We start from the raw sequence: 56,526 nt of genomic DNA on the forward strand, positions 1-56,526 counted from the left end.
AGGCTCGCTCCCACAGGGAAATTGAGGCTGGGTTATGGCTCAAGCTTCTTCGGCGTCTCCTGCCCCATGCAGCGCACCGCGCGCTTCTTCTCGTTGATCAGCACGCCGGTCAGGCCTTTCTGTTCGGTGTCGAACAGCACCAGCACGCCATCGATGCACTGGGCAACTTGCGGAGCCGGTTCCAGGGCGACTTTGTAGTCTTCGCCCGGCACGGTCTTGAGCATGGTGAACTCGTTGAGCAGCAACGCATCCTCGGGCTTGGCGAAGTGCAGGTAGCCGTAGTACCAGAGCACCGCGACGGTGCCGAGGATGCTGCAGATACCGGTGATGATCAGGGGGATGGCGTTACGTTCTTCGCTCATTGCGGGCTCTCTGAAGATTCAACGGATGATTTCGGATAATTCGGGATCTCGCCCAGGCGGCGCAGGCCGTCGAAGTGCCAGGGGTCGTCGAGATAGCGCAGCATCACCGTTCGCCAGACCGGGTCGGCGAATGTCTGCACATGCCCACCGCGAGTCAGTTGCAGGACCCGGGGCGGCGGCGCAGCTTGATACAGACGGATGCCGTTGGAAAGAGGCACGATGGGGTCATCGAGGCTGTGGTAGATCAATTTCGGTACGCCCTTCAATTGCGCCACCGAACCGATTGCACTGTCACCGTCGGGCACCAGCCAGGACAACGGCACCTGCAATGCCCAGGTCAGCCATGAAGTACTCAGGGCGAAACGCCCCACGTCGCGATAACTGGCGGGCACGCCATCGAGCACCAAGGCCTTGAGTTGCGGCTGACGCTCGGGATGATCGGCCAGGTAATGCACCGCCAGCGCGCCGCCCAGGCTCTGGCCGAGCAGCACCAGTGGCTTGCCTTGAACCTGTGGCGCCTGGTCGAGCCATTTGAACGCTGCGTCGATGTCCTGATAGATCGCCGGCAGGCTCGGCTCGCCTTCGGACCGGCCGTAACCGCGGTAATCCACCATCAATACCTGGTAACCCTGCTCGGGCAACCACCAGCTCCCCCCCAGATGCCAGGCCAGGTTGCCGCCGTTGCCGTGCAAGTGCAGTACCGTGCCCTTGACCTCCACCCCTTGTTTGACCGGCAGCCACCAGCCGTGGAGCCTGACACCGTCGGCGGTGGTCAGGGTGACGTCGCGGTAGTCGAGCTTGGCCCGTTCCGGGGTAAAGGGCAGGCCGCGTTCGGGGTAGAACAGCAGGGAACTGCAACCGCTCAGGGTCAGCAGCAGGCATAAGATGCCGAGGGTTCGCATCCGGTGAAACCTCGCAAAAAATAAATGAAACACCGTCCCCTGTGGGAGCGAGCCTGCTCGCGATTGCGGTAGAACGGTCAACATCAATGTTGACTGGAACATCGCAATCGCGAGCAGGCTCGCTCCCACATTTTCAACCACATTGTATTCAGAGGATATTGGAATAATCCGCTTCGATCCGGTCCAGGCTCAGGTGGTTGAGGAAGTTGGAGAAACACATCCAGGCCGACAGCGCGTTCATGTCGCGGAACTGTTCCGGCAGGTATTTGGGCGGCACGACCAAGCCTTCGTCCACGAGTTGGCGCATCGTGCGCATGTCTTCAAGGGTGGTTTTACCGCAGAACAACAGCGGCACCTGCTCCAGCTTGCCTTTGCGTACGGCCAGCTGAATGTAGTTGTAAACCATGATGAAGCCCTTGAGGTAGGACAAGTCTTTGGTGAATGGCAGACCGGTTGGCACCGAACCACGGAAAACCCGGCTGGCGTTGCCGTAGCTTTCGCCCATCTCAAAGCCCTGCTCACGGAAGAACTCGTATATCTGCAGAAAGTCCGCCCCCTCCTCCACCATGTGAATGGCCCGGGTGCGATTGGTCAGCTTGCGCAGGCGACTTGGGTAAGAGGCGAAGGTGATGATCTCCATCAGGATCGCCAGGCCTTCCTGGGTCACCGTGGACGAGGGTGGCCCCTTGGACAGGAAGGTGCAGATCGGCTGATTCAGGCCATTGAGGGTGGTGCCGACGTGCACCAGACCTTCATGGACTTCCAGGGCCCGAACGTCACGGTCGTTGAACATCGCATCAGTGCGAATCTTGATGTAATCGGCGCCAGCCGCCGCATCGGCCACGATCCCGTCGGACTCGAACACCCGGATGGTTTCCTCGGCCTCGCCAAAGACCCGGTTGAGCCGATGCTGCAGCAGGCTGACAGCGTCCTGGGCGGTCAGAATCTTCGGCTCGTCCTTCAGGTCGCCACGGCCATCAATGTTGTTCAGGTAATCGGACAGCATCAAGCCCAGGTCAGCCAGGGTCGGGTCGCCGGCATGGAACGCATCGGAAGCGGCCCCGTACAACTCCTGGGAGATCAGCCCGAAATCCTCGGTGCCGCGTGCTTCGAGCATGCGCACCACCATGCGGTATTCCTTGCACATGCGACGCATGATCTGGCCGACCGGGTTGAACTGCCCGAGCTGACGGGTGATGTCACGTTCGATGTTCTGGAATTCCAGCTTCACTTTGCTGGAATCGAACGACAGGGGCCGGTTGAGGTAATAGTCGCGGTCCACGGCGGGCATTTCCTTGCCCTTGGCCTTGAGGAAACCCTTGCGGATGCTTTCGTCCCACTTTACTGCGTCGAGAATGCGAATCGGCGTTTGCGCCAGCACAATGCGATCGGACAAGGTGCGTATCGTCTGCTGGTAATCGTCCACCCGGAACTCCTGTGAAAAAACGTCCGCTTGTTGCAATTATTGGGATTTGACCAGTCGCTGGTAGCGCACGGCCTCCGAGAACACATCGGAGTTGGCCGGGTCGTCGAGGTAACGGAAAACCGTCCCCATGTCGCTGTCCACCAGCACGCCGTCACCTTCTTCGCTCTGGTTCGGCTGGCCACTGAGGATCTTCTGGCTGATGGCCTGGTTGATCTGATCCATATCCAGGTTGTAGATCACCAGTTCCTGCTTGTCGGTCAGTTCAAAACCGGCGATCACGAAATGCCCTCCAAAGCGGGCCGGCACCTTGGCCGACAGATACCAGCGGCTGCCGTGACGGGAGACGGTCACCGGGATGGCTTCGCGCTCCAGCGGCCTGGCCCTGAAGTAGGTGACGGCTTGATAACGGCGCGGGCCCACTTCGACCAACTCCAGATTGAGCGGCTCGCCCCAGGCGTTGGTACTGGTCCAGTGGCCGACCAGCCCTTGGGGCGCGGCTTCGCTGTCGGGCAACGGCGCCTTGAAGGACACCAGGCAGCCACTGAGCAGCAGCAACGACACGGCCATTACAACGGCACGCCAGGCTTTCATTTGAACTCCCTATGGCATACGACGCCTAGTCTTTGTGAGGAGCCTTTGTGGCGAGGGAGCTTGCTCCCGCTTGAGTGCGCAGCGCTCACAAAAGGGGCCGCTACGCAGCCCAGCGGGAGCAAGCTCCCTCGCCACATGTGGTGCTCCTGAAAAACTAAACCGACGCCAATACCAGATGCATGTAGCGGGTCAGGATGCCGAGCATTTCTTCTGCCGCTACCGGCTCGGCGCCATTGAGCAAGCCTTGATATTCCATCCGTCCGATAATCGCCGTCAACACTTTGGCATCCTGCTGGGGTTCACGCGAGCCCAAAACCTGGAAAAACTGACAAGTGCCGTGCAACAGGATCTGCTGGTGAGAGCGCACCAACTCCGCCAGGCGCGGGTTGAGCAGCGCTTCCTGACGAAAAGCCTGTTCCGCCATCAGGTATTCGCGCCGGCTGTGCAATTGATGCTGCACGTAGTCAGCGGTCATCCGGGCGATGTCATCCGCCAGCTGCGAGCGGGATTCGGCGCTGCCGTCTCCGTAGGCAACCATCTCCCGCAGCAGGCCTTCATTGTTGGTCCACAACTTGGCCATGAACGCCGCGCTGCGCTCCACGTACTGGGCGAAGGTATCGGTCAACAGGTCATCGATGTCCTTGAAATAATAAGTCGTGGCCGACAGCGGCACACCCGCTTCGGCGGCCACGGCGCGGTGGCGTACCGCCCGCACACCATCACGCACCACAATGCGCATGGCCGCATCGAGAATCTCCTGGCGACGCTGTTCACTGCCCTGCCGGCTGGCCTTGCGACCCTGGTACTGAACACTTTCAGCGACAGCAGTGGCGACGCCCGCCGCACCTTCTGGAGCCATTACACGATTCACGACAGGTCTTTCCTCGCTATTTCAAAATTAACCAATTGATACGTTTGTACCAGACAGGCAATAAAAAGCCGCCTGTTCGAGGCGGCTTTTTAATTGAAACACTTACGCTTGGGGCCGCATGTGCGGGAAAAGAATGACATCCCGGATCGACGGTGAGTTGGTCAGCAACATCACCAGGCGATCGATGCCGATGCCTTCGCCGGCCGTCGGCGGCATGCCGTACTCAAGGGCGCGAACGAAGTCGGCATCGTAGTGCATGGCCTCGTCGTCGCCGGCGTCCTTGTCGGCCACCTGGGCCATGAAACGCTCTGCCTGATCTTCTGCGTCGTTGAGCTCGGAGTAGGCGTTGGCGATTTCGCGACCACCGATGAACAGCTCGAAACGGTCGGTCACGCTTGGGTTCTCGTCATTGCGACGGGCCAGCGGCGACACTTCGAACGGGTACTGGGTGATGAAATGCGGCTGCTCCAGCTTGTGCTCGACCAACTCTTCGAAAATCATCACTTGCAGCTTGCCCAGCCCCTCGAAGCCGAGCACCTTGGCGCCGGCCTTCTTGGCGATGGCGCGGGCCTTTTCGATGTCCTGCAGGTCGGCCGCGGTGATGTCCGGGTTGTACTTGAGGATCGAGTCGAACACCGACAGGCGCACGAACGGTTCGCCGAAATGGAACACCTTGTCGCCGTACGGCACGTCGGTGGTCCCGAGCACCAGCTGCGCCAGTTCGCGGAACAGCTCCTCGGTCAGGTCCATGTTGTCTTCGTAGTCGGCGTAGGCCTGGTAGAACTCGAGCATGGTGAACTCGGGGTTGTGCCGGGTCGAAACGCCTTCGTTACGGAAGTTGCGGTTGATCTCGAAGACTTTCTCGAAGCCACCCACCACCAGGCGCTTGAGGTACAGCTCCGGCGCGATACGCAGGAACATTTCCATGTCCAGAGCGTTGTGGTGGGTTTCGAACGGCTTGGCCGCCGCACCGCCGGGGATGGTCTGCAGCATCGGCGTTTCGACTTCAAGGAAGTCACGCTTCATCAGGAAGCTGCGGATGTGGGCGATGACCTGCGAGCGCACGCGGAAGGTCTGGCGCACGTCTTCGTTGACGATCAGGTCGACGTAACGCTGACGATAGCGTTGCTCGGTGTCGGTCAGGCCGTGGTGCTTGTCCGGCAGTGGGCGCAGGGACTTGGTCAGCAGGCGCACACTGGTCATTTCGACGTACAGGTCGCCCTTGCCGGAGCGGGCCAGGGTGCCTTCGGCGGCAATGATGTCGCCCAGGTCCCAGGTCTTGACGGCGGCCAGGGTTTCTTCCGGCAGCGTCTTGCGGTTGACGTAGACCTGGATGCGCCCGGTCATGTCCTGGATCACCATGAACGAACCACGGTTGAGCATGATACGACCGGCCACCTTGACTGGAATCGCCGCCTCGGCCAGCTCTTCCTTGGTCTTGTCCGCATACTGCTTCTGCAAGACGTCGCAGTAGGCGTCGCGGCGGAAGTCGTTGGGGAAGGCCTGGCCCTTGGCGCGCTCGGCAGCAAGCTTTTCCTTGCGCAGGGCGATCAGGGAGTTTTCTTCCTGTTGCAGGGCTTGCGGGTCGAGTTCTAGGTCGCTCATGTCTTTAAAGATTCCATCACAGGTTCGTTGCCCCCGGCCCCGGGCCGGAGTTTGCGGCCAGGCCTCGCTCCTGGGTGGAAGCGCGCCTGCCCGCCGCATGGGTGTCGCGTTACAGCCCTTGTTTGAGGCTGGCGATCAGGTATTCGTCGATGTCGCCATCGAGCACCTTGTCACAGTCGCTGCGTTCGATGCTGGTGCGCAGGTCCTTGATGCGCGAGGCGTCAAGTACATACGAACGGATCTGGTGACCCCAGCCGATGTCCGACTTGGTGTCTTCCAGGGCCTGGGACGCCGCGTTGCGCTTCTGCACTTCCTGCTCGTACAAACGGGCCCGCAACATTTTCATCGCGGTGTCTTTGTTCGCGTGCTGGGAGCGTTCGTTCTGGCAACTGACCACAGTGTTGGTGGGTACGTGGGTAATCCGTACGGCCGAGTCGGTGGTGTTAACGTGCTGGCCACCGGCCCCGGAGGAACGGTAGGTGTCGATGCGCAGGTCCGACGGGTTGATGTCGATTTCGATGTTGTCATCGATTTCCGGCGAAACGAACACCGCCGAGAACGACGTGTGACGACGGTTACCGGAGTCGAACGGACTTTTGCGCACCAGGCGATGCACGCCGATCTCGGTGCGCAGCCAGCCAAAGGCGTATTCGCCCTTGATGTGCACGGTGGCACCCTTGATTCCGGCGACCTCACCGGCCGACAGCTCCATGATGGTCGCGTCGAAGCCGCGTTTGTCGGCCCAGCGCAGGTACATGCGCAGCAGGATGTTGGCCCAGTCCTGGGCTTCGGTGCCGCCGGAACCGGCCTGGATGTCCAGGTAGGCGTTGTTGGCATCCATCTCGCCACTGAACATGCGCCGGAATTCCAGCTTGGCCAACGCCTCCTCGAGGCGTGTCAGCTCGGCGACGACATCGCCGACGGCACCTTCATCGTTTTCTTCGACAGCCATGTCCAACAGGTCGCGGCAGTCGGCCAGGCCGCTGGACATTTCATCCAGGGTCTCGACGATCTGCGCCAGCGCAGCGCGCTCGCGGCCCAGTTCCTGGGCGTACGACGGGTTGTTCCAGACATTCGGATCTTCAAGCTCGCGATTGACTTCGGTCAGACGCTCATGCTTTTGATCGTAGTCAAAGATACCCCCGAATAGTTTCGGAGCGCTCGGACAGGTCCTTGATGGTGTTCAGGATCGGGTTGATTTCCATGGCGGGCAGCACTCGTTGGCGAACTTTTGAAAGCCGGCGAGTATAACGTAATCAAGCGCCAGCGGCAGCCCGCCTGGCGGCTTTAGGGACACCAATTCTTGTGGCGAGGGAGCTTGCTCCCGCTGGGCTGCGCAGCAGCCCTAAAAAACACAGCTCAGTCAACCTGACTCACCGAGCTATCTGGTTTCGGGGCCGCTACGCGCCCCAGCGGGAGCAAGCTCCCTCGCCACAAGAACTCTCCAGCCGGCCGGACGCACTACTCGATACCCACCCGATTACGCCCATTGTGCTTGGCCGTGTACAGCCCTTTGTCCGCCGCCGAAATCAGCTGGCGGCAATCGCCACCTTGCTGTGGCGTGAAGGTCGAGACGCCAACGCTGACAGTCAGGTTCGCCCCCTCATGAGGCGTGATGTGGGGGATGTTCAGGGCAACGACGCTCTGGCGCAGCTTTTCGGCCATCAACCGCGCGCCGCCAGCCGAGGTGCTGGGCAAGACCAGGGCGAACTCCTCGCCGCCGTAACGGGCCGGCAGGTCGGACGGACGACTGCACGCATCACGGATCGCCGTGGCGACCTTGCGCAGGGCTTCGTCCCCCTCCAGGTGGCCGAAATTGTCGTTGAAGGACTTGAAGTAATCCACGTCGATCATCAACAGCGAGAGCTGGGACTGGTCCCGCAGCGCCCTTCTCCACTCCAGCTCCAGGTATTCATCGAAGTGCCGGCGGTTGGACAGCCCGGTCAGACCGTCGGAATTCATCAGCCGTTGCAGCACCAGATTGGTGTCGAGCAGTTGCTGCTGGCTGACCCGCAGGGCGCGATAGGCCGCATCGCGTTGCAGCAGCATCATGTAGGACCGCGAGTGGTAGCGAATGCGCGCCACCAGTTCGATGTTGTCCGGCAACTTGACCAGGTAATCGTTGGCCCCGGCGGCGAACGCCGCGCTTTTGACCAGCGGGTCCTCCTTGGTGGACAGGACAATGATCGGAATATCCCGGGTCGCCGGATGGTTACGGTATTCGCGCACCAGGCTCAAGCCATCAAGACCGGGCATCACCAGGTCCTGGAGGATCACCGTTGGCTTGATGCGGACCGCATGGGCGATGGCCTGGTGTGGGTCGGCGCAGAAGTGAACGTCGATGTTCTCTTCATTGGCCAGCCCGCGCCGCACCGCCTCGCCGATCATCGCCTGGTCATCGACGAGCAAGACCATGGCCGCGTTCTCGTCACGCTTGAAATCGTCGAGCTGTAAATCACTCATGGGAACTCACCTGAATACGGCTGGTGGACAAGGCTGCCGGGGTTCTTCATTGGGTAAAAATCTCCACTAACCGTGGCGCTATGTGGTCCAGCGCTAGAATCTGCGCAGCCGCGTCGATGGCCGCGGCCGCTTTGGGCATGCCGTACACCGCGCTGCTCTGCTGGTCCTGGGCGATGGTCAGATAGCCCTGCTGGCGCATGAGTTTAAGCCCTTGGGCACCGTCGCGGCCCATGCCAGTGAGCAAAACGCCTACCGCGTCACCGCTCCAGAAGTGGGCAACGCTCTCGAAAAACACGTCGATGGACGGCCGGTAGATCTCGTTGACCGGCTCGGCGGTGTAGGCCAGGGTGCCGTTTTTCAATAGGCGCAGATGGTGGTTGGTGCCGGCCAGCAGCACCGTACCGCTTTGCGGCGGCTCGCCGTGCCGGGCCAGGCGCACCTGGTGGCCTGACGCACTGCTCAGCCATTGGGCCATGCCCGCAGCAAACACCTCGTCCACATGCTGGACCAGCACAATGGCCGGGGCGAAATGACGGGGCAGGCCCTTGAGCAGGATCTCCAGCGCGGCCGGCCCACCCGCCGACGACCCGATGGCAATCAGGCTATTGCGTGACACCAACATCCGCTGCGCAGCCGGCGCAGCGCGCTCACCGTGATTGCGCTCACCGATCAGCCAGCCGATGTTGGTGATCTTGCGCAGCAGCGGTGCCGCCGCATCCGCGGGGTTGCCCACCCCCAAGGTAGGGGTATCAACCACATCCAGCGCGCCATACCCCATGGCTTCGAACACCCGGTGAACGTTCTGCTGGCTGTCACCGGTGACAATCACAATGGCGCACGGGGTTTCGGCCATGATCCGCCGGGTCGCCTCCACGCCATCCATGATGGGCATGAGCAGGTCCATCAGAATCAGGTCCGGGGTGTATTCGGCGCAACGCTGAACCGCCTCGGCACCGTTGGCGGCCACCCAGACCAACTGGTGCGCCGGCTCGAAAGCCAGGGCTCGGCGCAGGGCTTCGACCGCCAGGGGCATGTCATTGACGATGGCGATCTTCAAGCGCGTGCTCCTCCGATCAATTCGACGACGGCATCAAGCAAGGCGTCGTCATGGAAACTGGCCTTGGCTAGATAATAGTCAGCGCCGGCATCCAGGCCACGGCGACGATCTTCTTCACGATCCTTGTAAGACACCACCATCACCGGCAGCGACTGCAGACGGTTATCGCGCCGCAACAGCGACACCAACTCGATGCCGTCCATGCGCGGCATGTCGATGTCGGTGATCAGCAGGTCGAAATCCTCCGCTCGCAGCGCGTTCCAGCCGTCCATGCCGTCCACGGCCACCGCCACGTCATACCCACGATTGAGCAACAGCTTGCGTTGCAGCTCGCGCACGGTCAGGGAGTCGTCCACCACCAGGATCCGCTTGCGCGGTGTCTGCGTCTGGTTCTGGCGGGCGATGCGTTCCAGGCGCCCGGTGTCGAGCAACTTGTCCACCGAGCGCAGCAGGTCTTCGACATCGACGATCAGCACCACCGAACCATCGTCCAGCAAGGCCCCGGCGGAGATGTCCTGGATCTTGCCCAGGCGTTCGTCCAGGGGCAGGACCACCAGCGTGCGCTCGCCGATGAACCGTTCGACCGCCACGCCGTAGATGGCCTCGCGCTCACGGATCACCACGACCTTGAGCGCCTGGCTGCTGTTCTGTGATGCCGGACGATTGAGCAACTGACTGGCGGCGACCAGCCCGACATGCCGCCCTTCGTGCCAGAAGTGCTGGCGCCCTTCGACCTGCACAATGTCCTCAGGAGCGAGATCGCACATGCGCTCGATGTGAGCCAGGGGAAAGGCGTAGGCTTCACCGCCGACTTCCACCACCAGGCTGCGCACCACTGAGAGCGTCAGCGGCACCTCAAGATGGAAGCGGCTGCCCTCGCCCGCTGTCTGCTCCAGCACCACCGCGCCGCGCAACTGCCGGACCATATGCTGAACGGCGTCCAGGCCGACGCCGCGCCCGGACACCTCAGTGACGGTGTCGCGCAGGCTGAAGCCGGGCAGGAACAGGAACGTCAGCAGTTCCTCTTCGCTCAAATTGGCTGCGGTCTGCTCAGGGGAAAGCCCTCGTTCGACGACGCTGCGCCGCACCCGTTCCAGGTCCACACCGGCGCCGTCGTCCGCCAGTTCCAGCACCAGCAGGCCAGCCTGATGGGAGGCGCGCAAGCGGATCAGGCCTTCGGCGGGCTTGCCGGCCAGCACCCGTTGCTCCGGAGATTCGATGCCATGGTCCACGGCGTTGCGCAGCAGATGGGTCAGCGGCGCTTCGAGTCTTTCCAGCACGTCGCGGTCGACCTGGGTTTTATCGCCCTCAATCTCCAGGCGCACCTGCTTGCCCAGGCTGCGCCCCAGGTCACGGACCATCCGGGCCTGGCCGGATAGCACATCGGCAAACGGTCGCATGCGACAGGCCAGCGCCGTGTCGTACAACACCTGTGCTCGCTGACCGGCCTGCCAGGCGAACTCGTCCATCTCCGCGGTTTTCTGCGCCAGCAATTGCTGGGTTTCGGCCAGCAAGCGGCGGGCGTCGTTGAGCGCTTCCTCGGCCTGCAAGCTCAACGCGTGTTCCTTGAGGTGCACATTCAGCTCTTCCAAGGCCCGCAAGCCGTTGCTCTGCTGGCGCTTGAGCCGTTGCATCGTCGCCAGCCAGGGCTTGAGGCGCTGGGTTTCCACCAAGGATTTACTGGACAGGTCCAACAGGCTATTGAGGCGCTCGGCGGTGACCCGCAAGACCCGCTCGCCCCCTTCGGTAACGCGCTTACCCTTGGGCAGCGGTTCCGTTGCCGCGAGCGGTTCTGCCTCGGCCGGCTCAACGCGAAAAGCCTCCGCTTGCATCTCGATTCGCGGCGACACGACAGGCGTCTGCGCAGCGGCAGGATCGAGCAGTTGCCCCATCAACGCCACATACGCATCGACGTCCTGGGCTCCGATGCTGTTGCCTGGCGTGGCAATTCGCGTCAACAGGTCGGTGCCTTGCAGCAAGGCGTCGATGTGCTCGGCGCGCAGGACCAGGCGGCGCTCCTGGGCGCTGACCAGGCAATCCTCCATGACATGGGCCACGCTGACCCCGGCGTTCACTCCAACGATCCGCGCCGCGCCCTTGAGGGAATGGGCCGCGCGCATGCACGATTCAAGATAATCGGCCTGGGTCGGGTCGCGTTCCAGGGCCAGCAGGCCGGCGCTGAGCACCTGAGTCTGGGCTTCGGCTTCCAGGCTGAACAACTCCAGCAACGAGGCGTCACGCATTTGATCAGGGGTCATGACAGGCTCCGGGTCATGGCGGACAACAACTGTTCTTCGTCCAGCCAGCGCAGGCTGCGGCCCTTGAACTTCAATACGCCACGGGTGTACTTGGCCGCCGATTGCGAGGCCGCGCCCAGGACGCGCTCATCAATGGCGTGAATGCCGTCCACCTCGTCCACCGGCACCACCACCGGACCGCCCTGGGCCGCGACGATCAACATGCGCGGCATGACCCGCGCGCCGGCCACCACTGCCCCGCCGGGTTCCAGGTCCAACAGTTCCACCAGCGACAGGCAGGCCACCAAGGCCCCGCGCACATTCGCCACGCCCAACAAGGCCCGCGAACGCTGGTGGGGCAGCGAGTGAATCGGCTGCAACGGCGCCACTTCCACCAGACTGCGGGTGGTCAGGCCCAGCCACTCTTCGCCCAGTCGGAACATCAACAGCGATCGTGTGACGATATCGGTGTCCAGCGGCGCGTGGGCCAAGTCCCGGTCGTCGTGCTGCAAGGTGTAGCGATCGAGCAAACGGGTGGCAGCCGCCGAATACACCGCGCAGTTGCGGCAGTGAATATGCTCGGCCAGCAACGGACAGGATTTATCGCCATGCACCCCGATGCGATTCCAGCAATCGTCGATGGCCTGGGCATCGTCATGGGTCAGGTTGTCATTAGCCGAACCACTCATTGTTTACGCTCACTGTCAGCCATGCGCCCGCTGCGAGCGGCGCGGTCCTGCAATCGACGGGCACCGGCCGCGTCTCCCTGGGAAGCCAGCAACGCCGCCAGATGCACCAGGGCCTCGGCGTGTTGCGGTTCAAGATAGAGCGCCTTGCGATAAAAACCCTGGGCCTCAAGCGCGCTACCGGCCATGTCACTGAGCAGCCCCAGCCAGTAGAACACTTGGGCCGCCGGCGCATGATTGCGCAGGTACTGCTGGCAGGCCGCACGGGCTTCGGCGCTTTTGCCAGCATTGGCCAGCGCCGCGATATTGGCCAGTAAGGTAGTGGCGTCGCTGTTTTTCGGCTCAGTGATCGGAGTCACGTTGGCTGCGAACGGCCGGGGCCGGACCACCGGTGGAATGACTCGAGGCGCGACCTGGCCAAGCGGCAGCGGGGCCGGCAGTGGCGTCGACATCAACGCGGGCACTGGCTGTGGCTGCGGGGCACCTTGGCGACTGAAAGCGAACGACTGGGCAATCCCGATTGAACGCATGCCCAACCGCCCCAGCAAACTGCCCTCGGCGGGGCCGATAAACAGCACGCCGTCCTGGTGGGTCAGGCGCTTGAGCACCTCGAACACCTGCTGCTGGGTCGGCTGGTCGAAATAGATCAGCAGATTGCGGCAGAACACAAAATCGTAAGGGGCCTCGTTCACCAGCAAGGCCGGATCCAGCAGGTTGCCCACTTGCAGACGCACCTGTTCACTCACCCGCTCGCTGAGGCGATAACCCTCTGCCTCGGCGCTGAAATATCGCTCGCGAAAGCCGAGGTCGGCACCACGGAACGAGTTCCTGCCGTAAAGCGCTTGCCTGGCACGTTCTATCGACAGCGGACTGACGTCCAGCGCGTCCACCTTGAACTGATGCGGCCCCAGGCCCGCGTCGAGCAACGCCATGGCAATGGAGTAAGGCTCTTCGCCAGTGGAGCAGGGCAAGCTGAGGATGCGCAGCGCACGCAGGTGCTTGATCTCGACCAGACGCTTGATGGCCAGCCTGGCGAGGGTGGCGAAGGACTCGGGATAACGGAAGAACCAGGTCTCCGGGACAATCACCGCTTCGATCAGCGCCTGTTGCTCCTGGGCAGAATGTTGCAGGCATTGCCAGTACTCATCTGCCGTACGCCCAGGCACGGCAATGATGCGCTGGCGCACGGCCCGCTCGATGATGGCGGTGCCGACGGAGGTGACATCCAGGCCGATGCGCACCTTGAGAAAATCGAAAAACCGCTGGTCGCTGTTCATGCCCGTCCCTCGAGGTCATCGAAGTTCAAGGGCGGCGTGGGAAACAGCACGGCACGGACCGACTCGTCGAGCAGGTCATTGACCCGCACCCATTGCAACAGGCCTTGCGCGTCTTCGCGCACCGGGCCCAGGTACGGCGCCTGTGGGTTATCCAAGCCATAAGGTCGGAAATCCGCCGGATCGCAACGCAAGGTGTCGGTGGCCTGTTCCAGAATCAGCCCCAGAACCTGCCCCGCCTGCTGCGCGTCGGGTCGGTAATGCACCAGCACCAGTCTCGTACTGGTACGCGTCTGGGCGCTCTGACCGAAGGTCAGCGTGCACAGATCGATCACGGGCACCACCGCGCCGCGCCAGGCAAACACCCCCGCCACCCAGGACGGTGCCTGGGCAATCGGTTTGAGGGGCAAGCGCGGCAGCACTTCCACCACATCGATGGCTTGCAGGGCGTAGCGTTCGTTGCCGATGCAAAACACCAGGAACAACGACTGACGGGCCGCCGACACGGCGCCACGTCTGGCCTCGAACTCGCTCATCAGACTTTGAAACGCGAGACGCCACTGCGCAGCCCCACGGCCACCTGGCTCAGTTCATCGATGGCAGAACTGGCCTGGCGCAGGGACTCCACCGTCTGACTGCTGGCATCGCCCAATTGCACCAGGGCATGGTTGATCTGCTCGGCGCCGGTGGCCTGGGCCTGCATACCTTCGTTGACCATCAACACCCGCGGCGCCAGCGCCTGTACCTGGTGGATGATCTGCGACAGTTGCTCGCCGACCTGCTGCACCTCGGCCATGCCACGGCGCACTTCTTCGGAAAACTTGTCCATGCCCATCACTCCAGCGGATACGGCGGACTGGATCTCGCGCACCATCTGCTCGATGTCGTAGGTCGCCACGGCTGTCTGATCCGCCAGGCGCCGAACCTCAGTGGCGACCACGGCAAAACCGCGGCCATACTCTCCTGCCTTCTCGGCCTCGATGGCGGCATTGAGGGACAACAGGTTGGTCTGGTCGGCCACCTTGACGATGGTCACCACCACCTGGTTGATGTTGCCGGCCTTCTCGTTGAGGATCGCCAGCTTCGCGTTCACCAGATCCGCCGCGCCCATCACCGAGTGCATGGTTTCTTCCATGCGTGCCAGGCCTTGCTGGCCGGAACCAGCCGCCACCGAGGCCTGGTCGGCGGCGCTGGAAACTTCGGTCATGGTGCGCACCAGATCCCGGGACGTGGCGGCAATTTCCCGAGAGGTCGCGCCGATCTCCGTAGTGGTAGCGGCGGTTTCGGTGGCCGTGGCCTGTTGCTCGCGGGAGGTGGCGGCGATCTCGGTGACCGAGGTGGTGACCTGCACCGAAGAGCGCTGGGCCTGGGACACCAGCGATGTCAGCTCGGCCATCATGTCGTTGAAGCCGGTTTCCACCGCACCGAACTCGTCTTTACGCGCAAGGTTCAGGCGCCCGCTGAGGTCGCCGCTGCGCATGATGCCGAGGATTTCCACAATGCGGTTCATCGGCGCCATGATCGCGCGCATCAACAACAGGCCACAAAGCATGGCAATGAGCACCGCCACGAGAAACGACAGCCCCATGGCAACTTCAGCGGCGGTTACCGACTGACTGATGGTCAGGGCGGCTTTTTCCGCCAGCTCCCGGTTGCGTTCGATGATCTGGTTCAAATGCCCGCGACCGTCGAGCCATGCCGGCGTCAGCTCCTTCTCCAGCGCCAGCTGTGCCCCTTCGAAATCCTTGCGTTCATACAGGTCCAGAACCTTCGCCAGGGCCTTGTTGAAGTCCTGATGATTGACCTCGAATTCATCGAAGGAGACTTGATCGGCAGGGTCCTGGATCAGCTTTTGATAGTGCTGGATTTCCTCGCGCAGATGCTGCTCGTAGCCCTGGTAGAGGGCCTTGTCCTCGGCAGTGATTTCCCGCTGGCCGGAGAGGCCGACGATCTGCTGGGTCTTGACGTAGCTGTCGACCCAGCCACCGCGAATCATGGAACTGTAATACACCCCCGGCACCGCGTAGACGCGTACTTTTTCTTCGCTGGCCTCGATCCTCAATAACCGCGAATACGTGACGACCACCATCAGCAGCATGATGGCGATGATCACCGCAAAACTCGCCAGGATGCGTTGGCGCAACGTCCAGTTCTTCACAGTACAACCTCGGGCATTTTGAAATGCTGGGGAGTATAGCCGAGGGCGACGTTGCGGCTGTATGGCGGTGAGGAAGGAGTTTGGTGATTCGCTCAGCTGTTCAAACAGCTCAAGCCAGGCATCAATGTGGCAGTCGATGCAAAAGTTCTATGGGAGCGAACCTGCTCGCGATTGCGGTGCATCAGTCAATAATGGTGTCGACTGACATACCGCTATCGCGAGCAGGCTCGCTCCCACAGGGGGTGATATTTACCTTGGGGTCAGGCCTGGCTCAAAGAGCGGCCTGACGTACCTGCTTCTCCAGCTCAGTCTTCAACCCCGGCTCCAGTTTGAGCTGGCGCGCCAGTTCATCGAGGTAGGATTTCTCCATGAAGTTTTCCTCATCCACCAGCATCACACTGGCGATGTACATCTCGGCGGCCATTTCCGGCGTGCTGGCGGCCCGGGCGACGTCGGCGGGGTCCAGGGGTTTGTTGAGCTCGGCGTGCAGCCAGTGTTGCAGCTCCTGATCGTTGTCGAGCTTGGTGAACTCGCCTTCGATCAACTGCTTTTCACGCTCGTCGACATGGCCATCGGCCTTGGCCGCCGCCACCAGGGCCGTGAGGATCGCCTGGCTGTGCTGCTCGACCTGGGCCGGGGGAAGACGATCCAGCGTCTGCGGTTCAGTTTGCGGCGCACTGCCCTGCTGGGCTTGCCAATTGCCATAGGCCTTGTAGGCGATCACGCCCAATGCCGCCAGACCACCATAGGTCAGGGCCTTGCCGCCAAACTGGCGAGCCTTCTTGTTGCCCAGCAACAGGCCCATGGCTCCGGCGGCCAGCGCCCCGCCACCCGCGCCAGAGAGCATCCCGCCCAAATTGCCAGCACCACCGCCGAGCAAACCGCCCAGGCCGCCGGATGACTTGCCTTGGGAGCCGCCAGCCTTGTTCTGCAACATTTCCTGACCGGACTTGAGAAGCTGATCGAGCAATCCACGGGTGTTCATTTGCTGCCTCCACGCATTCGGGTAACCGGATCATTAAGGCAATCAGCCTAGTTCGAAAGTGCCCGAGTCTGTCGGTGAGAGTGCTTCGAGATGTTGCTTGCCAATTTTCCTGTGGCTGCGGCGAACCCGATAAAACGATATAGACTCGAATCAACTGAAAAACCGCAGCAAAAACAGCTTTGACGAGGGCTTGGACATGCAAACCAAACTGCTGATCAATGGTCACCTGGTGAACGGCGACGGGCCCGGCCAGGCCGTGTTCAACCCCGCGCTGGGCCGGGTGCTGGTGGAAATCAACGAAGCCAGCGAAGCTCAGGTCGATGCCGCCGTGCGCGCGGCCGACAGTGCCTTCCAAAGCTGGTCCCAGGTATCGCCCAAGGACCGCTCCCTGCTCCTGCTCAAGCTGGCCGACACCATCGAAGCCCACGGCGAAGAACTGGCCAGGCTCGAATCGGACAATTGCGGCAAACCTTTGAACGCCGTGCTGAACGACGAGATCCCGGCAATTGCCGACGTGTTCCGTTTCTTTGCCGGCGCCAGCCGTTGCATGAGCGGCTCGGCGGGTGGCGAATACCTGCCGGGGCACACGTCGATGATCCGCCGCGATCCGGTGGGCGTGATCGCCTCCATCGCGCCGTGGAATTACCCGTTGATGATGGTCGCCTGGAAAATCGCCCCAGCCCTGGCCGCCGGTAACACCGTAGTGCTCAAACCCTCGGAGCAGACCCCACTGACGGCGTTGCGCCTGGCGGAACTGGCGTCGGATATCTTCCCAGCAGGCGTGCTCAACGTGCTGTTCGGTCGTGGTCAGACGGTCGGGCAACCGTTGGTCACTCACGCAAAGGTGCGCATGGTTTCGCTGACCGGCTCCATCGCCACAGGCGCGAACATCATTTCCAGCACCGCCGACAGCGTCAAACGCACCCACATGGAACTGGGCGGCAAGGCCCCCGTGATCATTTTCGACGATGCCGACATTGACGCGGCCGTGGAAGGCATCCGCACCTTCGGCTTCTACAATGCCGGCCAGGACTGCACCGCTGCCTGCCGTATCTATGCCCAACAAGGCATCTACGACAAGTTCGTCGAGAAACTCGGCGCGGCGGTGGCCAGCATCAAGTACGGCCTGCAAACCGCCCCGGACACCGAGATGGGTCCGCTGATCACTGCCCAGCACCGCGACCGCGTGGCCGGCTTTGTCGAACGGGCCATCGCCCAGTCGCATATTCGCCTGATTACCGGTGGCAAGGCCGTGGACGGCAACGGATTCTTCTTTGAACCAACGGTGTTGGCCGACGCCCAGCAGGACGACGAAATCGTGCGCCGAGAGGTTTTTGGGCCGGTGGTGTCCGTCACACCGTTCATCGACGAAGCGCAGGTGCTGGCCTGGGCCAACGACTCGGACTACGGCTTGGCGTCTTCAGTCTGGACCGCTGACATCGGCCGCGCCCATCGCTTGGCGGCACGCCTGCAATATGGCTGCACCTGGGTGAACACCCACTTCATGCTCGTCAGCGAAATGCCCCATGGCGGTCAGAAACGTTCCGGTTATGGCAAGGACATGTCGATGTATGGACTGGAGGACTACACAGTAGTGCGGCATGTGATGTTCAAGCATTGAACCAAAGAACGATTACCACGGCCGGACGGCAGAGTCTGGTCGTGGCGGTTCAAGTGTCATGACGGCACTACCAACGCCACTGAGGGAAAATAACTTCGGTAGCGTTTGGCATCACGAGTGAGCAAAGGCAGGCCATTCACAGCCGCATGGGCACCGATAAAAAAATCGGCCAGCACGTTATTTTTTCCGCCCCCTACCTTCCGGTAACGCACAAAAGCCTTCCCAGCGAGGAACAATGCCGGTCGAGGTACTTCCTGCATCAGCAGCCCGAGCTCAGTAACAACCTCATCCAACGCTTCAAAGGTGGAGAAAGTCTGAGACAGTTCGGCATAGATAATCGGGTTGATGACAAGGTCATGGGCTTGAGATTGGGCACGCAGTTGCTGGATAGACCAATCAGCCCAAACGGGATCGTTTTCCAGGACATCAATCAAAACGTTGGTGTCGACCAGTATCATTAATCTTCACCACGCAAGAGCGCCATCAGCTCATCCGTGCGCCATTTGATATCCGCCTTACCACGGGCGGCTTCGAAGCGATCATGGACTGTTTTCTTCGCAGCTTGGGGTTTACCGGCATGGAGCACCACCTCACCCTGCGCGTTGACACTAAACTCGATTGCACAACCCGGAATCAAATGCAGCGCATCGCGAATTGGCTTAGGGATGGTGACCTGCCCCTTACTCGTCATCGTTGTCGACACAATGTTCTCCTTTGAAGTATTACCTTTGCCAGAAAAGTAATACTTCATACTTAAGGGCGCAACCGCCGCTGATCCGCACTCATTCAAAACCTCGAAACACTGCGCATCGCATCCATCAGGCAACGCATGGCGATCCGGTCGTTTTCCGACAGTTCGCGATAGCGTTCCACCAGTCTTAGTTCGTCCATGCTGAGCGGCCGGGGCCGGCGCGCGCTCGTCAAGCATGGAAGGATCCCCAGCAATTGGGTGATGCCCTGTATTTTTGTCATTGAGCCTTGTCCTTCTGTACGTCGAATTGACCGATAGCACCTGCTGAATCCGCGGGTTCAACCTCTATCACGCTAAAGGATAGGGAGGATTCACACCGTGAACAGGGAGTTTTAGAGTAATTAGTCAAAAAATGCAGAGTTACCCGTTAAAAAAGGAAATATCTGTAAGGAAATTTAACTAAACCACGCTTTCCTCTCTCTCCCGTGCCACGTATCCCCTATGATTTTGCGCCTCGGTGAACCGATCCAGCTCTCAGGCATCTGTTCTAACGTCCGTCGCGTTTGGCCAAAGGCATGTCCGAACTTCTTTACCAGTCTCTGTTGCCAGGAAAGGCTCGGGATTGTTTCCAGAAAGGTTGTATTTATGCACCGCAGGAATCTGCTCAAGGCGTCCATGGCTTTCGCTGCCTACACCGGGCTTTCGGCCTCAGGGCTTATGGCTGCACGCGCCTGGGCTGCTGACCGGACCGCCGACGGCGAGGCCCGTCCTTTCGATTTCAATGGGTTGAAAGAACAGGCCCGGGAACTGGCCAAGAGCCGTTACGTCGACACCAAGCAAGTTTTGCCGCCGACACTGGCGATGATGTCCCCGTTGCAATTCAACGCCATCCGCTACGACGCCAACCACTCGCTGTGGAATGAGCTGGACGGTCAGCTGGATGTGCAGTTTTTCCACGTCGGCATGGGCTTCAAGCAACCGGTGCGCATGTACAGTGTCGATGCCAAGACCCGCATGGCCCGTGAAGTGCACTTCCGCCCGGAGTTGTTCAACTATGAGAAAACCACGGTCAACACTTCGCAGTTGACCGGTGACCTGGGCTTCTCAGGGTTCAGGGTGTTCAAGGCGCCGGAGCTGGACCGGCACGATATCGTTTCGTTTCTGGGGGCCAGTTATTTCCGCGCCGTGGACAACACCGGCCAGTACGGATTGTCGGCCCGGGGCCTGGCCATCGACACTTACGCCAAGAAGCGTGAGGAATTCCCGGACTTCACCAAGTTCTGGTTCGAAATCCCGGACAAGAACAGTACCCGTTTCGTGGTCTACGCCCTGCTCGACTCGCCCAGCGCCACCGGCGCCTATCGTTTTGACATCGATTGTCAGCCCACCCGCGTCGTGATGGAAATCGATGCGCACATCAATGCCCGTACCGCCATCGAGCAATTGGGCATCGCGCCGATGACCAGCATGTTCAGCTGCGGCACCGTTGAGCGGCGCATGTGCGACACCATCCACCCGCAAATTCACGACTCCGACCGGCTGGCGATGTGGCGCGGCAATGGCGAGTGGGTTTGTCGCCCGCTGAACAACCCCGCCACCCTGCAGTTCAACGCCTTCGCCGACAACAACCCCAAAGGCTTCGGCCTGGTGCAGACCGATCACGACTTCGCCAGCTACCAGGACACCGTGGACTGGTACAGCAAGCGCCCGAGCCTGTGGGTCGAACCGACAACGGCCTGGGGCGAAGGCTCGGTCGATCTGCTGGAAATTCCTACGACCGGTGAAACCCTGGACAACATCGTCGCATTCTGGACGCCGAAGAAGCCGGTCGCTGCCGGTGAATCGCTGAACTACGGCTACAAGCTCTATTGGAGCGCCTTGCCACCGGTGAGCACCGAGCTGGCCCAGGTCAACGCGACCCGTTCAGGCATGGGCGGCTTCATCGAAGGCTGGGCACCGGGCGAGCACTACCCCACCGTCTGGGCCCGACGTTTTGCCGTGGACTTCAACGGCGGCGGCCTCGATCAGCTCCCCCCTGGCACCGGTATCGAACCGGTAGTGACCTGCTCCCACGGCGAGGTGAAGGACTTCAACGTGCTGGTGCTAGATGCGATCAAGGGTTACCGCATCACCTTCGACTGGTACCCGACCGACGATCGCGTGGACCCGGTGGAGATGCGCCTGTTCCTGCGCACCAATGACCGGACCTTGAGCGAGACCTGGCTGTACCAGTACTTCCCGCCGGCGCCGGATAAGCGTAAATACCCTTGATCCTTGCGCCTCAGGGATGACGCCATCGCGAGCAGGCTCGCTCCCACAGGGTGGGGTGTGGATCACAAATTCTGTGAACAACTCCAATCCACTGTGGGAGCGAGCCTGCTCGCGATGAGGCAAGTACAGACGCCGTACCATCCAGCCCAATAAACAAAAGCCCCGGCCAAAACGACCGGGGCTTTTTGTTTCAAGCTAACCCTTAATCGCGCAAATCCGACTCATGAATCGGCTGGTCCCGATGCGTGGCTCTCTGATACTGCGCCGGCCACGTGGCCTTACGGCCCCCCAGGTCATCATCGGCATGCAACGCCCAGTACGGATCACGCAACAGTTCGCGGGCCAGGAAAATGATGTCGGCCTGGCAGGTCCGCAAGATGTGCTCGGCCTGGGCCGGTTCGGTAATCATGCCGACAGTGCCGGTGGCGATTTCCGACTCCTTGCGCACCCGTTCGGCAAAGCGCGTCTGATACCCCGGACCGGTGGGAATTTCCGCATTCACAGCGGTGCCGCCCGATGACACATCGATCAGGTCCACCCCCAGCGCCCTGAATCGCCGCGCCAGCTCCACGGTTTCATCCGGGTTCCAGCCATCCTCGACCCAGTCGGTGGCCGATACGCGCACGAACACCGGCAATTCCTCAGGCCATACCGCCCGGACCGCTTCGGTCACTTGCAGCACCAGCCGGATGCGATTCTCGAACGAGCCGCCGTATTGATCGCGCCGCTGATTGCTCAAGGGAGACAAGAATTGATGCAGCAGATAACCGTGGGCTGCATGGACTTCCACGACTTTGAATCCGGCCGTCAGGCTACGTTTGGCCGCCTCCACGAACGCCTGAATGACACCGGCGATCTGTCCCTCGTCCAGTTGGATCGGCTGGGTGTGCTGCGGATCGAAGGCAATCGGCGACGGGCCGACCGGGACCCAGCCGCCCTCCTCCGGTTTTACGCTGCCATGCTTACCGAGCCAGGGTCGCCAGGTGCTGGCCTTGCGTCCGGCGTGAGCCAGTTGAATGCCGGGCACGGCCCCTTGGGCGGTGATGAAGCGGGTGATGCGTTGCAGGGGGCCGATCTGTTCATCGTTCCACAACCCCAGGTCCTGATCAGTAATGCGACCGTCGGCAGTGACGGCAGTGGCTTCGGTGAACACCAGGCCGGCACCGCCCACGGCGCGGCTGCCGAGGTGTACCAGGTGCCAGTCATTGGCCAGGCCATCGGCGCTCGAGTACTGGCACATCGGCGACACCGCGATACGATTGGGCAGGGTCAATTGGCGAAGGGTATAGGGTTCCAGCAGCAGACTCATGGGGCACCTCTCGAATCAGTGGGCAGGCTCCAGGGTTCTGTTTGAAAAGTCGACGAGTGACAAAAGGTGCAACACCCGCCCCCGCGGGCAAAGAAATCCGACAAGACGTCACAAGGGCTATCAAGCAGTGCTTAGAGCCTAGTCGACAACCTGGGAGGCGGGAGGGTTCAGAACTTAAAAATCGACGGTGTGACGCAATGGTGTACCCCTGTGGCGAGGGAGCTTGCTCCCGCTGGGCTGCGAAGCAGCCCCGGCATTGCAGCCATCACATCGCAAGGGGACGCTGGCGCGTCCAGCGGGAGCAAGCTCCCTCGCCACAGAGTACGAACGCAAGATGGCGGCGTGTCTACCGCGGTTCGATATGGGCAATCATCAACTGCACCGTTTCCTGGCCGCGAAACTCGTTGAGGTCGAGTTTGTAGGCCAGTTCCACCCAGCGCACGGTGGGGTTTGGCCAGATATCGCGGTCGATGCCGAAGGCGATACCGTCGAGTTTCACCGAGCCGCATTCGCTCTTGAGGACGACCTTGAGGTGCCGTTCGCCCACCACGCGCTGTTCGACCAACTGGAACACACCGTGAAACATCGGCTCCGGGAAATGCTGCCCCCAAGGCCCGGCGTGACGCAGCGCCCGAGCCAGCTCCAGGTGAAACTCTTCCACCGCCAGGGTGCCGTCCGACAACAGGCGCCCGGTCAGGTCTTCTTCGCGCAATTGGCGGCGCACTTCAGCGTCGAACGCCTCGGCGAACAGTGGAAAATTCTCTTGCGCCAACGTCAGGCCCGCGGCCATGGCGTGGCCGCCATACTTGCTGATCAGCGTTGGATGTTGCGCCGCCACCACACTCAGGGCATCACGAATATGAAAACCCGGCACCGAACGCCCCGAGCCCTTGAGCAGGCCGTCTCCGGCATCGGCAAAAGCAATGGTTGGGCGGAAATACCGCTCCTTCATCCGCGAGGCGAGGATCCCGATAACGCCCTGGTGCCACTGAGGATCGAACAGACATAAACCGAACGGCATGGACTCCACCGGCAAGTCCTTGAGCTGGGCCAGCGCTTCACGCTGCATGCCCTGTTCGATGGATTTGCGATCCTGGTTCATGCCGTCCAGTTGCGCCGCCATCTCCCGCGCCAAGGCCGGATCGTCAGTGAGCAGGCATTCGATGCCCAGGCTCATGTCGTCCAGACGCCCGGCTGCGTTCAGGCGCGGGCCGAGGATAAACCCGAGGTCCGTGGAAGTGATACGAGAATGATCGCGCCTGGCCACTTCCAGGATCGCCTTGATGCCGGGTCGGGCGCGCCCTGCACGAATGCGTTCCAGGCCCTGATGCACCAGGATCCGGTTGTTGGCGTCCAGAGGCACCACATCCGCCACGCTGCCCAGTGCCACCAGATCCAGCAGTTCGCCGATGTTTGGCTGGGGGCTGCTGGCGTACCGGCCCAGGCTGCGCAGACGCGCCCGCAAGGCCATCAGCACATAAAAGATCACACCGACACCGGCCAATGCCTTGCTCGGGAACTCACAGCCCGGCTGGTTCGGGTTGACGATGGCATCCGCCGCCGGCAGTTCGAGGCCCGGCAAATGGTGGTCGGTAACCAGCACCTTGAGCCCCGCCGCTTTCGCCGCTGCCACACCTTCGACGCTGGAAATGCCGTTGTCCACGGTGATCAGCAACTGCGGCTCACGGGTCAGGGCGACCTCGACAATTTCCGGGGTCAGTCCGTAGCCATACTCGAAGCGATTGGGTACCAGATAATCGACATGGGCCGCACCGAGCAAACGCAGGCCCAACATGCCCACCGTGCTGGCTGTCGCCCCGTCGGCATCGAAGTCGCCGACGATCAGGATGCGCTGGCGCTGCTCCAGCGCCACCACCAACAGATCCACGGCCGCGTCGATACCCTTGAGTTGCTGATAAGGAATCAAGCGCGCCAGGCTCTTGTCCAGTTCAGCCTCGGACTGCACGCCACGGGCCGCATACAGGCGCGTCAACAGGGGCGGCAGGTCACCGAGGAATGGCAGGGTGTCGGGTAGCTGGCGGGGTTCTATGCGCATGGGGTGACAAAGTTTTCTCTGGAAATCGTGAAGGTAGTGGCAAGGAAAGCTTGGGTGGGAGCGGGCTTGCTCGCGAAAGCGGCGGCACATTCAACATCAATGCAAACTGATCTGCCGCCTTCGCGAGCAAGCCCGCTCCCACAATGGCTCACTCAATACCGGGTCAATGGCTCAGCCGCGCTCACCCAGCAACCATTGCAATTGGACTTCATGCTGGCCGCGATCATCGGTCACGAAAATCGTCCCCTCGCTGATCATCACATCCCACTTGATCACGCGGGGCATGTCCTTAGCGAGCGTCTCCAGCACTTCCTGGGGCACGGCGGCGATGTTGACGTTCTTGAGGTTCTTTACCGCCGGGATCACCTTGCCTTCCCAGACTCGCAGGCTGCCGTAGGCCAGCAGGCTGGTGCGTTCGGTGCGGCGCGAGCACCAGGTCAGGCGGTCGGCGTCGGGCTGGCCCACTTCGATCCAGTGCAGCACACGGTCATCCAGGCTTTTTTCCCACAGCGCAGGTTCATCGACATCCGACAGACCTCGGCCAAATGCCAGCAGCTCGTTGTACCAGAAAGCGTAGGCCAACAGGCGCACGGTCATGCGTTCTTCGGTTTCCGAAGGATGACGGGCGATGGTCTGCTTCACGTTCTCGTACACACTGCGGTCGAGGTCGGTGAGGTTCAGTTCAAACTTATAGGTCGTGGACGGCTGGGCCATGAACGGGCTTCTTGATACGAGGAAAGGCGGCAAGTCTAACCGATGAGGCGGGCATTCCACGAATTGCCGACCATCAACCTGCGGCGACTGACGCCGGCCTATGATAAAACGCTCTTTCGTTCTGCCTTTGTTCTACAGGATCCGTCATGTCGCTTACTGCCAAACCCCTTGCGGGCGTCAAAGTCATCGAACTCGGCACCTTGATCGCCGGACCTTTTGCCTCGCGGATCTGCGGTGAATTCGGTGCCGAGGTGATCAAGGTCGAATCGCCCGATGGCGGCGACCCGTTACGTAAATGGCGCAAGCTGTATGAAGGCACGTCCTTGTGGTGGTTCGTCCAGGCGCGGAACAAGAAATCCCTGACCCTGAACCTCAAGCACCCCGAAGGTCTGGCGATTCTGAAAAAGCTGATCGGCGAAGCCGACATCCTGATCGAGAATTTTCGCCCCGGCGTGTTGGAAAAGCTCGGCCTGGGTTGGGAAGTCCTACATGCGCTGAACCCGAAACTGGTCATGGTGCGGCTCTCGGGCTTCGGTCAGACCGGTCCGATGAAAGATCAGCCCGGGTTTGGCGCAGTGGGCGAGTCCATGGGCGGCCTGCGTTACATCACCGGGTTCGAAGACCGGCCACCGGTGCGCACCGGCATATCCATCGGCGATTCGATTGCCGCCCTCTGGGGCGTGATTGGCGCACTGATGGCGCTGCGTCATCGCGAGGTCAACGGCGGAACCGGGCAAGTGGTGGATGTGGCGCTGTACGAGGCGATTTTCGCCATGATGGAAAGCATGGTGCCGGAGTTCGATGTGTTCGGTTTCATCCGTGAGCGCACCGGCAACATCATGCCCGGCATCACCCCGTCGTCGATCCACACCAGTGCCGATGGCAAGCACGTGCAGATTGGCGCCAACGGCGACGCGATCTTCAAGCGCTTCATGCAGGTCATCGGTCGTGAGGATCTGGCCAATGACCCCCAACTGGCCAGCAATGACGGGCGCGACAGCCGCCGCGATGAGCTGTACGGGGTCATTGATCGCTGGGTCAATTCACTCCCGCTCGATACCGTTATCGAGCATTTGAACCAGGCGGGAGTGCCGGCCAGTCGGATTTTCAGTGCCGAAGATATGTTCAGCGATCCGCAGTTCCTGGCCCGGGAAATGTTTCTCCAGGCCAAGCTGCCGGACGGCAAGGCGTTCAAGATGCCGGGCATCGTCCCGAAACTCTCCGACACCCCGGGCACCTCTGAATGGGTGGGACCGACGCTGGGTGAGCACAATGCCCAAGTGCTAGGCGAGCTTGGCTATGATGCACAGCAGATCGCCCAACTGCGCATCGACGGCGCCATTTGATGCGGTGAACGAAAGTCTGTGGCCACTGAAGATCAACTGTGGGAGCGAGCCTGCTCGCGATAGCGTCGGTTCAGTCGACTTGATATTGACTGACACTCCGCAATCGCGAGCAGGCTCGCTCCCACAAGGGTTCGGCATCGCTCAGCGCCAGAGCACGCTAAAACCTTAAACGCCGGGCAAAAAGAAACCCCGAGAAGTGGGGAGACAACTCGGGGTTAAACGTGACCATTCAGGTCCGTACAACAAGCGACAAGCACCGGAGCACAATGCTTGATCTTGCTGGTAAAGGGTCTGACTCATCAGGACGTAGGAAGGTTCCCACGAAATAGTGTTCAATTCGGGAGAGCCATCACCTTGTCACGTGCCAGATTACGCAGCGCCGCGATCACACAGGGCTCAAGTCGGCCCTCGGCAATCAGCACGTCGCGGTGCAGGCCATCGACCACGTCCGTCAGTTGGCGTCTGTCGGTCAATTGCGCTTGGTTGAACATACGTTCGACCATGATGGCCCCGGAGGCATTCTTCAGCGTTACCAGACACTCGCCCCTGGCGCCAGAGGGAGTCAGCGTCACCTGATACGGGCTCAAAGCCTCACCCAGCAATAGGCTGATACTTTCCATTCGCTCACCCTTCAATAGTCCGAAAACAACTGCGTATTCACAGTAAATGACCGTGGGCCGCAGCAGAAAGTTCGTTCGCATACCGAGCCGGTACACCTCGACGTCGTTCAACCGAGCATGCGCGTCCAATATGACAGGCAAACAACAGCTACCGCTTGAAGAAATTTCCTCACGAGCAGCCTGCATCAAGCCAGCAATGGCTCAGCGCGGTTCCACCGGCGCCCGACATCGATCCAGCCTCCCAGCAAACCGCGCAACTGCCCATCGGCCCCATAAAAAGGCACCGACCAATGATAGATTTTGCGTAATCCACTCCTGAACATCAGTTGACGATCGACGAACCGGGACTGGCCGGTTCGCAGTTGCTCCATGACCTCTCCATGCAGCAGCTCGGCAGTCGCCGGCGGGAACACCGCGGAATCCGTCAGCCGGGTCCCCCGCAACTTTTCAAAGCGCGTCGCGAACTGCTCTTCGTAACTCTTGTTGCACATGATCAGGCGCCCTTCCAGGTCACGAATGAAGATCGGATCGGGAATGGCATCCATCAAGGCCCTCTGGAGCATCAACTGATCATTGAGGACAGCCTCGGCCTTGAGGCGCTGGTCGATTTGTATCTGCAGGCGGCGGTTCCAGAGCAGGGACAGCAGAGCGAACAACACGACCACCGTCACACACCAATAACCCCAGCGGGAAATCCGCAACCAGACCGATGGCGCCTGGCCAGGGGCGATACCGGCCATCCATTTGGAACGCAGCGCCCGCATTTCTTCGGCCGGAAAAGCTTCCAGCGCCTTGTTCAAAATACTCAGTAATGGAAGCAGATCCTGACGCACGGCCAGATAGTCCGGTTCCCACTTGCCCTCCAGACTTCTTCCTACGCGCAATTGTCCCGCCGGATAAAGGTGCACCCCGGTTTCGTTTTCAATGGTGGCGTGGGCCTCCCGGCTCTCCACCAGGGCCCTCGCTTCCCCGTAAGTCTTGACCGTGCGCAACTCGATGGCAGGGTAGTCGCGCCGGATCTGCGCCTCCAATGCATGCCGTGCCGGCAATGCCAGGATCTTGCCATTGAGCTGCTCCAGCGAATCGGGGACGGACTCCCCGTCGCGCCCGACGAATACCCAGCCGGAACCGCCAAAGGCGTGGCTGAAGCTCAGAAAATCCCTGCGTTCGTCGTTCATCGCCAGCGTGGTCGTCATGTCGGCCTCTGCGTTTTCCAGCATCGCCAGCAATTGTTCAGGGGAGAACGACTCCCGATGCACAAACTCAAGGCCTGTCATGCGCGCAATACGCTGGAGAATGTCGTTGTTCAGGCCGTTCCACTGCCCATGCTCATTCTTGAACAGGTACAACGGAAACTGCATCGAGGCCACGATGACCTGCGGGTTTTGCTCGATCCATTTCAATTCCTGCGGATCCAGCACCAACCGTTCGCCGGGGCCGAACGGTGGCGTTTCGTAGGTCGCCAACTGTGCGGCGTCCACCCCCAGTGCCCAATACACCAGGACCAGGCCCATCATCCAGCCCAGGGCTGGTTTGCGTCTGATAAAAAACAACATCTGCATATCCTTCGAGATTACTCGCCCGTCCCTCCAAGGGCGAAAACCCGATCAGTTTGGCATGCAGAAACAAGAAAGCCCGTCAGGAGACGGGCTTCAAAATGTGACAGGTTTCAGCGCTCAGAGAGGCTTGCCGCGGTTGCCATGCTGACTGACAAAGGCCTGCACGGCTTTCAAGTCATTGGGCAACACGGTGCAACGCTCATCTCGCTCAAACAAATCAGAAAGATGTGCGGGTAGTTCGAGCGCTTTTCCTACACCGGCCTTCTCCACCGCTTCCGGAAACTTGACCGGATGAGCAGTGCCCAGGATCACCATCGGAATGTCCAGACTGCGACGGCACTCACGAGCGGCTCTCACACCGATGGCCGTATGTGGATCGAGCAATTCACCGCTCTGCTCGAACACCTCGGCAATGGTCTCGCAGGTTTGCGCATCATCCACCGCCAGGGAGTCAAACAGCTTGCGCGCTTCGGTCCAGCGCTCAGGCTCGACGCTGAAACCACCGCCCTGCCGGAAGCTGTCCATCAGGCCGGCAATTGCCGCGCCATTGCGACCGTGCAGGTCGAACAGCAAGCGCTCGAAGTTCGACGACACCATGATGTCCATGGACGGCGACAGCGTAGCGTGCAGGGTTTCCTTGACGTACTGGTTGCCGCTCATGAAGCGGTGCAGGATGTCGTTGCGGTTGGTGGCGACGATCAACTGGTTGATCGGCAGCCCCATGTTGCGCGCCAGATAACCGGCAAAGATATCGCCGAAGTTACCCGTAGGCACCGAGAACGATACCGAACGGGCCGGGCCGCCCAGTTGCAGGGCCGCGTGGAAGTAATAAACGATCTGGGCCATGATCCGCGCCCAGTTGATCGAGTTCACTGCGACCAGCCGCGTACCTTTGAGGAAGCTCTGGTCGGCAAAACTGGCCTTGACCATTTCCTGGCAGTCATCGAAGTTGCCTTCGATGGCGATGTTATGGATGTTATCGCCGAAAATCGTCGTCATCTGCCGACGCTGCACTTCCGAGACACGGTTGTGCGGGTGCAGGATGAAAATGTCGACGTTCTCGCAATGCTTGCAGCCTTCGATGGCGGCCGAACCGGTATCGCCGGAAGTGGCACCGACAATCACGACACGCTCGCCACGCTTTTGCAGCACGTAGTCCAGCAGACGACCGAGCAATTGCAGGGCGAAGTCCTTGAAAGCCAGGGTCGGGCCGTGGAACAGCTCCATCACCCATTCGTTACCGTTGAGCTGACGCAACGGCGCGATGGCGTTGTGGGAAAAGACGCCATAGGTCTCTTCCAGGATTTTCTTGAAGTCGGCGTCCGGGATGCTGCCGGTGACAAACGGGCGCATGACCCGGAAGGCCAGCTCGTGATACGGCAAGCCGGCCCAGGAGGCGATCTCTTCCTGAGTGAAACGCGGCAGGTTTTCCGGCACATAGAGGCCGCCGTCCGTGGCCAGGCCGGCCAGCAGGACATCTTCGAAATTCAGGGCCGGTGCCTGGCCGCGGGTGCTGATATAGCGCATGGGGGCAAACCTTTGGTTTGAGCTTCGAGCGTCAAGCTGCAAGCTACAAGTTAAAAGCAGCCGGGCTTTTATTTGTAGCTTGCAGCTCATGGCTTGCAGCTGTATTGATTTAACTTGCAGCTTTTAGCTTGGAGCTTGTAGCTGCTTCAATTCAAATGCTCGACGCGGATACGGACCACCGGCCCGACGACGCCCTGGAGAGCCTCCAACGCGGTGATCGCGTCGTTGATGCGCTGCTCGACCACTCGGTGGGTCAGCAGGATCATCGGCACCAGGCCATCGTGTTCCTCGACTTCCTTCTGCATGATCGACTCGATGTTGATGCCGCGCTCCGAAAGGATGCTCGCCACCTGAGCCAGTACCCCTGGGTGGTCCTTGGCCTGGATACGCAGGTAGTAGGCACTTTCGCATGCTTCGATCGGAAGAATCGGATGATCCGACAGCGAGTCCGGCTGGAAAGCCAGGTGCGGCACACGGTTCTCCGGGTCGGAGGTCATCGCACGCACCACATCCACCAGGTCGGCCACCACCGAGGAAGCGGTCGGTTCCATGCCGGCGCCAGCACCGTAGAACAGCGTGGAGCCCGCGGCGTCGCCGTTGACCATCACAGCGTTCATCACGCCGTTGACGTTGGCGATCAGGCGATCGGCCGGGATCAAGGTCGGGTGCACGCGCAGCTCAATGCCACTGGCCGTGCTACGGGCTACGCCCAGGTGCTTGATGCGGTAGCCCAAGGCTTCAGCGTAGTTCACGTCAGCGGTGGTCAGCTTGGTGATGCCTTCGGTGTAGGCCTTGTCGAATTGCAGCGGAATACCAAAGGCGATGGACGCCAGGATCGTCAGCTTGTGCGCCGCGTCGATGCCTTCCACGTCAAAGGTCGGATCGGCTTCTGCGTAACCCAGGGCCTGGGCCTCGGCGAGCACGTCTTCGAAGGTGCGACCCTTTTCGCGCATCTCGGTGAGAATGAAGTTCCCGGTGCCGTTGATGATCCCGGCGACCCAGTTGATGCGGTTGGCCGAAAGGCCTTCACGAATCGCCTTGATCACCGGAATGCCACCGGCCACGGCGGCTTCAAACGCAACGATCACGCCCTTTTCCCGCGCCTTGGCGAAAATCTCATTACCGTGAACAGCGATAAGCGCCTTGTTCGCGGTGACCACATGCTTGCCATTCTCGATGGCCTTGAGTACCAGCTCGCGGGCAACGGTATAGCCGCCCATCAGCTCTATGACGATGTCGATCTCAGGGTTCGTGGCCACTTCGAAGACATCGTTGGTAATCGCAATACCGGTCGTCTGGAACTGAGGCTTTGGCGTGCGCATGGCAATTTGTGCCACTTCGATTCCACGCCCGGCACGACGAGCAATTTCCTCGGCGTTGCGCTGAAGTACGTTGAAGGTGCCGCCACCGACGGTACCTAACCCACAGATGCCTACTTTGACCGGATTCACTCTTGACTCCCCATGAAACGGCCGACGCAAGGTCGGCCGTGAAATACAGCCGCGCAGCAACGCGACTTTGTGTTTAACGGCCCGACGAAGGTTTTCGCCGAGCCGTGATCTTCACAAACGCACTGCCCATGATCATTTGGCACCAAGGGCCAGTTTGGCGACTTGTGGCGCCGGCTGGTAGCCCGGAATCACCTGGCCGTCCGCCAAAACGATGGCCGGCGTACCGTTCACACCGATGGACTGACCGAGGGCGAACTGCTTGGAAACCGGGTTTTCGCACTTGGCGGCCTTGATTTCCTTGCCATCGACCATCTTGTCCATGGCCGCTTTTTTGTCCTTGGAGCACCAGACCGCCTGCAACTGCTCATCACCCGGTGAACCCAGGCCCTGGCGCGGAAACGCCACATAGCGCACTTCGATGCCGCGCTTGTTCAGCTCCGGCACTTCGGCGTGCAGCTTGTGGCAATACGGGCAGGTGGTGTCGGTGAAAACGGTGATGTGGGACTTGGTTTCGCCGACCGCCGGGTAAACCACGGTTTCGGCAACAGGAATGCCGTTGATCAGCTTGGAAATGCCCTGGCGCTCGGTCTTCTCGGTGAGGTTGACCGGCTTGCCACCCTTGAGCTCGAACAGGTTGCCCTGGACGATGTACTGACCGTCGGCGCTGGCGTAGAGCACGCGGCTGCCCTGGAGCTTGACTTCATACAGGCCGGACATGGGGCTGGCGGTGATGGTTTCGATCGGCACCTCCATCTGAAGGTTTTCCAGGCTCTTGCGGATAGCCTTGTCGGCCGCGTCGTCGGCGATGGCAACAGTACTGGCCAACGCAATGGCGGCGGCGGTGAACATCTGGATCAAACGCATGGGAGCTCCTGAGACGGACAAATGGGACGGGGAACGCCGACCGGCAGATTCGGGTTCCAACCGCCCACTGTGCAAACCGGCAAAGCCTACCACATAAGGCCCGCATGGCCGAATGCCGGTGATACAAGGCATATGGATGCCTTTTTTCTGTGTGCTGGCGTGGGTTCACCTATCTGGCGCTCACCACAACTCCCTGTGGGAGCGAGCCTGCTCGCGATAGCGGTGGGTGAGCTTGCATTGATTTTGAATGCGCCACCGTCATCGCGAGCAGGCTCGCTCCCACATGGGCTATCGGGTACTCATCAATCCAGGGATCTTCATTCAGCCTCGGGGGTGATGCTTGGCGTGCAGATCCTGCAACCGCGCCCGAGCGACGTGGGTGTAGATCTGAGTGGTGGACAGGTCGCTGTGGCCCAGCAGCATCTGCACCACACGCAAGTCGGCGCCGTGGTTGAGCAGGTGCGTGGCGAAGGCATGGCGCAAGGTGTGTGGGGACAGTGACTTGCCGATCCCAGCCACCTTGGCCTGGTGCTTGATGCGGTGCCAGAAGGTCTGGCGAGTCATCTGCTCGCCGCGCAGGCTGGGAAACAGCACGTCACTGGGACGCCCGCCCAGCAGTTCATGACGCGCATCGCGCATGTAGCGCTCGACCCAGACGATTGCCTCTTCGCCCATCGGCACCAGACGCTCCTTGCTGCCTTTGCCCATCACCCGCAGCACGCCTTGACGCAGGTTGACCTGCTCCAGCGTGAGACTGATCAGCTCGGTGACCCGCAGGCCGCACGCGTACAAAACCTCCAGCATGGCCCGGTCGCGCTGACCGATGGCCTCGCTGAGATCCGGCGCCGCCAGCAGCGCCTCTACATCAGCTTCAGACAGGGACTTGGGTAACGGTCGCCCCAGCTGCGGCATCTCCACGCGCAAGGTCGGATCCACCGCAATCAGCTTTTCCCGCAGTAAATAACGATAAAACCCACGCAAACCCGAGAGAAAACGTGCGGTCGAGCGCGGCTTGTAGTTCTGCTCCAGACGCCACGCCAGGTGATCGAGGATCAACTCTCGCCCGGCATTGGCCAGCTCCAGGCCTTGTTCCTGCAACCAGCCATTGAACAGCGCCAAGTCGCTGCGATAGGCATCGCGGGTGTTGTCGGACAGCCCCTTCTCCAGCCACAGGGCGTCGAGAAACTGGTCTATCAGCGGGTGATCAATGGCTGGCATAAAAACTCATGAGGGATGCGTGCGTACGCGGCATCGAAATGGAAATGATGAGATGCAGGGTGCTCAAAGACCAAATCGCAGGCAACAAAAAAGCAGCCCGCAGGCTGCTTTTTTTGCATCGGAAGCTGGACTTAAGCCAGTTTTTCCTTGATGCGAGCTGCTTTACCGGACAGGTCACGCAGGTAGTACAGCTTGGCTTTACGTACGTCACCGCGACGCTTGACAGCCATGCTGTCGATTTGCGGGCTGTAGGTCTGGAAAGTACGCTCTACGCCAACACCGTTGGAGATTTTACGAACGGTGAATGCACTGTTTACGCCGCGGTTACGCTTGGCGATAACAACGCCTTCGAACGCTTGCAGACGCGAACGGTCGCCTTCCTTCACTTTCACCTGAACGACAATGGTGTCGCCCGGGGCAAAGGTAGGGATTTCTTTGGTCATCTGCTCTGCTTCGAGTGCAAGAATGATTTTGTTAGTCATGCTGTGCTCCTAAGGCAAGTCGTCGGACTTACCATCGATACGTTGTGAACTATCGTCCCGCTCGCGGATATATTCCTCGAGCAGCTTCTTCTCTTCTCCAGAAAGCGAGCGGCTTTCCAGAAGATCGGCGCGTCGTTCATAGGTCCGACCAAGGGACTGCTGTAAACGCCAACGCCGGATGTGCGCGTGGTTGCCACTTAGCAACACGTCGGGAACACGCTGATCCGCATACACCTCCGGTCGGGTGTAGTGCGGGCAATCCAGCAGACCATCCGTAAAGGAATCTTCCTCGGCGGAATCTGCATGCCCTAAAGCTCCAGGCAGCAGTCGTGTAACCGCATCGATCAGGACCATCGCCGGCAGCTCGCCGCCAGACAGTACATAGTCGCCAATCGACCACTCTTCATCGACATGAGCTTCAATAAAACGCTCGTCAATGCCTTCATAACGGCCGGCAATCAGGATCAATGCATCCGAATTTGCCAGCTCGCGTACCGCCGACTGAGTCAGCTGACGGCCTTGGGGCGACAGGTAAATCACCTTCGCGCCCTCCCCGGCTGCGGTTCTGGCCTGAACCAGAGCGTCTTCCAGGGGCTTGATCTTCATCACCATGCCCGGACCACCGCCAAACGGGCGATCGTCCACAGTGTGATGCCGATCCGTGGTGTAGTCCCGCGGATTCCAACAGGTAAGCTGCAACAGCTCCTGTTTCACCGCGCGGCTGGTTATGCCGTACTCGCTGATGGCGGAAAACATCTCGGGAAACAACGTGATGACTTCAACGCGCAAATTAGCCACGTTTAGAAATCCGCATCCCATTCCACCTTCATCTCGCCTGCTGCAAGGTCGACGGCCAACACGCATTGCTCGGTATAGGGCAACAGGCGTTCGCGATCATCCAGGCTGCCGACGCAAGGCTTGACCACCATGACATCGTTCGAACCGGTCTCGAGCAGGTGATCGATTTTCCCGAGCAATTGCCCGAGGTGGTCGATGACCTTCAGACCCACCAGCTGGTACCAGTAGTACTCGCCGTCGGTCAGTTCAGGGAACAGGTTGCGTGGCACGCAGATCTCAAAACCGGCCAGAAGACGCGCTTCTTCACGATCATCGAGATCCTTGAGCTTTGCGACCAGGAACTTGTCGTTCCCACGTCCGCTGACCAGCTCAACCTGTTTCACGCTACCTTCGCGCTTGAGCGTCCAGGTTTTGTAGTCCAACAGGTTTTTGATCGGATCAGTAAAGGAATACACCTTCACTTCGCCGCGAACGCCATGAACAGAATAGATTTTGCCGACAACGATCAAATCATCAGCATCTTTTGGCGTCGCGTTCATATTGCTCAGGCCGCAGCCTTAGCCGATTCCTTCAACAACTGAGCAACACGCTCAGAAGGTTGTGCACCAACGCTCAGCCAGTAGGCTACGCGCTCTTGGTTCACGGACAGACGAACTTCCTGACCACGGGCAACAGGGTTGAAGAAACCAACCTGCTCCTTGTGGGAACCGTCACGCGGGTTGCGGCTGTCGGTTACGGTCAGGTGGTAAAACGGGCGCTTTTTGGAGCCGCCAAGGGCAAGACGGATTGTTAGCATGTGAACATCGTTCCTGTAGTCGGTGCTGCAAATCTAAATGCACAGCGGGCATAGGTGCCCGAAAGGCCGCATATTCTAAGGAATATCCGGACTTTTGCAAATGTCTTTTTCCGGCGCCTGGCGCCATGCGATCAAGATTTGCCATAGAGCCGTCATGAAAAACGGCAGGTCAGCTCCCGTGCAGCACGGGTTTGCTGGAGATCCCCGCATCCGTGCGGGGCAACGCCGGCATGACAGCCGGCGCAGATTCTTTACATTTTCGGCATGCCGCCGCCGGGCAACATACCGCCCATGCCGCGCATCATCTTGGCCATCCCGCCCTTGGCGGAGAATTTCTTCATCATCTTCTGCATCTGCTTGTGCTGCTTGATCAAGCGACCGATGTCCTGCACCTGGGTACCGGACCCCATAGCGATGCGGCGTTTGCGCGAACCGCTGATCAGCTCAGGGTCGCGGCGCTCGGCCGGGGTCATGGAGTTGATGATGGCTTCCATCTGCTTGAACTGCTTTTCAGCCGCGCCCTGGGCATTGCCCATCTGCGCCAGGTTCACGCCCCCGATGCTCGGCAGTTTATCCATGAGGCCGCCGAGGCCGCCCATGTTCTTCATTTGTTGCAGCTGATCGCGGAAGTCTTCGAGGTCGAAGCCCTTGCCCTTCTTCAGCTTCTTGGCCAGTTTGTCGGCCTTGTCCTTGTCGAGGGTCTGCTCGGCCTGCTCGATCAGGCTGAGCACGTCGCCCATGCCGAGGATCCGCGAGGCAATACGCTCGGGATGGAACGGCTCGAGCGCTTCGCTCTTCTCGCCCATACCGATGAACTTGATCGGCTTGCCAGTGATGGCACGGACCGACAGCGCGGCACCGCCACGGGCATCACCGTCGACCTTGGTCAGGATCACGCCGGTCAGCGGCAGCGCATCACCGAACGCCTTGGCGGTGTTGGCCGCGTCCTGGCCGGTCATGGCATCGACCACGAACAGGGTTTCCACCGGGTTGATCGCGGCATGCAACGCCTTGATCTCGCCCATCATCTCTTCGTCGATGTGCAGGCGACCGGCGGTATCGACGATGACCACGTCGATGAATTTCAGTTTTGCTTCTTTAATAGCCGCCTGGGCGATGTCCACCGGCTTCTGGCTCAGGTCGGACGGGAAGAACGTCACGCCGATGTCGTTGGCCAGGGTTTCGAGCTGTTTGATCGCCGCCGGGCGATAGATGTCCGCGGACACCACCATCACCGACTTCTTCTTGCGCTCTTTAAGGAAGCGCGCCAGCTTGCCGGCCGTGGTGGTCTTGCCCGCGCCCTGCAGGCCGGCCATCAGCACCACCGCTGGCGGCACGGCGCTCAGGTTCAGGTCTTCGTTGGCGGCGCCCATCAGGCTTTCGAGTTCGGCCTGGACGATCTTCACGAACGCCTGGCCCGGCGTCAGGCTGCGCGACACCTCGGCGCCGACGGCGCGTTCCTTGACCGAATTGACGAAGTCCTTGACCACCGGCAGGGCGACGTCGGCTTCGAGCAACGCCATGCGCACTTCGCGCAGGGTGTCTTTGATATTGTCCTCGGTCAGCTTCGCCTTGCCGGTGACATGGCGCAGCGTCTGCGAGAGACGGTCGGTTAGGTTTTCAAACATGCGCGATCCTTTCAGGCCCAGATAAGACCGGGATAATGGCGGCCCAGACCGTAAAAAATGTGCTCGGCGAGCCTGCGGCGTGGGCAGGTCGCGGATTATAGCGAAGACTGCGCCCGGCGCACACCTCGCCGTCAGTTGCGCTGGTCTTTCGTGCGATGGGGATTCTATGCCAAACTCAGCGCCTTTCGGGCCTGCCTAACAGGATTTATGCTCCCCTTGTCACCCAGTTTGCTTGCCTCCCTCGCCGCCGCTTGTCTTTATGCCGCTGCGACCCTCTATCAAGGCTCCCGCCTGGCCACCGGCGCCAAGGCGAACAAACGCCTGCTGGTCATGCTTGGCGTGCTGGCGGTGCTCGGCCACGCGGCCAGCCTTTATACCCACCTGATGACGCCCATTGGCCTGGGCCTGGACTTCTTCAACGCCGCCAGCCTCATTGCCGTGGCCGTGATCGCCCTGACGCTGCTGGCCTGTTCACGCATCCCGGTGGAAAACCTGCTGGTGCTGCTTTTCCCGCTGGGCCTGGCCACGGTGCTGCTGGCGCAATTCGCGCCGTCGGGCACGGTACAGATCATCGATGAAGAACCGGGCATCCTGGCCCACATCCTGCTCTCGATCCTCGCTTACGGCCTGTTCACCATCGCGGTGTTCCAGGCCTTGCTGCTGCTGGTGCAGGATCACCAGCTCAAGCACAAGCACCCTTCCGGGCTGATCCGCAACTTCCCGCCCTTGCAGACCATGGAAAGCCTGTTGTTCGGCTTCCTCTGGGCCGGCTGGACGCTGCTGTCGCTGTCGCTGATCTCTGGCTGGCTGTTCGTCGAAAACCTGTTCGCCCAGCACCTGGTGCACAAAACCCTGCTGGCGTGCCTGGCGTGGGTGGTGTTCAGCGTACTGCTGTGGGGCCGAAATCGTCTGGGCTGGCGCGGCCATAAAGCCATTCGCTGGACCCTGGCCGGTTTCTGCCTGCTGATGCTGGCGTACTTCGGCAGCAAGCTGGTTCGTGAATACATTCTGCATGTCTGACGGACGCCTCTGATGGATATGTTGCCCGTGGGCCCGCTGTTCGCTGTACTGGTCGTGCTGATCCTCTGGTCCGCCCTGTTCACGGCCATCGAAGCCGCCCAGCAGCATTTGCTGGCCCAACGCAAGGCTTCGCGCGCCGGTGACAAACCGCTGGCGAAGCTGAGTTTCCCCCGGGACAGTCTGATTCTGTGCAATACCCTCTGCCGCGCCCTCGCGGTGGTGATCGGAACACTGCTGGCAATTTTTACCTGGCTGCAACACGGCCCCTTGGTAGCCTGGCTCGGTACCAGCGCGGCTCTGCTGGTCTTTGCCGATTACCTGCCGCGCAACCTGGCCACCCGCCATCCCGACGCGGTATTGGCGCTGGGCAACGCCTTGCTTGGCGTACCCTTGAAGATTCTTTATCCATTTGCCTGGCTGTTGAATGGCATCAGTCAATTGCTGTTGCGTCCGTTTGCCCGCCAGGCAAGCGTGGTACAGCAAAACGACGATGAAATGCCCACACCCGTGCGCAACGATCACGAACCCGAACACAACAGCGGTCGGCCGCATCCGGTTTCCGGCATCCATGCCCTGGACAACATTACCGTCAACGATATTCTCGTGCCCCGCAGTGAGGTCGATGGCATTAACCTCGACGACCCCATCGGCGACATCATTGAACAGTTGCGCCTGAACCGCCGCACTCGCCTGCCGGTGTTTCACAGCGACATCAACCAGGTCGAAGCGGTGCTCAACACCCGCCAGATCCGCCACCTGCTCAAGGATGCGAGCCTGACCCAGGAAGCGCTGCTGGCTGCCTGCCACGAACCCTACTTCGTTCCCGAAAGCACGCCACTGCAGCTGCAATTGCTGAACTTCCACAAGCAGCAACGGCGCCTGGGCATGGTGGTGGACGAATATGGCGAAGTGCTGGGCATTGTCACCCTGGAAGACATCCTTGAAGAAATCGTCGGGGAGTTCGAAAGCGAGCACAGCCTCGACAACCCCCACGTCCATCCCCAGCCTGATGGACGCCTCATGATCGATGGCGCCGCGTCGATCCGCGAACTGAACAGGACCCTGGGCTGGCACCTGCCTTGCGAAGGCCCCAAGACCCTCAACGGCCTGGTGACCGAAGCACTGGAGACCATTCCCGAAAGCCCGGTCTGCCTGAAGATCGGCCGCTATCGGCTGGAAATCATCGAAACCGTGGATAACCGCGTCAGCCAGGTGCTGGTGTGGCACAACAGTTCGGTGCCGCTGGCGTCCTAAGCCCTCGCCACAGGGTTGTGCGCAAGCGCCACTATTGTGTACGGGCTCTCTTGTTGAATCGTTAGCCCCCTTCCTATACTCAACCCGCTTATCCAGCGCGCGCCAGCGGGCCGAGGGAGTTCGACCATAATAATTAGCTCCAACGGAGCACTTGACTGTCAGGGATAACCGCATGACAACGACCACTTGCAACGAAGCTGTGTCTGCCCCGCCAACGAACTCCGCCACCCGCGTGGCGACCGCAAGCTTCATCGGCACGGCCATCGAGTTCTATGACTTCTACGTCTACGCCACGGCTGCGGCCCTGGTGATCGGGCCGGTGTTCTTCCCGCAAACCTCAGGCACGGCACAAATGCTCTCGTCCTTCCTGACGTTCGGCATCGCATTCCTCGCTCGCCCGCTGGGTTCGGCGCTGTTCGGCCACTTCGGCGACCGGATCGGGCGCAAGTCCACGCTGGTGGCGTCCCTGCTGCTGATGGGTGTGTGTACCACGCTGATCGGCGTACTGCCCGGTTACGCCAGTATTGGCGCCTGGGCGCCGATCCTGTTGTGCGTGCTGCGTTTTGGCCAGGGGTTGGGCCTGGGCGGTGAATGGGGTGGCGCAGCGTTGCTCGCCACCGAGAACGCGCCCAAGGGCAAACGCGCTTGGTTCGGTATGTTTCCCCAACTGGGGCCCTCGATCGGCTTTCTGGCGGCCAACGGGTTGTTCCTGACCCTGGCCATGACCCTGGACGACGAGCAGTTCCGTTCCTGGGGCTGGCGCATCCCGTTCCTGCTCAGTGCGGTGCTGGTGATCGTCGGCCTCTATGTGCGCCTCAAGCTTCATGAAACACCCGTCTTCGCCGATGCCATGGCCCGCCAGGAACGGGTGAAAGTTCCGCTGGTCGAGCTGTTCAGCCAGTACTGGGCGCCGACGTTGCTGGGTGCCGCGGCGATGGTGGTGTGTTATGCGCTGTTCTACATCTCGACCGTGTTTTCCCTGAGCTACGGTGTGTCCACCCTCGGCTACAGCCGCGAAACCTTCCTCGGCCTGCTGTGCTTTGCGGTGCTGTTCATGGCCGCCGCGACGCCGCTGTCGGCCTGGGCCAGCGACCGCTACGGGCGCAAACCGATATTGCTTATCGGGGGCGTACTGGCAATTGCCTCGGGTTTCCTCATGGAGCCCTTGCTGACCCAGGGCACAACCTTGGGCGTGGCGCTGTTCCTGTGCATCGAGCTGTTTCTGATGGGCGTGACCTTCGCCCCCATGGGCGCCCTGCTACCGGAGCTGTTTCCCACCCATGTGCGCTATACCGGCGCCTCGGCCGCCTACAACCTGGGCGGCATCGTCGGCGCTTCGGCCGCCCCGTTCTTTGCCCAGAAACTGGTGGCAATGGGCGGTTTGAGCTACGTCGGTGGTTATGTCTCGGGGGCCGCAGTGCTCAGCGTGATCGCGGTGCTGTGCCTGAAGGAGACGCGCCATAACGATTTGAACAGGGTCGCCTGAACCATCGGTGCGGGTCCGGCAACAGGCCCGCACCGAACCTGTCACGAGGCTGAATGCCTTGCAATGAAATAACAGCTAACAATCGCCCACCATTGAAACCACCCCTCACCTGCCCCATCTAAGACCCATACTCCATTGCGCAGGTGCCCCATGAGCGACCAGCACTCTACTGAAGCCACGAACGATTACGCCGACTCCGAACATATCGAACACACCTCCTCCGGCACCGGCCTGGCCCTGCCCGGCCAAAACCTGCCGGACAAGGTCTACATCATTCCAATCCACAATCGCCCGTTCTTCCCGGCTCAGGTGCTGCCGGTCATTGTCAATGAGGAACCCTGGGCTGAAACCCTGGAATTGGTCGCCAAATCCGAACACCATTCCCTGGCGCTGTTTTTCATGGACACGCCCCAGGAAGATCCGCGCCACTTCGACACCTCAGCGCTGCCGCTGTATGGCACGCTGGTCAAGGTGCACCACGCCAGTCGCGAAGGCGGCAAACTGCAGTTCGTTGCCCAGGGCCTGACCCGCGTGCGCATCCGCACCTGGCTCAAGCACCATCGCCCACCGTACCTGGTGGAAGTCGAATACCCGCATCAGCCAAGCGAGCCGACCGACGAGGTCAAGGCTTATGGCATGGCGTTGATCAATGCGATCAAGGAACTGCTTCCACTCAATCCACTGTACAGCGAAGAGCTGAAGAACTATCTCAACCGCTTCAGCCCCAACGACCCGTCGCCCCTGACTGACTTTGCCGCCGCGCTCACCTCGGCCACCGGCAGTGAGTTGCAGGAAGTGCTCGATTGCGTCCCCATGCTCAAGCGCATGGAAAAAGTGCTGCCGATGCTGCGCAAGGAAGTTGAAGTCGCGCGGCTGCAGAAGGAGATTTCTGCCGAGGTCAACAACAAGATTGGCGAGCATCAGCGCGAATTCTTCCTCAAGGAGCAGTTGAAGGTCATCCAGCAGGAGCTGGGGCTGACCAAGGACGATCGCAGCGCCGATATCGAACAATTCGAGCAACGGCTGGAGGGCAAGGACTTGCCGGCCCAGGCGCAAAAGCGCATCGAAGAGGAAATGAACAAGCTCTCGATCCTGGAAACCGGCTCGCCGGAATACGCGGTCACCCGCAATTACCTCGATTGGGCGACGTCGGTGCCGTGGGGCGTGTATGGCCAGGACAAGCTCGACCTCAAGCACGCGCGCAAGGTGCTCGACCAGCACCATGCCGGGCTGGGGGACATCAAGGACCGCATCCTCGAGTTTCTCGCCGTGGGTGCCTATAAAGGCGAAATCAGCGGCTCCATCGTGCTGCTGGTGGGGCCGCCGGGGGTGGGCAAGACCAGTGTTGGCAAGTCCATCGCCGAAACCCTGGGTCGGCCGTTCTACCGTTTCAGCGTCGGCGGCATGCGCGATGAAGCCGAAATCAAGGGCCATCGGCGCACCTACATCGGTGCTCAACCGGGCAAGCTGGTGCAGGCGCTTAAAGATGTCGAAGTGATGAACCCGGTGATCATGCTCGACGAGATCGACAAGATGGGTCAGAGCTACCAGGGCGATCCGGCCTCGGCCTTGCTGGAAACCCTCGACCCGGAGCAGAACGTCGAATTCCTCGATCACTACCTGGACCTGCGCCTGGACCTGTCGAAAGTGCTCTTCGTGTGCACCGCCAACACCCTGGACTCGATCCCTGGCCCGCTGCTGGACCGGATGGAAGTGATTCGCCTGTCCGGCTATATCACCGAAGAGAAGGTCGCCATCGCCAAGCGCCATTTGTGGCCCAAACAACTGGCCAAGGCCGGCGTGTCCAAAGGCAGCCTGAATATCACCGACAGCGCCCTCAAGGCCCTGATCGACGGTTATGCCCGTGAAGCCGGGGTGCGGCAGCTGGAGAAACAGCTGGGCAAGCTGGTGCGCAAGGCGGTGATGAAACTGATCGATGACCCGAAAGCCGTGATCAAGCTCGGGCCCAAGGACCTTGAGGCATCGCTGGGCAAGCCGGTGTTCCGCAACGAGCAAGTGCTGTCCGGCATCGGTGTGATTACCGGCCTGGCCTGGACCAGCATGGGCGGCGCGACGCTGCCGATCGAAGCGACGCGCATCCATACGCTCAATCGCGGCTTCAAGCTCACCGGGCAACTGGGGGAGGTGATGAAAGAGTCAGCGGAAATCGCCCACAGCTACGTCAGCTCGCATTTGAAGCAGTTTGGCGGCGATCCGAAGTTCTTCGACGAAGCCTTCGTTCACTTGCACGTACCGGAAGGCGCCACCCCCAAGGACGGTCCGAGTGCCGGGGTGACCATGGCCAGCGCCTTGCTGTCCCTGGCTCGCAACCAGGCGCCGAAAAAAGGCGTGGCCATGACCGGCGAACTGACCCTCACCGGGCACGTGCTGCCGATTGGTGGGGTGCGCGAGAAAGTGATCGCGGCGCGCCGGCAGAAAATCAATGAGCTGATCCTGCCGGAAGCCAACCGGGGCAACTTCGAAGAACTGCCGGACTACCTCAAGGAAGGCGTCACCGTGCACTTCGCCAAGCGGTTTGCCGATGTGGCCAAGGTGTTGTTCTGATAGTCCTGTAGCGCTTGTGCGGGCCTCATCGCGAGCAGGCTCGCTCCCACAGTGGCTTTGTGTTGTTCACAACATGTGTGATCCACACCAACCCTTGTGGGAGCGAGCCTGCTCGCGATAAGGCCATGAGATCCAACACATGCCCCGCTGACACACCCAGTAGCATCTTCGGTTATGCTCGCCGTTCGTCGTGAATGCCGGAGCCCTTATGTCCCTCACCCGCCTGCTCGTCCCTTTCAGCCTCGCCCTGCTGAGTGCCTGCGCCACGCAACCGAAACACAACGTGACCGTGGAAAAACTGAGCCAGTGCCCGGTGCAGCTCACTAACGGCCAGAACCTGATCCTGAATTTGCCCAGCAACCCCAGCACCGGTTATCGCTGGGCGGTCCAGGATTCGGCTGGCGGCGTGCTGAAGGCCTTGGGGCCTGAGGTTTACCGCAACCCGGAAGACGCCGGCATCGTCGGCGCGGCCGGGGTATCAACCTGGCGTTTCCAGGCCTTTGCTGCCGGAACCGGTCGCTTGCGCCTGACTTATCAACAGCCCTGGGCACCTGAAGTGCCGCCGGTGGAAACCTTCGACTGCGCCATTTCGGTGAATTGACCATGGGTTGGCTGATCCTTGCATTGATGGGCGCGGCCACCTATGTGTACGGGCTCACTGTGCATGCCACCCTGCTGTGCCTGCTGGTCAAGCCGATGCCGGTGCTGGCCCTGCTCGGCTGGCTGCACGATGCGCCACCCAGCGAATATCGACGCTGGATCAGCCTGGGCCTGATTTTCTCGCTGGTGGGCGATGTGCTGCTGGCTTGGCCCGGGGATCTGTTCGTGTTCGGCCTTGGCGCGTTTCTGCTGGCGCACCTGGCCTATCTGAAAGCCTACCTCAGCGACTGTCGCCGTCCGGCGTTGCTATCGCTGGCCCTGGCATTGGGGCTTGGCGCAACGCTGCTGGGGATTCTGATATCGAGCGGTCTGGGGCCTTTGCTCGTCCCGGTGATTGTCTATGGCCTGGCCATCAGCGCCATGCTCTGGCGTGCGCTGGCGCGATTGGGCACTGAAGTCCCCGAGCGCTCGGCCTGGCTGGCCGCTGCCGGGGCTCTGGCGTTTGTGTTTTCCGACAGCGTCATTGGCATAAACCGGTTCGTGGCGCCCTTTCATGCCGCGCCTTACCTGATCATCATCAGTTATTGGCTGGGCCAGTGGGGCATTGCGGCGTCGGCCTTCACTCAAAAAAACCACTGAACCAGAGAGCAAGCCCGGCGCTCACAAAGGCTCGCTCCCACAGGTTTTTTGGTTAAAATGCCGGCCTTTTCACCACCCATGCTGCTGGAACTGCCGTGAGCAAAGAACCCGATCGTCTATTCGCCCAGCCCCTGGCCCAGGTGCCTGACTTCGCCTTTAACGAGGACGTGGTGCGGGTGTTTCCGGACATGATCAAGCGTTCGGTGCCGGGTTACCCGACCATCGTCGAGAACCTGGGCGTGCTCGCCGCGCAATTTGCCCAGCCGGGCAGCGTCCTCTACGACCTGGGCTCGTCCCTGGGCGCGGTGACCCAGGCCCTGCGCCGCCATGTGCGCACCGACGGTTGCCGGGTGATTGCGGTGGATAACTCGGCGGCCATGGTCGAGCGCTGCCGCGAGTACCTTAACGGCCAGGACTCGATGTTCCAGGAGTTGCTGCCGGTTGAAGTGATCGAAGGCGACATCCTCGCCCTGACGTTCCAGCCGGCCTCGGTGGTAGCGCTGAACTTCACCCTGCAATTCATCGCGCCGGATCAGCGTACCGCCTTGTTGAGCCGCATCCGCCAGTCCCTGCTGCCCGGCGGTGCGTTGATCCTCTCGGAGAAGCTGCGCTTTAACGATGAACAAGAGCACGCGCTGCTCAACGACCTGCATGTGGCGTTCAAGCGCGCCAACGGCTACAGCGAGCTGGAAATCGCCCAGAAGCGCAGCGCCATCGAAAACGTCATGAAGCCCGACAGCCTCGAAGAACACCGCGAACGCCTGCTGGCGGCCGGGTTCTCGAAAGTCGTGCCGTGGTTCCAGTGTCTTAATTTTGCCTCGTTGATTGCCCTGCCATGATTGATCTGTCTCCCCTGGCCCGCCACCTGGCCGGCACCCCCCTGGCCGATTGGGCCGCGACGTTGCAAACGCAACTGGACAGCAAAATGGAAAAGGGTCATGGCGACCTGGAGCGTTGGCAGAGCGCCCTCGATGCCTTGCCGGTGCTGCAACCGACCCGGATTGACCTGCTGAACGGCCTGACCCTCGACACCGATTGCAGCGACGAAACCCGAGCACAAATGCGTACGGCGCTGATGGGCCTGTCGCCATGGCGCAAAGGGCCTTTCGACCTGTTTGGCGTGCACGTTGACACCGAATGGCGTTCGGACTGGAAGTGGTCGCGGGTCGCCCCGCACCTGGACCTGGTGGGCAAGCGCATCCTCGATGTGGGCTGCGGCAACGGTTATTACATGTGGCGGATGCTCGGTGCCGGTGCCGACACGGTGATCGGCGTCGACCCCAACTGGCTGTTCTTCTGCCAGTTCCAGGCGGTGCAGCGCTACCTCTCGCAGCCCAACGCCTGGCACCTGCCTTTCCCATTCGAGGCGCTGCCGCCGGAGCTGGAAGGCTTCGATACGGTGTTTTCCATGGGCGTGTTCTACCATCGCCGCTCGCCGATCGAGCATTTGCTGGCGCTCAAGGATTGCCTGGTCAAGGGCGGAGAGCTGGTATTGGAAACATTGGTGATCGAGGGCGACGAACATCAGGTTCTGGTGCCCGAGGATCGTTACGCGCAGATGCGTAACGTCTGGTTCCTGCCTTCAGTCCCAGCCCTGGAACGCTGGCTGCGCCGCGCCGGGTTCAGCGATGTGCGCTGTGTGGACGTGAGCTTGACCACCGTGGAAGAACAGCGCAGCACCGAGTGGATGAAGTATCAGTCGCTTAGCGACTTTCTCGATCCCGCCGACCACAGCAAAACCATCGAAGGACTGCCGGCGCCAATGCGGGCGGTGATTGTGGCGCGGAAATAAATCGCCCAGGTACCATAACCCCCCTCTGTGGGAGCGGGCTTGCTCGCGAAGGCGGCAGCACATTCAACATGAATGCAAGCTGACCCACCGCTATCGCGAGCAAGCTCAGCTCCCACAGGGATTGTGGTGAACGCAGGATCTGTGGACACCCGGGACCCCATGTGGGAGCTGAGCTTGCTCGCGATGGCGGCGGACCATTCAACATCTATGTGACTGACACGCCGCTTTCGCGAGCAAGCCCGCTCCCACAGGGTACAGCGTCAGTCTTGGGATTTGGCTCTGCGGGCCTTGAAAAACTCGCTCAACACCGCACTGCACTCGTCAGCCAACACCCCGCCCTCGAACATCACCCGGTGATTCAGAAACCCCTGGCTGAAAAATTGCCCCTGGCTCTGCACAATGCCGGCCTTGGGCTCCAGGGCGCCGTAGACGACCCGGGCGATGCGCGAGTGAACGATGAGGCCGGCGCACATGCTGCACGGCTCCAGCGTCACATAGAGGGTGCTGCCGGGCAGGCGATAGTTGCTCACGGCCTGGGCGGCGGCGCGGATGGCGACCATTTCCGCATGGGCGCTGGGGTCGTGGCCGCTGATCGGGCAGTTGAAGCCGCGGCCGATGATCTCACCGTCCTGCACCAGCACCGCGCCCACCGGCACTTCACCCAAAGCCGCGCCTTGTGCGGCGAGGCTCAGGGCTTCGCGCATGAAATCCTGGTCACGGCTGCGGTCGATGATTTTGGCGGGGCGAATCTGGCGCATCACGCCACCTCGATGGCGGCCATCAGGCCGGTTTCCATGTGGTCGATCACATGGCAATGGAACATCCACACGCCTGGGTTATCCGCCACCAGCGCCACCTGCGCCCGCTCGTTCTTGCCCAGCAGATAGGTGTCGGTGAAATACGGGATGACCTTGTGCCGGTTGGATGCAATCACCTTGAAGCTCATGCCGTGCAAATGGATCGGATGCTGGTACTGAGTCATGTTCTTCAATTCGAAAATATAGCTCTGGCCTTTTTTCAACGTGGCGATTGGCCGGTCGGCGCAGGTCTTGTCGGTGATGTCCCAGGCCTTGCCGTTGATCTGCCACAAACTCGGTGGTTTGCCGTTGTCGACATTGACCGACACCGAACCGACCCACTCGAAATTGAAGTTGAGTTTCTCGGCATTGGCCAGGTCTGGCTCGGCCACCGGGTTAGGTGGCAACGCAGGCGGCCACTGGGCCGGCGCCTCGTTGTTGGGCACGGAGCGCAAAGTGCCCAGCCGCACCGGACCATTGCGCAATGACAACTCCTCCCCGGCCGCCGGCGCCTTGATCGCCAGACAAATGCGCATGCCCGGACCCAGCCAGTATTCCTTGCCCAGCGGGCGCGGTTCGATAGGGTTGCCGTCCAACGCATAGATCTGCGCTTCAACGCCGGGGATGTTGATGCGGTAAGTGAGAGTGTTGTCGAGATTGAGCAAACGCACCCGGGTGATCTGCCCGGCCGGCAGATCAATCACCGGCAGCGGCTCGCCGTTGATAGTCGACAGACGCCCGGCCGTCCCTCCACGCGCCGCTTCACGGGGAATGCTGAAGGCGACGAACTCGCCTTGCTCATCCACATGCCAGTTCTTGAGGCTGAGGGTTTGTTCGTATTTGAAGCCGGTGGGCTCACGCTCCTCGACAATCAAAGGCCCAACGAGCCCGCGACCGAGCTCCTCGCTGCTGTTGACGTGGGGGTGATACCAATAGCTGCCGGCGTCCGGCACGCGGAATTTGTAATCGAAGTATTCACCCGGCAGCACCGGCAATTGCGAGACATACGGCACGCCGTCCATCTCCAGCGGCAGACGGATACCGTGCCAGTGAATGGTGGTCGCAACCGGCAGGTGATTAATGAAGCGCACCCGCAACCATTCGCCCTGACGCACCCGCAATTCAGTACCCGGTGCCGACGGACCAAAAGCCCAGGCCTGGGTCTTGTGCCCGGCCACCAGCTCCACGTCCAGGGGCGCGGCGATCAACTCATAGTCGTGACCGGCCTCGGCATCGGCCATCTTGCCCAACCAATACCGCGACGCGCCCCCCGCCCCTACGCCCACGACAACAAGACCGGCCAGGCCACCGAGTATTTGGCGACGGGTAAAGGACATGAAGCGACCACCTCTTGAATCTGCGGCGGACCCTGGGGCCCGCAAAAGGCGAATACGATACACCCGCAATTGAGAAATATTAAGTGAAGGATTGTCGCGTCGCCCGGTCGAGCCATCATCGTCAGATGCGACAAGGGCGCCTAATGGCGCCCCAAGCGGTTCAGACCGTCACCCAACCAAAGCTTCCAACTCTCTGACAGCCAAGCCAGGTAACCGCCGCCCCTCTTTCGCAACGTTGACCTGCAAAGCCACCTGCGCCAGATCCAACACGTGCTTGGGAAGTGAATAGCTGCCCTTGGCCTGCAGCCAGGTCAGGATGTCTGCCAAGTGCCAGATAGACGAACTCCCTTCGTGCACAGGCGTCGGGAAGCTGCCAGGATGAGCCAACATCAGCTTGCGCATGTTCTGTCGAGATACGCCTACGATTTCGGCTACGTCGGTCAGCCCGACCCAATCAGGAGCAACCTCGATCAGTTTGGCCGACGGCACCGCGCGGCGGACATCGCCCAGGGCACTAAGCACGGCCTTGATCGCATCCTCAGCCTCCCGAGTGAACTCAAGCGCCAGCCGCCCCGGTTGCCCAATGCCTACCAGAGCGTCGTCGCAGCCAGCCTCACCCAGCCGCTCGACCAGTTCATCCGCGGGACAGTCATCACCAGCGAGCTGATATTTCAAGGTAAAGGTGTATTCCATTTCCTAGTCCTCAGCACCGTCATCAGCTTCGCGCCAATTACGATGCGCAGTGCAATTGTCCACAACGCGCCGCAATGCTCGCGCGTGATTGCCAGGGTTCTTTGGCGTGCTCCATATCGACGTAATACAGAACTCACCGCAGCGGCAGTCCTCATCGTTATAAGGACAATAAGCCCGCCCCCAGGCGTGACTACCGCCAACTACTACACGCCAGCCCTGCGCTTCGGCATGCCTAAGCACTTCTTCGACCTCTTTCTTCGGGTGCGAGGGACGACTCATCCGTGATCTCCAGTATTCGCATGGCCCACTAGGTTGTCAATCGACAACCTTGGCCCGCTCTTCAATAGCTGCGATACCCGCAGGCCATACCGCCCGATGATAAGCGCCTCTCGGCCCCCGCTGAGACGGTAATCGTAGCGAAACGTGACGGGAAAACCGCCTGACAGAAGCTTTCCTCAGGAGACCCGCAGATGAGAAAGCGTAAAGCCAGCGAAAATGAAAAAAGCCCTGGGAAAGTTATCCACAGGGCTTTTCTTCCATACAGCTCAGGTCATCAAGGCCTGGTCAGGATCATTCCCACTCAATCGTCGCCGGCGGCTTGCTCGACACGTCATACGTCACGCGGGAGATGCCTTCGATTTCGTTGATGATCCGCCCGGAAACGGTTTCCAGCAGCTCGTACGGCAGGTGCGCCCAGCGAGCGGTCATGAAGTCGATGGTTTCCACGGCGCGCAGGGCCACGACCCAGGCGTAGCGACGGCCATCGCCGACCACGCCCACCGATTTCACCGGTTGGAACACCACGAACGCCTGGCTGACCTTGTGGTACCAGTCGGCCTTACGCAGTTCTTCGATGAAGATGTGGTCGGCGCGACGCAGCAGGTCGGCGTATTCCTTCTTCACTTCACCAAGGATCCGCACGCCCAGGCCCGGGCCTGGGAATGGGTGGCGGTAGACCATATCGTACGGCAGGCCCAGTTCCAGGCCGAGGCGACGCACCTCGTCCTTGAACAACTCGCGCAGCGGCTCGACCAGCTTGAGGTTCATTTCCTCTGGCAGGCCACCGACGTTGTGGTGGGACTTGATCACGTGGGCCTTGCCGCTCTTGGCGCCGGCCGACTCGATCACGTCGGGGTAGATGGTGCCTTGAGCCAGGTACTTGATGTTGTCCAGCTTGCAGGATTCGGCATCGAATACGTCGATGAAGGTGCGGCCGATGATCTTGCGCTTCTTCTCCGGGTCGGACTCGCCGGCCAGGTTGTTCAGGAACTGCTCTTCGGCGTTGGCGCGGATCACCTTGACGCCCATGTTCTCGGCAAACATGGCCATCACTTGCTCGCCTTCGTGCAGGCGCAGCAGGCCGTTGTCGACGAAGACGCAGGTCAACTGGTCGCCGATGGCCTTGTGCAGCAACGCGGCAACCACCGAGGAGTCCACGCCGCCGGACAAGCCGAGCAGTACGTTGTCGGTGCCAACCTGGGCGCGAACCTGGGCGATGGCGTCTTCAGCGATTTTCGATGGTGTCCACAGGGCTTCGCACTCGCAGATATCGAGGATGAAGCGCGACAGGATGCGACCGCCTTGCTTGGTATGGGTCACTTCCGGGTGGAACTGCACGCCGTAGTAACGGCGATCATCGTTGAACATGCCGGCAATCGGGCAGCTCGGAGTGCTGGCCAGGATATGGAAGTCTTCCGGCATCCTGGTGACCTTGTCACCGTGGCTCATCCACACGTCGAGGCCAAACAGGCCGTCGGCGTCGATGTGGTCTTCGATGCCGTCCAACAGGCGGCTCTTGCCGACCACGTCGACGCGGGCATAACCGAACTCACGCAGGTCGGAGCCTTCTACCTTACCGCCCAGCTGTTCAGCCATGGTCTGCATGCCGTAGCAGATACCGAAGACCGGCACGCCCAGGTCGAACACCGCTTGCGGGCAACGCGGGCTGTCGGCTTCGTGCACAGACTCGGGGCCGCCGGCGAGGATGACGCCTTTAGGCGCGAATTCGCGAATCGCTTCGTCATCCATGTCGAACGGATGCAATTCGCAGTACACGCCGATTTCACGCACGCGGCGGGCGATCAGCTGGGTGTACTGGGAACCGAAGTCGAGGATCAGGATGCGGTGAGCGTGAATGTCGAGGGCCATGACTCATTCTCATGTAGTGAATCAGAAACAACTCGGGGCTGAATGAACAGCCCCGGTGATTAACGTTTTGCTGAAGGCCTTAACCTACGCGGTAGTTCGGCGCTTCCTTGGTGATCTGTACGTCGTGGACATGGGACTCGGCCATGCCGGCGCCGGTGATGCGCACGAACTCCGGCTTGGTGCGCATCTCTTCGATGTTGGCGCTGCCGGTGTAGCCCATGGAAGAACGCAAGCCGCCCATCAGTTGATGGATGATGGCGCTCAGGGTGCCTTTGTACGGCACGCGACCTTCGATGCCTTCGGGCACCAGCTTCTCGGCACCCGCGGAGGAGTCCTGGAAGTAACGGTCGGAGGAGCCCTGGGCCTGGGACATGGCGCCCAGCGAGCCCATGCCGCGGTAAGCCTTGTAGCTGCGACCCTGGAACAGTTCGATCTCGCCCGGCGCTTCTTCAGTACCGGCAAACATCGACCCCATCATCACGCAGGAGGCCCCGGCGACGATGGCCTTGGACAGGTCACCGGAGAAGCGGATGCCGCCGTCGGCGATCAACGGTACGCCAGTGCCTTCAAGGGCTGCGGCGACGTTGGCGATAGCGCTGATCTGCGGCACGCCGACACCGGCAACGATGCGGGTGGTGCAGATCGAGCCTGGGCCGATACCGACCTTGACCGCATCGGCGCCAGCTTCGGCCAGGGCCTTGGCGGCAGCGCCGGTGGCGATGTTGCCGCCGATCACCTGCACTTCAGGGAAGTTCTGCTTGACCCAGCGAACGCGGTCGATCACGCCTTTGGAGTGACCGTGGGCGGTGTCGACCACCACCACGTCGACGCCGGCATTGACCAGGGCCGCGACGCGGTCGCCAGTGTCCTTGCCGGTGCCGACCGCAGCGCCTACGCGCAGACGACCCTGGTCGTCCTTACTGGCCAGCGGATAAGCCTTGGCTTTTTCGATGTCATTGACGGTCATCATGCCCTTGAGGGCGAACTTGTCGTCGACGATCAGCACGCGCTCGATGCGGTGCTTGTGCAGCAACTCGCGAACTTCGTCCTTGCCGATGCCTTCCTTGACCGTGACCAGACGCTCTTTAGGCGTCATCACCTGACGGACGGTGGCGTCCAGGCGGTTCTCGAAACGCACGTCGCGGGAGGTGACGATGCCGACCAGGTCACCATCGTGCAGCACCGGAACGCCGGAGATGTTGTGCATGCGGGTCAGTTCGAACAGATCGCGAACCGTGGCGTCAGCCTCGATGGTGATCGGGTCCTTGACCACGCCAGCCTCGAACCGCTTGACCTTGCGCACTTCGGCGGCCTGCTGTTCGATGGTCATGTTTTTGTGGATGATACCGATACCGCCTTCCTGGGCCATGGCAATGGCCAGACGGGCTTCGGTCACGGTGTCCATGGCGGCGGAAACCAACGGGATATTCAGTTCGATGCCACGGGTAAGACGGGTTTTGAGACTGACTTCGTTAGGCAGTACCTCGGAATAACCGGGCACTAGGAGAATGTCGTCGAAGGTCAGAGCTTCTTGGCTGATACGCAGCATCGCGGGGGCTCCCGAGCGGGAAAATGGAAGCGCGCCATTATATACATGCACCCCCTCTGGCTCAATGTAAAACTCTGTCTATTATTGCCGGGGTGATTGAAGGGCTAAAACCCTGCCCCACAGCCAACACATTCCCCTGTGGGAGCGAGCTTGCTCGCGATGGCGGGGTGTCATTCACTTATATGTAGCTGACCCACCGCTTTCGCGAGCAAGCTCGCTCCCACACCGGTTACCGCGTCGCCTCTATAGCTCCACCTTCACCCAACTCACCGGCTGATCCAGCCAATCGGCGAATTCATCCAGAAACGCCTGTTTGAAACCCGCTTCCAGCCAGTTATTGAAAATGAAACCCAAATTCGAGAAGCCACACGGCTGCAGGAACAGAAAGCCATTGATGTCATCTTCATGCCCACACTCTGGGCAAGTGAAGTTGTCGGTGCGGGCCGGCATCCAGTCTTCCAGGCTTTCGAACAGCGCCTCGCCGATTTCCTTGCGGCATTCGGCGCAGCCCGCTTCCTCGAGAAAGCCTTTGGCCGGGGTATAGATGCAGCGCTTGGTGATGATTTCCAAGCCATTGACCGGTTCGCCAAACGGCAAGGCCTCAGGGTGCATGACCACCTCGCGGGCGCCGGGGGCGATGGCGTGGGCCATGCGATTGCCGGTACGCCCGCAGGTGGTCAGTTGTTCTTCGACGATATTCTTGCGCACCAGCCAGCGCACAACCGCCCGGGCCCGAGGCTCGTGGACCGGCAGGGTAGAAATTTTCGGGACGATGATGCTTTGCGAATTCATGGCGAGGCCTGGCTGTTTCCCTGGCAGGGTCTGATCAAAGGCCGGCAGCTTAATCCCTGGCGGGGCCAGGTCAAGCACTCAGGTAACGCCCGATCAAGGCAATGCCGCTGGCGAGCACCAGCCAGGTCACCAATCGCACGAATGCCTCGCGCGACAACCTCATGGTCAAGCGACGCCCTACCCACAACCCCAGCGCCATGGCCGGCAACAAACACAGCGCCAGTACCAGCAAGGGTAGCTCGGCATACACACCGGCGACGATAAACAAGCTCAAGCGCACCACGGTGCTGCAACTGATCAAGGCACTTTGCGTGGCTCGGGCCGGATCTTTAGGTAGGCGGCTGTTCAGGTAGATTGCATATAAAAAGCCGCCACTGCCGAACAATGCCCCGAACATCCCGCCCACCGTGCCCATCGGAAACGCCCACAGCGATGACAACTGCGTGGGCCGGGTCTTTATCAACAGGCTGTAGATGGCATAGCTGCAGATGAACAGCCCCATCAACAGCAACAACAGGTCGGACTTGAGGTTGAGCAGGAAAATCACCCCCAGGGTGCAGCCCACTGCCATGCACGGCAGCAACCGCAGCAGCTCCGGTCGGGACACGTCCCGACGCGATGGCAACAGGTTGCCAAAGGCTGCGACAAAATCGAGCAAGACCAACAGCGGGACGATCTTCGACAGCGGCATGAACAGCAGCAGGATGGGCGCGGCCACCAGCGCCGTGCCGAAGCCGGCGATGCCGAACACGATGTAAGCCAGGGCGATGGCCAGGCCGATCAGCAGCCACTCCATAGGGGCAAATGCCCACTGGCCTAACCACGACAGAAGATTCATCCGGCACTTCCTTGATGAGGAGAGCGGGGACTTTAGCCAGATGTGTCGGGGCATATCCAACATTTGTGGTGATTGGGCTACCGCTATCGCGAGCAAGCTCGCTCCCACACTGGATCTATGCCGCACTGAAGATCAACTGTGGGAGCGAGCTTGCTCGCGATGCAGACGACTCGGTCTGATTTGTCTGCACACATGGAGATTCATCGGCGAATGCCCTTATCATGCTGCCCATGATTAAAGATCCCTTTGCCCGACTGGGCCTGGACCGCGAGGTCCTGACTGTCAGCCAGCTCAACGGCCGTGCGCGGGTGCTGCTTGAAGACGTGTTCAGCAACATCTGGGTCGAGGGCGAAATTTCCAACCTTGCCCGCCCTGCCTCCGGCCATGTGTATTTCACCCTCAAGGACAGCGGCGCCCAGGTGCGTTGCGCACTCTTCCGGCAAAATGCCGCGCGGGTGCGTCAAGCCCTCAAAGACGGACTGGCGGTGAAAGTACGCGGCAAGGTCTCACTGTTCGAGGGGCGCGGCGACTATCAGCTGATTCTCGACACCGTGGAACCGGCCGGCGATGGCGCCCTGCGCCTGGCCTTCGATGCGCTCAAGGAAAAGCTCAGCGCCGAAGGCCTGTTCAGCGCCGAGCGCAAGGTGCCGCTGCCGGCCCATCCGCAACGCATCGGCATCATCAGTTCGCCCACCGGCGCGGTGATCCGCGACATCATCAGCGTGTTCCGCCGCCGTGCGCCGCAGATTTCCCTGACGCTGATCCCCACCGCCGTACAGGGCCGCGAAGCCACGGCGCAAATCGTCCGCGCGCTGAAACTGGCGGATGCCCGGGGGTTCGATGCGCTGATCCTGGCCCGAGGCGGCGGCTCACTGGAAGACTTGTGGTGCTTCAACGAAGAAGCCGTGGCCCGGGCGGTGGACGCCTGCGTCACGCCGATCGTCAGCGCCGTCGGCCATGAAACCGACGTGTCCATCAGCGATTTCGTCGCTGACGTGCGCGCCCCGACCCCGTCCGCCGCAGCCGAACTGCTGGCCCCCGATGCCGGCGACCTGGTGCGCCGGGTCGAAAGCCTGCACCGGCGGCTGGTGATGCGCATGCGCGACCGCCTGATGCGCGATCAACTGCGCCTTGAAGGCCTGACCCGACGCCTGCGCCACCCCGGTGAGCGCCTGCGCCAGCAAGCCCAGCGCCTCGACGACCTGGACATGCGCATGCGCCGGGCCTTCGAGCGCAGCCTCAATACCCGCCGCGAACGCCTGATCCGCCTGGAAACTCGCCTGGCCGGGCAACATCCGGGGCGGCACCTGGCACTGCTGCGCCAACGCCTGGACAGCCTCGCCGCGCGCTTGCCCCGGGCCATGCGCGAGGGCCTGAAGGCGCGACGCCTGCAACTGCAAAACCAGATGCAGACGCTGCACATTGTCAGCCCCCTGGCGACCCTCGGC

52 protein-coding genes (1 of these 52 only partly in view) are annotated in these 56,526 nt (G+C 61.0%); 12 read left to right on the forward strand and 40 right to left on the reverse strand.

Annotation, left to right across the window (positions count from 1 at the left end; all coding sequences use genetic code 11):
* Positions 1–32 precede the first annotated feature (32 nt).
* The 15 genes from PSEUDOMOFG3G_RS21320 to PSEUDOMOFG3G_RS21390 form a co-directional block, all read right to left on the reverse strand.
* On the reverse strand, positions 33–362 hold the full coding sequence (locus PSEUDOMOFG3G_RS21320) for a hypothetical protein (RefSeq protein WP_139051074.1): 330 nt from the start codon (positions 360–362) through the stop codon (positions 33–35).
* Positions 359–1,264 (reverse strand): alpha/beta hydrolase, encoded by a 906-nt coding sequence (locus PSEUDOMOFG3G_RS21325; protein ID WP_139051075.1) that lies wholly within the window; start codon positions 1,262–1,264, stop codon positions 359–361. Before PSEUDOMOFG3G_RS21325 ends, PSEUDOMOFG3G_RS21320 begins: the two co-directional genes overlap by 4 nt.
* A 148-nt stretch (positions 1,265–1,412) precedes the next feature.
* Positions 1,413–2,690 carry a flavohemoglobin expression-modulating QEGLA motif protein gene (locus PSEUDOMOFG3G_RS21330; protein ID WP_047227529.1) on the reverse strand — a complete coding sequence of 426 codons (1,278 nt, stop codon included), beginning with the start codon at positions 2,688–2,690 and terminating at the stop codon, positions 1,413–1,415.
* A 36-nt stretch (positions 2,691–2,726) separates the two neighbouring features.
* A complete protein-coding gene (locus PSEUDOMOFG3G_RS21335; protein ID WP_076386205.1) occupies positions 2,727–3,281 on the reverse strand; it encodes a hypothetical protein in 555 nt (184 codons plus the stop codon).
* A gap of 154 nt (positions 3,282–3,435) precedes the next feature.
* Positions 3,436–4,152 (reverse strand): TetR/AcrR family transcriptional regulator, encoded by a 717-nt coding sequence (locus PSEUDOMOFG3G_RS21340; RefSeq protein ID WP_047227527.1) that lies wholly within the window; start codon positions 4,150–4,152, stop codon positions 3,436–3,438.
* Positions 4,153–4,254: 102 nt separating this feature from the next.
* Positions 4,255–5,757 (reverse strand): lysine--tRNA ligase, encoded by a 1,503-nt coding sequence (gene lysS, locus PSEUDOMOFG3G_RS21345; RefSeq protein WP_047227526.1) that lies wholly within the window; start codon positions 5,755–5,757, stop codon positions 4,255–4,257.
* Between the two features lie 109 nt (positions 5,758–5,866).
* A protein-coding gene (prfB, locus tag PSEUDOMOFG3G_RS21350) for a peptide chain release factor 2 (protein ID WP_107321555.1) occupies positions 5,867–6,962 on the reverse strand; the annotation gives its coding sequence in 2 pieces (ribosomal slippage) (positions 5,867–6,889 and positions 6,891–6,962; 1,095 coding nt in all).
* A 256-nt stretch (positions 6,963–7,218) separates the two neighbouring features.
* On the reverse strand, positions 7,219–8,220 hold the full coding sequence (locus PSEUDOMOFG3G_RS21355; protein WP_047227524.1) for a diguanylate cyclase domain-containing protein: 1,002 nt from the start codon (positions 8,218–8,220) through the stop codon (positions 7,219–7,221).
* Positions 8,221–8,266: 46 nt separating this feature from the next.
* Entirely contained in the window at positions 8,267–9,277 is a 1,011-nt protein-coding gene (locus PSEUDOMOFG3G_RS21360; RefSeq protein ID WP_139051076.1) for a chemotaxis response regulator protein-glutamate methylesterase, read from the reverse strand.
* Positions 9,274–11,535: a hybrid sensor histidine kinase/response regulator gene (locus PSEUDOMOFG3G_RS21365; protein ID WP_139051077.1), complete on the reverse strand. Its 2,262-nt coding sequence runs from the start codon at positions 11,533–11,535 to the stop codon at positions 9,274–9,276. Before PSEUDOMOFG3G_RS21365 ends, PSEUDOMOFG3G_RS21360 begins: the two co-directional genes overlap by 4 nt.
* Positions 11,532–12,203: a chemotaxis protein CheW gene (locus tag PSEUDOMOFG3G_RS21370; RefSeq protein ID WP_047227521.1), complete on the reverse strand. Its 672-nt coding sequence runs from the start codon at positions 12,201–12,203 to the stop codon at positions 11,532–11,534. Before PSEUDOMOFG3G_RS21370 ends, PSEUDOMOFG3G_RS21365 begins: the two co-directional genes overlap by 4 nt.
* The gene (locus PSEUDOMOFG3G_RS21375) at positions 12,200–13,477 is read right to left on the reverse strand and encodes a protein-glutamate O-methyltransferase CheR (protein ID WP_139051078.1); all 1,278 of its coding nucleotides are present in this window, start codon (positions 13,475–13,477) and stop codon (positions 12,200–12,202) included. Before PSEUDOMOFG3G_RS21375 ends, PSEUDOMOFG3G_RS21370 begins: the two co-directional genes overlap by 4 nt.
* A complete protein-coding gene (locus PSEUDOMOFG3G_RS21380) occupies positions 13,474–14,010 on the reverse strand; it encodes a chemotaxis protein CheW (RefSeq protein WP_076386210.1) in 537 nt (178 codons plus the stop codon). Before PSEUDOMOFG3G_RS21380 ends, PSEUDOMOFG3G_RS21375 begins: the two co-directional genes overlap by 4 nt.
* Positions 14,010–15,632: a methyl-accepting chemotaxis protein gene (locus PSEUDOMOFG3G_RS21385; protein ID WP_076386211.1), complete on the reverse strand. Its 1,623-nt coding sequence runs from the start codon at positions 15,630–15,632 to the stop codon at positions 14,010–14,012. Before PSEUDOMOFG3G_RS21385 ends, PSEUDOMOFG3G_RS21380 begins: the two co-directional genes overlap by 1 nt.
* Positions 15,633–15,903: 271 nt before the next feature.
* Positions 15,904–16,617 (reverse strand): tellurite resistance TerB family protein, encoded by a 714-nt coding sequence (locus tag PSEUDOMOFG3G_RS21390; RefSeq protein ID WP_139051079.1) that lies wholly within the window; start codon positions 16,615–16,617, stop codon positions 15,904–15,906.
* Positions 16,618–16,813: 196 nt separating this feature from the next.
* On the opposite strand from PSEUDOMOFG3G_RS21390, the gene PSEUDOMOFG3G_RS21395 reads away from it, so the two are divergent.
* Positions 16,814–18,238: a gamma-aminobutyraldehyde dehydrogenase gene (locus PSEUDOMOFG3G_RS21395; RefSeq protein ID WP_139051080.1), complete on the forward strand. Its 1,425-nt coding sequence runs from the start codon at positions 16,814–16,816 to the stop codon at positions 18,236–18,238.
* A gap of 56 nt (positions 18,239–18,294) precedes the next feature.
* On the opposite strand, the gene PSEUDOMOFG3G_RS21400 is transcribed toward PSEUDOMOFG3G_RS21395, so the two are convergent.
* From PSEUDOMOFG3G_RS21400 to PSEUDOMOFG3G_RS21410, 3 genes are read right to left on the reverse strand one after another with little or no spacing between them, the layout of a single operon-like run.
* Positions 18,295–18,696 carry a type II toxin-antitoxin system VapC family toxin gene (locus tag PSEUDOMOFG3G_RS21400; protein ID WP_139051081.1) on the reverse strand — a complete coding sequence of 134 codons (402 nt, stop codon included), beginning with the start codon at positions 18,694–18,696 and terminating at the stop codon, positions 18,295–18,297.
* Positions 18,696–18,989 carry an AbrB/MazE/SpoVT family DNA-binding domain-containing protein gene (locus PSEUDOMOFG3G_RS21405; protein WP_189674082.1) on the reverse strand — a complete coding sequence of 98 codons (294 nt, stop codon included), beginning with the start codon at positions 18,987–18,989 and terminating at the stop codon, positions 18,696–18,698. The genes PSEUDOMOFG3G_RS21400 and PSEUDOMOFG3G_RS21405 overlap by 1 nt, the downstream gene beginning before the upstream one ends.
* A gap of 35 nt (positions 18,990–19,024) precedes the next feature.
* Positions 19,025–19,210 carry a hypothetical protein gene (locus PSEUDOMOFG3G_RS21410; RefSeq protein WP_139051082.1) on the reverse strand — a complete coding sequence of 62 codons (186 nt, stop codon included), beginning with the start codon at positions 19,208–19,210 and terminating at the stop codon, positions 19,025–19,027.
* A gap of 364 nt (positions 19,211–19,574) precedes the next feature.
* On the opposite strand from PSEUDOMOFG3G_RS21410, the gene PSEUDOMOFG3G_RS21415 reads away from it, so the two are divergent.
* The gene (locus PSEUDOMOFG3G_RS21415; protein ID WP_139051083.1) at positions 19,575–21,200 is read left to right on the forward strand and encodes a glucan biosynthesis protein D; all 1,626 of its coding nucleotides are present in this window, start codon (positions 19,575–19,577) and stop codon (positions 21,198–21,200) included.
* Positions 21,201–21,402: 202 nt separating this feature from the next.
* On the opposite strand, the gene PSEUDOMOFG3G_RS21420 is transcribed toward PSEUDOMOFG3G_RS21415, so the two are convergent.
* The 3 genes from PSEUDOMOFG3G_RS21420 to PSEUDOMOFG3G_RS21430 form a co-directional block, all read right to left on the reverse strand.
* On the reverse strand, positions 21,403–22,509 hold the full coding sequence (locus tag PSEUDOMOFG3G_RS21420) for an NADH:flavin oxidoreductase/NADH oxidase (protein ID WP_047227513.1): 1,107 nt from the start codon (positions 22,507–22,509) through the stop codon (positions 21,403–21,405).
* 346 nt (positions 22,510–22,855) lie between these two features.
* Positions 22,856–24,565 carry a single-stranded-DNA-specific exonuclease RecJ gene (recJ, locus tag PSEUDOMOFG3G_RS21425; RefSeq protein WP_047227512.1) on the reverse strand — a complete coding sequence of 570 codons (1,710 nt, stop codon included), beginning with the start codon at positions 24,563–24,565 and terminating at the stop codon, positions 22,856–22,858.
* A 171-nt stretch (positions 24,566–24,736) separates the two neighbouring features.
* Positions 24,737–25,279: a YaeQ family protein gene (locus PSEUDOMOFG3G_RS21430; RefSeq protein ID WP_047227511.1), complete on the reverse strand. Its 543-nt coding sequence runs from the start codon at positions 25,277–25,279 to the stop codon at positions 24,737–24,739.
* 146 nt (positions 25,280–25,425) lie between these two features.
* Here PSEUDOMOFG3G_RS21430 and PSEUDOMOFG3G_RS21435 point away from each other — a divergent pair, with 146 nt between their 5' ends.
* Complete coding sequence (locus PSEUDOMOFG3G_RS21435; RefSeq protein ID WP_139051084.1) at positions 25,426–26,625, forward strand: CaiB/BaiF CoA-transferase family protein; 1,200 nt, start codon at positions 25,426–25,428, stop codon at positions 26,623–26,625.
* Between the two features lie 332 nt (positions 26,626–26,957).
* Here PSEUDOMOFG3G_RS21435 and PSEUDOMOFG3G_RS21440 read toward each other — a convergent pair whose 3' ends face one another.
* From PSEUDOMOFG3G_RS21440 to ffh, 11 genes are all read right to left on the reverse strand, one after another.
* Positions 26,958–27,245: a DUF3509 domain-containing protein gene (locus tag PSEUDOMOFG3G_RS21440; protein WP_047227509.1), complete on the reverse strand. Its 288-nt coding sequence runs from the start codon at positions 27,243–27,245 to the stop codon at positions 26,958–26,960.
* Between the two features lie 185 nt (positions 27,246–27,430).
* Positions 27,431–28,801, reverse strand: a complete 1,371-nt coding sequence (locus tag PSEUDOMOFG3G_RS21445; RefSeq protein WP_139051085.1) for a transporter substrate-binding domain-containing protein — start codon at positions 28,799–28,801, stop codon at positions 27,431–27,433.
* Between the two features lie 120 nt (positions 28,802–28,921).
* Positions 28,922–30,331 carry a threonine synthase gene (gene thrC / locus PSEUDOMOFG3G_RS21450; protein WP_047227507.1) on the reverse strand — a complete coding sequence of 470 codons (1,410 nt, stop codon included), beginning with the start codon at positions 30,329–30,331 and terminating at the stop codon, positions 28,922–28,924.
* Between the two features lie 146 nt (positions 30,332–30,477).
* Positions 30,478–31,782 (reverse strand): homoserine dehydrogenase, encoded by a 1,305-nt coding sequence (locus PSEUDOMOFG3G_RS21455; RefSeq protein WP_047227506.1) that lies wholly within the window; start codon positions 31,780–31,782, stop codon positions 30,478–30,480.
* 132 nt (positions 31,783–31,914) lie between these two features.
* The gene (gene dsbC, locus PSEUDOMOFG3G_RS21460) at positions 31,915–32,646 is read right to left on the reverse strand and encodes a bifunctional protein-disulfide isomerase/oxidoreductase DsbC (RefSeq protein WP_092402674.1); all 732 of its coding nucleotides are present in this window, start codon (positions 32,644–32,646) and stop codon (positions 31,915–31,917) included.
* A gap of 321 nt (positions 32,647–32,967) precedes the next feature.
* Positions 32,968–33,864 (reverse strand): site-specific tyrosine recombinase XerD, encoded by an 897-nt coding sequence (gene xerD / locus PSEUDOMOFG3G_RS21465; RefSeq protein ID WP_047227504.1) that lies wholly within the window; start codon positions 33,862–33,864, stop codon positions 32,968–32,970.
* Positions 33,865–33,995: 131 nt separating this feature from the next.
* Entirely contained in the window at positions 33,996–34,346 is a 351-nt protein-coding gene (rplS, locus tag PSEUDOMOFG3G_RS21470; RefSeq protein WP_003175895.1) for a 50S ribosomal protein L19, read from the reverse strand.
* A gap of 9 nt (positions 34,347–34,355) precedes the next feature.
* A complete protein-coding gene (gene trmD / locus PSEUDOMOFG3G_RS21475) occupies positions 34,356–35,165 on the reverse strand; it encodes a tRNA (guanosine(37)-N1)-methyltransferase TrmD (protein ID WP_171061421.1) in 810 nt (269 codons plus the stop codon).
* The gene (gene rimM / locus PSEUDOMOFG3G_RS21480; RefSeq protein ID WP_047227502.1) at positions 35,147–35,683 is read right to left on the reverse strand and encodes a ribosome maturation factor RimM; all 537 of its coding nucleotides are present in this window, start codon (positions 35,681–35,683) and stop codon (positions 35,147–35,149) included. Before rimM ends, trmD begins: the two co-directional genes overlap by 19 nt.
* A gap of 5 nt (positions 35,684–35,688) precedes the next feature.
* Positions 35,689–35,940 (reverse strand): 30S ribosomal protein S16, encoded by a 252-nt coding sequence (rpsP, locus tag PSEUDOMOFG3G_RS21485; RefSeq protein WP_003198088.1) that lies wholly within the window; start codon positions 35,938–35,940, stop codon positions 35,689–35,691.
* 251 nt (positions 35,941–36,191) lie between these two features.
* Positions 36,192–37,568 (reverse strand): signal recognition particle protein, encoded by a 1,377-nt coding sequence (gene ffh, locus PSEUDOMOFG3G_RS21490; protein WP_047227501.1) that lies wholly within the window; start codon positions 37,566–37,568, stop codon positions 36,192–36,194.
* 207 nt (positions 37,569–37,775) lie between these two features.
* On the opposite strand from ffh, the gene PSEUDOMOFG3G_RS21495 reads away from it, so the two are divergent.
* The 8 genes from PSEUDOMOFG3G_RS21495 (at position 37,776) to cmoB (ending at position 46,924) form a co-directional block, all read left to right on the forward strand.
* Positions 37,776–38,588 (forward strand): inner membrane protein YpjD, encoded by an 813-nt coding sequence (locus PSEUDOMOFG3G_RS21495; RefSeq protein ID WP_047227500.1) that lies wholly within the window; start codon positions 37,776–37,778, stop codon positions 38,586–38,588.
* Positions 38,589–38,600: 12 nt separating this feature from the next.
* Positions 38,601–39,842, forward strand: a complete 1,242-nt coding sequence (locus tag PSEUDOMOFG3G_RS21500; RefSeq protein ID WP_139051086.1) for an HlyC/CorC family transporter — start codon at positions 38,601–38,603, stop codon at positions 39,840–39,842.
* A gap of 172 nt (positions 39,843–40,014) precedes the next feature.
* Positions 40,015–41,328 carry an MFS transporter gene (locus PSEUDOMOFG3G_RS21505; RefSeq protein ID WP_047227498.1) on the forward strand — a complete coding sequence of 438 codons (1,314 nt, stop codon included), beginning with the start codon at positions 40,015–40,017 and terminating at the stop codon, positions 41,326–41,328.
* A 150-nt stretch (positions 41,329–41,478) separates the two neighbouring features.
* On the forward strand, positions 41,479–43,893 hold the full coding sequence (gene lon, locus PSEUDOMOFG3G_RS21510; RefSeq protein WP_047227497.1) for an endopeptidase La: 2,415 nt from the start codon (positions 41,479–41,481) through the stop codon (positions 43,891–43,893).
* Between the two features lie 208 nt (positions 43,894–44,101).
* Positions 44,102–44,494 (forward strand): protease inhibitor I42 family protein, encoded by a 393-nt coding sequence (locus PSEUDOMOFG3G_RS21515; RefSeq protein WP_107321546.1) that lies wholly within the window; start codon positions 44,102–44,104, stop codon positions 44,492–44,494.
* Positions 44,495–44,496: 2 nt separating this feature from the next.
* Positions 44,497–45,132, forward strand: a complete 636-nt coding sequence (locus PSEUDOMOFG3G_RS21520) for a lysoplasmalogenase (RefSeq protein WP_047227495.1) — start codon at positions 44,497–44,499, stop codon at positions 45,130–45,132.
* 95 nt (positions 45,133–45,227) lie between these two features.
* Complete coding sequence (cmoA, locus tag PSEUDOMOFG3G_RS21525; RefSeq protein WP_139051087.1) at positions 45,228–45,971, forward strand: carboxy-S-adenosyl-L-methionine synthase CmoA; 744 nt, start codon at positions 45,228–45,230, stop codon at positions 45,969–45,971.
* On the forward strand, positions 45,968–46,924 hold the full coding sequence (cmoB, locus tag PSEUDOMOFG3G_RS21530; protein ID WP_139051088.1) for a tRNA 5-methoxyuridine(34)/uridine 5-oxyacetic acid(34) synthase CmoB: 957 nt from the start codon (positions 45,968–45,970) through the stop codon (positions 46,922–46,924). The genes cmoA and cmoB overlap by 4 nt, the downstream gene beginning before the upstream one ends.
* Positions 46,925–47,184: 260 nt before the next feature.
* Here cmoB and tadA read toward each other — a convergent pair whose 3' ends face one another.
* The 8 genes from tadA to PSEUDOMOFG3G_RS21565 form a co-directional block, all read right to left on the reverse strand.
* Positions 47,185–47,682, reverse strand: a complete 498-nt coding sequence (tadA, locus tag PSEUDOMOFG3G_RS21535; protein WP_047227492.1) for a tRNA adenosine(34) deaminase TadA — start codon at positions 47,680–47,682, stop codon at positions 47,185–47,187.
* Entirely contained in the window at positions 47,682–49,058 is a 1,377-nt protein-coding gene (locus tag PSEUDOMOFG3G_RS21540) for a multicopper oxidase family protein (protein WP_047227491.1), read from the reverse strand. The genes tadA and PSEUDOMOFG3G_RS21540 overlap by 1 nt, the downstream gene beginning before the upstream one ends.
* A 168-nt stretch (positions 49,059–49,226) precedes the next feature.
* Positions 49,227–49,751, reverse strand: a complete 525-nt coding sequence (locus PSEUDOMOFG3G_RS21545) for an AlpA family transcriptional regulator (protein WP_139051089.1) — start codon at positions 49,749–49,751, stop codon at positions 49,227–49,229.
* A gap of 3 nt (positions 49,752–49,754) precedes the next feature.
* A complete protein-coding gene (locus PSEUDOMOFG3G_RS28165; protein WP_107321543.1) occupies positions 49,755–50,030 on the reverse strand; it encodes a hypothetical protein in 276 nt (91 codons plus the stop codon).
* A gap of 291 nt (positions 50,031–50,321) precedes the next feature.
* Complete coding sequence (guaA, locus tag PSEUDOMOFG3G_RS21550) at positions 50,322–51,899, reverse strand: glutamine-hydrolyzing GMP synthase (RefSeq protein ID WP_139051090.1); 1,578 nt, start codon at positions 51,897–51,899, stop codon at positions 50,322–50,324.
* 79 nt (positions 51,900–51,978) lie between these two features.
* Complete coding sequence (guaB, locus tag PSEUDOMOFG3G_RS21555; RefSeq protein WP_047227487.1) at positions 51,979–53,448, reverse strand: IMP dehydrogenase; 1,470 nt, start codon at positions 53,446–53,448, stop codon at positions 51,979–51,981.
* A 243-nt stretch (positions 53,449–53,691) separates the two neighbouring features.
* A complete protein-coding gene (locus PSEUDOMOFG3G_RS21560) occupies positions 53,692–54,240 on the reverse strand; it encodes a sugar ABC transporter ATPase (RefSeq protein ID WP_139051091.1) in 549 nt (182 codons plus the stop codon).
* Positions 54,241–54,310: 70 nt separating this feature from the next.
* On the reverse strand, positions 54,311–55,078 hold the full coding sequence (locus PSEUDOMOFG3G_RS21565) for a sulfite exporter TauE/SafE family protein (RefSeq protein ID WP_139051092.1): 768 nt from the start codon (positions 55,076–55,078) through the stop codon (positions 54,311–54,313).
* Between the two features lie 230 nt (positions 55,079–55,308).
* On the opposite strand from PSEUDOMOFG3G_RS21565, the gene xseA reads away from it, so the two are divergent.
* On the forward strand, positions 55,309–56,526 hold the 5' portion of the coding sequence (gene xseA / locus PSEUDOMOFG3G_RS21570; protein WP_139051124.1) for an exodeoxyribonuclease VII large subunit. The gene runs 162 nt beyond the window's last position; the window shows 1,218 of its 1,380 coding nt (coding positions 1–1,218); it begins with the start codon at positions 55,309–55,311; its stop codon lies off the right edge, out of view.

This window comes from Pseudomonas sp. FG-3G, assembly GCF_901007645.1.
GTDB lineage: Bacteria > Pseudomonadota > Gammaproteobacteria > Pseudomonadales > Pseudomonadaceae > Aquipseudomonas > Aquipseudomonas rhizophila.

Excerpts from the sequence above, each read along its gene's own strand:
- cmoB (WP_139051088.1), top strand. The coding sequence starts at position 45,968 with ATGATTGATCTGTCTCCCCTGGCCCGCCACCTGGCCGGCACCCCCCTG.
- recJ (WP_047227512.1), bottom strand. The coding sequence starts at position 24,565 with ATGCGCATAGAACCCCGCCAGCTACCCGACACCCTGCCATTCCTCGGT.
- PSEUDOMOFG3G_RS21370 (WP_047227521.1), bottom strand. The coding sequence starts at position 12,203 with ATGAGTGGTTCGGCTAATGACAACCTGACCCATGACGATGCCCAGGCC.
- lysS (WP_047227526.1), bottom strand. The coding sequence starts at position 5,757 with ATGAGCGACCTAGAACTCGACCCGCAAGCCCTGCAACAGGAAGAAAAC.
- PSEUDOMOFG3G_RS21545 (WP_139051089.1), bottom strand. The coding sequence starts at position 49,751 with ATGGAATACACCTTTACCTTGAAATATCAGCTCGCTGGTGATGACTGT.
- PSEUDOMOFG3G_RS21515 (WP_107321546.1), top strand. The coding sequence starts at position 44,102 with ATGTCCCTCACCCGCCTGCTCGTCCCTTTCAGCCTCGCCCTGCTGAGT.
- PSEUDOMOFG3G_RS21335 (WP_076386205.1), bottom strand. The coding sequence starts at position 3,281 with ATGAAAGCCTGGCGTGCCGTTGTAATGGCCGTGTCGTTGCTGCTGCTC.
- PSEUDOMOFG3G_RS21395 (WP_139051080.1), top strand. The coding sequence starts at position 16,814 with ATGCAAACCAAACTGCTGATCAATGGTCACCTGGTGAACGGCGACGGG.
- PSEUDOMOFG3G_RS21445 (WP_139051085.1), bottom strand. The coding sequence starts at position 28,801 with ATGTTGTTTTTTATCAGACGCAAACCAGCCCTGGGCTGGATGATGGGC.
- rimM (WP_047227502.1), bottom strand. The coding sequence starts at position 35,683 with ATGAACGCGACGCCAAAAGATGCTGATGATTTGATCGTTGTCGGCAAA.
- PSEUDOMOFG3G_RS21505 (WP_047227498.1), top strand. The coding sequence starts at position 40,015 with ATGACAACGACCACTTGCAACGAAGCTGTGTCTGCCCCGCCAACGAAC.
- PSEUDOMOFG3G_RS21355 (WP_047227524.1), bottom strand. The coding sequence starts at position 8,220 with ATGAGTGATTTACAGCTCGACGATTTCAAGCGTGACGAGAACGCGGCC.
- xerD (WP_047227504.1), bottom strand. The coding sequence starts at position 33,864 with ATGCCAGCCATTGATCACCCGCTGATAGACCAGTTTCTCGACGCCCTG.
- ffh (WP_047227501.1), bottom strand. The coding sequence starts at position 37,568 with ATGTTTGAAAACCTAACCGACCGTCTCTCGCAGACGCTGCGCCATGTC.
- PSEUDOMOFG3G_RS21375 (WP_139051078.1), bottom strand. The coding sequence starts at position 13,477 with ATGAACAGCGACCAGCGGTTTTTCGATTTTCTCAAGGTGCGCATCGGC.
- PSEUDOMOFG3G_RS21405 (WP_189674082.1), bottom strand. The coding sequence starts at position 18,989 with ATGAAGTATTACTTTTCTGGCAAAGGTAATACTTCAAAGGAGAACATT.
- dsbC (WP_092402674.1), bottom strand. The coding sequence starts at position 32,646 with ATGCGTTTGATCCAGATGTTCACCGCCGCCGCCATTGCGTTGGCCAGT.
- guaB (WP_047227487.1), bottom strand. The coding sequence starts at position 53,448 with ATGCTGCGTATCAGCCAAGAAGCTCTGACCTTCGACGACATTCTCCTA.
- PSEUDOMOFG3G_RS21420 (WP_047227513.1), bottom strand. The coding sequence starts at position 22,509 with ATGAGTCTGCTGCTGGAACCCTATACCCTTCGCCAATTGACCCTGCCC.
- PSEUDOMOFG3G_RS21540 (WP_047227491.1), bottom strand. The coding sequence starts at position 49,058 with ATGTCCTTTACCCGTCGCCAAATACTCGGTGGCCTGGCCGGTCTTGTT.
- PSEUDOMOFG3G_RS21440 (WP_047227509.1), bottom strand. The coding sequence starts at position 27,245 with ATGGAAAGTATCAGCCTATTGCTGGGTGAGGCTTTGAGCCCGTATCAG.
- PSEUDOMOFG3G_RS21380 (WP_076386210.1), bottom strand. The coding sequence starts at position 14,010 with ATGAGCGAGTTCGAGGCCAGACGTGGCGCCGTGTCGGCGGCCCGTCAG.
- thrC (WP_047227507.1), bottom strand. The coding sequence starts at position 30,331 with ATGCGCTATATCAGCACCCGCGGCCAGGCACCGGCCCTGAATTTCGAA.
- PSEUDOMOFG3G_RS21560 (WP_139051091.1), bottom strand. The coding sequence starts at position 54,240 with ATGAATTCGCAAAGCATCATCGTCCCGAAAATTTCTACCCTGCCGGTC.
- guaA (WP_139051090.1), bottom strand. The coding sequence starts at position 51,899 with ATGGCCCTCGACATTCACGCTCACCGCATCCTGATCCTCGACTTCGGT.
- tadA (WP_047227492.1), bottom strand. The coding sequence starts at position 47,682 with ATGCGCCAGATTCGCCCCGCCAAAATCATCGACCGCAGCCGTGACCAG.
- rpsP (WP_003198088.1), bottom strand. The coding sequence starts at position 35,940 with ATGCTAACAATCCGTCTTGCCCTTGGCGGCTCCAAAAAGCGCCCGTTT.
- PSEUDOMOFG3G_RS21390 (WP_139051079.1), bottom strand. The coding sequence starts at position 16,617 with ATGAACACCCGTGGATTGCTCGATCAGCTTCTCAAGTCCGGTCAGGAA.
- PSEUDOMOFG3G_RS21430 (WP_047227511.1), bottom strand. The coding sequence starts at position 25,279 with ATGGCCCAGCCGTCCACGACCTATAAGTTTGAACTGAACCTCACCGAC.
- PSEUDOMOFG3G_RS21365 (WP_139051077.1), bottom strand. The coding sequence starts at position 11,535 with ATGACCCCTGATCAAATGCGTGACGCCTCGTTGCTGGAGTTGTTCAGC.
- PSEUDOMOFG3G_RS21500 (WP_139051086.1), top strand. The coding sequence starts at position 38,601 with ATGGATATGTTGCCCGTGGGCCCGCTGTTCGCTGTACTGGTCGTGCTG.
- trmD (WP_171061421.1), bottom strand. The coding sequence starts at position 35,165 with ATGGGATGCGGATTTCTAAACGTGGCTAATTTGCGCGTTGAAGTCATC.
- PSEUDOMOFG3G_RS21415 (WP_139051083.1), top strand. The coding sequence starts at position 19,575 with ATGCACCGCAGGAATCTGCTCAAGGCGTCCATGGCTTTCGCTGCCTAC.
- PSEUDOMOFG3G_RS21320 (WP_139051074.1), bottom strand. The coding sequence starts at position 362 with ATGAGCGAAGAACGTAACGCCATCCCCCTGATCATCACCGGTATCTGC.
- PSEUDOMOFG3G_RS21400 (WP_139051081.1), bottom strand. The coding sequence starts at position 18,696 with ATGATACTGGTCGACACCAACGTTTTGATTGATGTCCTGGAAAACGAT.
- PSEUDOMOFG3G_RS21565 (WP_139051092.1), bottom strand. The coding sequence starts at position 55,078 with ATGAATCTTCTGTCGTGGTTAGGCCAGTGGGCATTTGCCCCTATGGAG.
- lon (WP_047227497.1), top strand. The coding sequence starts at position 41,479 with ATGAGCGACCAGCACTCTACTGAAGCCACGAACGATTACGCCGACTCC.
- rplS (WP_003175895.1), bottom strand. The coding sequence starts at position 34,346 with ATGACTAACAAAATCATTCTTGCACTCGAAGCAGAGCAGATGACCAAA.
- PSEUDOMOFG3G_RS21435 (WP_139051084.1), top strand. The coding sequence starts at position 25,426 with ATGTCGCTTACTGCCAAACCCCTTGCGGGCGTCAAAGTCATCGAACTC.
- PSEUDOMOFG3G_RS21410 (WP_139051082.1), bottom strand. The coding sequence starts at position 19,210 with ATGACAAAAATACAGGGCATCACCCAATTGCTGGGGATCCTTCCATGC.
- PSEUDOMOFG3G_RS21520 (WP_047227495.1), top strand. The coding sequence starts at position 44,497 with ATGGGTTGGCTGATCCTTGCATTGATGGGCGCGGCCACCTATGTGTAC.
- PSEUDOMOFG3G_RS28165 (WP_107321543.1), bottom strand. The coding sequence starts at position 50,030 with ATGAGTCGTCCCTCGCACCCGAAGAAAGAGGTCGAAGAAGTGCTTAGG.
- PSEUDOMOFG3G_RS21325 (WP_139051075.1), bottom strand. The coding sequence starts at position 1,264 with ATGCGAACCCTCGGCATCTTATGCCTGCTGCTGACCCTGAGCGGTTGC.
- PSEUDOMOFG3G_RS21495 (WP_047227500.1), top strand. The coding sequence starts at position 37,776 with ATGCTCCCCTTGTCACCCAGTTTGCTTGCCTCCCTCGCCGCCGCTTGT.